Origin of the sequence: Corallococcus terminator (assembly GCF_049194865.1) — a bacterium.
GTDB classification, from domain to species: domain Bacteria; phylum Myxococcota; class Myxococcia; order Myxococcales; family Myxococcaceae; genus Myxococcus; species Myxococcus terminator_A.
Map to the genome: position 1 here is coordinate 1 of NZ_JBLZWL010000044.1, position 56,240 is coordinate 56,240.

Below are 56,240 nucleotides of genomic sequence, written 5' to 3' on the forward strand. Positions count from 1 at the left end.
GCACCACCTCAAAGCCATTCGCGTGCCAACTCCACCCCGAGACTCAATGGCCCGGAGTGACGATGGGGGGCGTCACGGAAGCCTCGGCCACTGTGCGCTTGTGGGACGGCCGCGTTCGGAGGTGGCACGGCCGCCTCCCGGGAAAACGGCCTAGACGCGCAGGGGCGGCTCGATGAGCGCGGGCGGCGTGGCCTTCGCGTCGTCCGGCTCGTACGCGGGCGCGAGGGGGCCGGCGTGGACCTGCTTCCACTTGCGAGGCACCCGCTCGATTCCCACCGGGTACACCGTGAGGTGCCCCTCCTCGTTGATGTGCAGGCGCAGGAAGTTCTTCCAGTCCGGCAGCGCCAGCGAGATGAACGCCTCGTTGGAGTGGGCCCCGAAGACATTCACGCTCAGCCACAGGTAGAGCCCCATGACGAACGGGCCGACGAGGAATCCTCCCAGGAACGTCAGCCCCGAGGACATCAGGAACTTGCCCGCCAGGTGTGCCCAGCCCGCCGTGCAGTTGAGCCCGTCGGGTGTCAGGTCCGGGCAGATGCCCAGCCCGCTCACCGCGACGTAGGTGCCTCCCCAGGCCACGAAGAAGGCCGCGAGGATGTGCGCGACTCCGTGCACCGTCCCCGCCAGCCACCGCCACTTGCCGAACGCCGCGTCCGCCAGGCCGATGAGCCCGCCGATGGTGCCCAGTCCCAGCACCATCGTCCACGGACGACTCACCATGCTGTTGGCCACCGCCATGACGACGTCGCCGAGCCGGGCCACGCCCAGCGAGCCCACCTCCGCGTACGCCGCCAGCGCGAGCAGCAGGTACAGCGCGCCCGTCATCAAGCCGAACAGCGGGCTGTAGCGGATGAGGAACAGGTTCTTGCGCGCGAGCTTTCTCGACGTGCGCTCGTCCGGGAAGCTCTTCTCCAGCTTGTAGCCGTCGCGCAGTACGTGGGCCTTGGGCGCGTGCGTGGGGTGCAGGAAGGCGCCGCCTCCGCCCGCCGTGATTTTCTGCCGGCCCGCCGCGTCCTCGTGGCGCCGGTAGTGGTGCAGGTCTCCCGCGAGGAAGACGCTGATGCGCCGGCCGAGCACCTTCTCCTGGAGGTACTCCAGGTTGTTCTCCAGGTAGCTGCCCTTGCGCCGCTGCGTGGCCGCGAGAATCCACGCGGGCTCCGCGTTGCAGAGGATGACCCTGTCATCCGGGCCCATGCTCTCCGCCACCTGCCGGAAGTACTCCACCTGCGGCACGTCGATGTCGCTGTTGAGCTGCACGTCCGTGCCGATGAGCCACCAGCGATGCGGCAGCTTCAGCGCGAAGTAGCTGCGGCTCTGCCGCGTGCGCCGTCCCGCTATCCACCGGTTCGCGCAGAACAGCCGCATGAAGGACGACAGGCCGTCGTACCAGTCGTGGTTGCCCGGGATGACGAACAGGTCCGGATTGGGCGCGACGGAGCGGCGCATGGCCGCCTCGTACGGCTGTATCAGCCGCTCCTCGTAGGTCTCACGGCTGGCGCCGGGGTAGACGCCGTCGCCGCCAGACACGAGCACGCGTCCACGCTTCGTGGCGTACTCACCCGCCCTGGGTTGTCCTCGCACGGGCAGCTTCAGCTCCGGCAGGGCCAGCAGTCGCGCCACCGTGTACGTGGGGTCCCAGCCGTCTCCCGTGTCCGCGACGTAGTCGAGCCAGAAGTCGCCGTCGGGCAGCGTCTCCTGCGAGTAGTCGAAATAAGGCTCCTGCGGACGCACCACCGCTTCGATGAGGCGATGGTCCGCGCGCGCGCCGAAGACGGCCGCGACGAGCGCGTCCAGACCCGTGCGCAACAGCTGGGCCGGGTGCAGCCAGCGCACCATGCCCGCGTGCTTGCGTGGCTTCGTCGCCGTGCCGCTGTCGGAGATGAGCGCTGCTTCGTTTCTGGATTCCACCAGGTGAGGACGCTCGCCCGTCGTCACCTTGTTGGTCTGCTTCGCGGGAGCTTCGCTTCCCTTGCGCGCCGCCGCCGCCCCGTCCCGCTCACTGGCCATGGGGCGTGGTCTCCCTCGGGCCTTGCGTGAAGCGCTGCTCGGGGCCGGGGCCGGCGTAGACCTGCACGGCCTTGAAGGGCGCGCCCGGCATGACGACTCGGGCCGAGTGCTTCGCTCCGGCGGGGATGTAGACCGCGTCACCCTTGCTCACGCGCAGCGTCTGCCCCGACACCGTCATGTCCGCGGCGCCTTCCTCGATGTAGAGAATCTCGACGCTCGTGTCGTGCGTATGCTCCGGCACTTCGCCCCCGGGCTGCAGCTCCAGCAGCGTCAGCGAGGCGGCGGTGGCGCCCGTGCCCTCGTTGAGGAACAGCGTCGCGCGACCCTTGCCTCCCGCGATGATGTGGCGAGGGGCCTCGGCGGCGGTGACGCGGTGGCGCACGGTCCGCGCGCCGGGTGTCGCGGCGGTGGGGCTCGACGGCTGCGCACCTTTCGTGGTGGCGGCGGTGTCTCGCGATGTGTCGACAGGCGGACGGGGCGAGCTGGTACCGGGTGCCGTCTTCGGCGCGGGCTCGCGAGCCCAGGCGGGAGGAGCGATACCGAGCCCCATGAGGGCCAGCGCGGAAAGCAGGAGTCGTGGACTCATCGTGTTACTGGATTATCACGGCCATGGCCCCTGACTGGAGAGCAGGCAGGCGGTGTTCTTCGTTCCCTCATGGCCTCGACTGGGGCACCCTGCCCGACATGGCGGACCTCACCCCCCAGGACTTCCCCGTCGCCGTCCCCTTCACCCTGCACTGGAGTGAGATGGACGCCTTCGGCCACGCCAACAACGCCAGGACCTTCACGTGGTTCGAGTCGGCTCGCATCTCCTACCTGGTGCGCATCGGCATGACGGGCCCGTCGGGCACGGGCGAGACGCGGGCCCCGGGCGGTATCGGCCCCATCCTCAAGGCCACCCAGGCCGAGTACGTGCGCCCCGTCGTCTTCCCGGCCCGGCTCATCGCCTGTGCTCGCGTCTCCCGCATCGGCACGACGTCCGTCACGCTGGAGCACGCGGTGTTCGGCGAGGAGGACGGAGCGCTGTACACGAAGGGCACCGCCGTCATCGTCACCCTCAACTACGTCTCGAATGAGACCGTGCCCGTGCCCGCGCACGTGCGCACCGCCATCGAGGCCGTGGAGGGACGGTCCTTCGGGACATGAGACGTCCGGAGCGATTCCAGGTGGGACGGGTGCTCGGGTGCCTGGCTCGACGCCCCCTCGGAGCCCGCGCGCATGAGTGACTCCGTGCTGGGGTTCCACGAAGGGCTGGCCGAGGAGTATCACCTGCTCTTCGCCAACTGGGCGCAGTCGGTGGAGCGGCAGGGCGCCGCGCTGGATGCGCTGCTGCGCCGCTGTGGCGAGCCTCCTCCCCGACGCGTGCTCGACTGCGCGTGTGGCATCGGCACCCAGGCCCTGGGGCTCGCGGGCCGAGGCTACGTCGTCCACGCCACGGACTTGAGCCCGGCCGCCGTGGCTCGCGCGGAGCGCGAAGCGCGCACCCTGGGCGTCACGTTGACCACCGGGGTCGCTGACATGCGCACGCTGGACACGCAGGTGTCAGGCACCTTCCAGCTGGTGATTGCCTTCGACAACGCCGTGCCGCACCTGCTCACCGACGAGGACCTGGATGCCGCCGCGCGCTCCATGGCCTCCAAGTTGATTCCGGGCGGCATGCTGGCGCTGGGCGTCCGCGACTACGACTTGCTGATGGCGCAGCAGCCGCGCTTCACCTCGGAGCGCGTGCTGGATGCACCCGAGGGCCGACGGATTCTCTTCCAGGTCTGGGACTGGGCCACCGACGGCCGCACGTACAAGGTCCACCAGTTCATCCTGCGTCCCGAGGGCGGAGGCTGGCAGGCGACGGAGCACACCGGCGTCTACCGCGCCCTCCAGCGCGTGGAGGTGGAGCGCGCGCTGACTCGTGCGGGGTTGATGGATACGCGGTGGTACTCGCCGGATGAGACGGGCTTCCATCAGCCCATCCTCACCGCGCGCAGGCCGTGAGGTTCAGCCTCCGCCGCGCTTCACGTCCGCCGGGGCATTGGGGTGGCGCGTGAGCAACATGCGCAGCTGCGGCTGACGTCGCACGGCCTCTTGCTTCAGGAGATGTGCGATGAGGGGCGGTGGCGCCGCGCTCCAGCGGGCGATGTTCTGGATGAGCATCGGTGAGCGGTACGTGCGCCCGCACAAGAGCGACGCTGTCTTGCCATCCACGGACATGCCGATGAGCGACGCGAGGGCTCGGCCTTCCGTGTTGAGGATGACCTCCACCTTCTCCTCGGCGGGGCCGGTGGTGAAGCGCTGACGCAGGACCTCTCGCGACGAGCGCCGCGTGGACTCCGGCACGTCGCGGTCGATGGTCACCTTGTACAGCTCCATCAGTCGTCTCGCGCTCCACAGGCGACGGAAGAGTCCCGCTGGCAGTTGCGGATTGCGCACCAACCACCGGCGTACGCCCGTGTCCGCGGTGAAGGCCGCGCGAGCACAGAGCGCCTCCAGGCCCACGGGGTTGCGGTGGTTGCGCGCGATGAGCCGCGCGTGCGCGAGCCCCACGCGCGAGTTCTCCAGCACCGCCTTGATGACGGCGGGCACCGGGTCGAAGCACAGCGCGGACAGCTCCGGGTCTTCACACCCGCGCGCCAGCGCCACGCGGTGGTCCTCCGTCTGCGGATGCAGCCGCGTCTCGAAGAGCTGGCGGAAGTTGCCCAGCGCCACCTCCGGCTCGTCGTCCACGGCGGGCTCTTCGTCGGGCGACTCGACCCTGTCGGCTCCTGACTCAGGGGAGTCGGGCTCCTCCGCCTCCTGGGGCAGCAGGTCGAGCATCGGCAGCTCCTCCTCCGGCGTCGAGTCGGTGGAGGCCGCGAGGGGCTCGTAGCCCGGGCTCACCGTGGTGGGCGAGGGCACGGAGCGGCCCGGGCCACCGACAGGCGCGGCGCTCGGAGACGCGGAGCCTGATGGGCTCGTGGCGACGGGAGTTCTCGCGGCGGCGGGGGCCGGGCCCTGGGCGGCGGCGGGGAGCAGCGCGCCTTGTGACAAGAGTCGCGTGAGGATGCCCTGGAGTCTCTCGGGAGGCAGACCGGTGAGGGCGGGGAGGTTCCTCGTGGCGGTCGCTCCGTCCAGCCGCGAGAGCACGAAGCCTTCTTCCGCGCTGAGCACCAGGGTGCGCAGGTCCACCTGGGGGTTCGGCTTGGGAATCCAATCCGTCATCGGCTCCGAGTCTCCCACGACCCGCGTACGAGGTGGAGAGGGCCCCTGTCTCGCGCTGCATGGCGAGCGGAAAACTGTGGGCCGACGGCAGGTGCTCGAGGCGCCGCGAAGCCTCGCGCGATGACGCGGGTTTTCCAGCTTTTTCGGATGAGGTCCCTGGCGCTAGAACCCAGGGTGAACCGCCCGAGCGTCCACGGCGGCATCCTCTGGTGGGCGGGGCCTCAGGAGCACGTCATGTCGAGATTCGCGGGAGCGCTGTTATTCGCCGTCGTCGCCCTCTGTCCGCCGCGGGGACAGGCGCAGCAATGTCCCGAGATGCCGGGGCCCACCATGTCCACCACGCTGACGCTCTTCAAGACGATTGAAGCGGACCGGGCGAAGCTGTGCGCCGTCGTCGGCGAGAAGCCGCTCCCGGAGCGCTTCCTCAAGGAGGCGTCGGCCTGTTTCGACAAGCACCTGATGCCGTGTGCCCAGTCGACGGCCAAGGGGTTCCTGCCGCTCCTCGACAAGTGCATCCGGGGCAAGAACCTCTTCAGCGACACGGGCATGTGCTCGCGCTGGGACGAGGCGATGACGTGCATGGACACGGAGATCCGCGACCGGAGCAGCCCCGCGACGCTCGCGCTGATGAAGCACCTGGGCCTGGTCCAGAGCAAGACCCAGAAGTTCGAGGCGTGCTTCCGCACCGCCGCGCTGAAGGTGAAGAAGTAGCCCGCGGGGGCTGGTCGTCCCCGGTGGCCGGGAGGGGCCCACCTGTCGGGAAATGCGCGCCAGGGGGTCCATGGGGACGCCTGCTCGCTCGCTGGCCATGCCCTCGGGGGCCGTGGGGGCCCTGATTTCACGCTCCGAGCTGGAGCGGGTTGACGGGATGCCCCTGCCTGGACACAACTTCACTCCATGCCCAAGCCCCTCCAGACCTATGGCGAGTTCTGGCCGTTCTACTTGCGCGAGCACTCGCTGCCAGTGACTCGACGGTTCCACTTCGTGGGCACCAGCCTGGGACTGGCCACGGGCGTGGCGGCCATCGTCACCGGACGGGGTGCCCTGGTGCCCGCCGCCCTGGTCGCCGCCTACGGCTTCGCGTGGTTCAGCCACTTCTTCATCGAGCGCAACAAGCCCGCGAGCTTCAAGTACCCGCTCTGGTCCTTCATCTCCGACTTCCGGATGGCGGGGCTGATGGCGGTGGGGCAGCTCGACGGGCACATGGAGCGCGCCTTCGCCAACGGCGAGCAGGGGACGGGGGCCAACAGCCTCACGCCCGCGCAGCAGGCGCAGTCCCAGGCCCCCGCGCAGCAGGCTCGCTGAGTCACTCGCGGGGCTTTCGGGAGGGGGTTGGCGCGGGCGTCCCACCCGAGTTGCGCTAGATTGGCCGCCCCGTTTCAACGCCCCCCCTCTTTCCAAAGAGCCGCTTCGACCCATGGGACGCATTTTCGAGACGCGCAAGGCCACGATGATGGCCCGCTGGAACAAGATGGCGAAGGTGTTCACGCGCATCAGCAAGGACATCGCCATCTCGGTGAAGTCCGGTGGGCCCAACCCGGATACGAACTCCACGCTGCGCCGGGTCCTCCAGAATGCCCGCGCGGCCAACATGCCGAAGGACAAGGTCGAGGCCGCCATCAAGCGCGCCAGCGGCCAGACGGCGACGCAGTACGAAATCGTCCTCTACGAGGGCTACGCGCCCCACGGCATCGCGCTGCTGGTGGAGACGGCCACGGACAACGTGGTGCGCACCGTGGCGAACGTGCGGATGCGGTTCAACAAGTACTCCGGGAACATGGGCAACGCGGGCAGCGTCGCGTTCATGTTCAAGCGGATGGGCGTCTTCCGCCTGCCCCCGGAGGGGCTCGACCAGGACGAGCTGGAGCTGGAGCTCATCGACCACGGCCTCCAGGAGTTGGGCGAGGGCACCGGCGAGAAGGGCGAGAAGCAGCTCATCATCCGCTGCGACTTCTCCGACTTCGGCAAGCTGCAGACGGCGATTGAGGCGAAGGGCCTGACGCCCATCTCGGCGGACTCCGAGTACATCGCGGAGAACCTCATCGAGCTGCCCGAGGACAAGGCCAACGAGGTCCTCGAGCTGGTGGACTCGCTGGAGCAGGACGACGACGTGCAGCGCGTCTTCCACAATCTGGGCTGAGTGGATTGGAGGCCCGGGACGGTGTGGGCGCTCGTTGAGAGCGTCCCCGTTGCCGGGCCTTGGCTGGGCCTCCTCCATCAATCCTGCCCAACACCTGGGATGTGTCCATGCCTGTTCCTCGGACCCCACATCGGAAGCGGGCACTCCTGCTCTTGGCCACGGTCTCGCTCATGGCTTGTGCTGGGAATGCACATCAGGCGGCGTCCAAGGAGTTGCGGTTCGATACGGAGACCGCCGCGCGCATCCGTCATGCCGCCGCGGTGGGGCGACAGGGCGCGCGCGTGCTTTCTCCCGCGGCTACGCACGCCTCATCCTCCACTCTTGCTGGGTTGGTCCCGTTCCTGGTGACGCTGCTAGGGAATGACAACGCGGTGGACGAACTCGAGGAGCAACTTGTCGAATGTGCTCATCATGCCGAGCGCCTGGTGAACCTGGAGTTCTTCGGTCATCGGGCCCCAACGAGGCAGGAGTGTGGTGAGGAAGTGGAAGTGGATGGCTGCGGCGAACGCATCACCCGGGCCATGCTCCTGGGGCAACGCAAGCATGTGCTGGCGCTTCGATGCGCGAAGCAGGTGCTGGAGCAGCGTTACCCCGCGCCATTCAGCATCGAGCAGCGATACCGTTTCTATCCCCATGCTCGGCTCCTGGAGACCATCAGCAAGGAGGAGGAGGCGCGGCTCATTTCGCAAGGGTGTACTCGCGAGCTGTGGCGCACCATCAAACCCGACCTCGTCCTGCACTCCGATTCGAACTTGCTGCGATCCGTGCTCACCCTGGACTTCAAGTTCCCTTGTCCCGACACGAACGAGGCCCGGTGGACGCGCTACGGGGAGAAGAGTGCCTATGCCGACTCGAACCAGGGTCACATCTACCGGGAAGCTCTGCAGGGAAAAGTGGCCATGATCTCTCCGCGGCGGGTCGTGTGGTGATGAGAGAATCGCTTCCGGTCATCCGAGTGACGAACAAATACGGGGACCTGGTGGTCCGCGAGGGGCTGGTCCTCTGCTTCTTCATGCGCCGCTCCCATCTGGACGTGGCTGTCGAAGTGTGGCGCGCGCTAGAGCACTATCGACGTGCGATTCCTCCCCAGGCCTTGGGTTGGTATGGCGCGGACGACGGCGACACCCTGCCGCTGGATGACGCGGGCTGGGAGCACATCCGCCATCAGATGGTCGAGCGTACCTGGGGAATCGAACGGCTCGTCGATCTGTCCGAGTTCGAGAGCGGCGCGGGGGGCTACCACTTCGAGTACAACGGTCGGAAGATCGATGATCCGCTTTTCAACCAGGATGACAGCGCCACGAGCGGCATCTGTTTCACCTTCCCCACCGAGTACCTCCTGGCACATGGACCAGGTCACTTCCGTGCCCTGGTCCTCGACATCGCGCGTGAGCTGCCATTCAGCTTTGGCTATGCCAGCCTCGCGTTCAACTCCCGCCCTGGAGCCTGGTTCTCCGTGCGACGGCAGCTCCTGGCTCCTTTGAATCGCTATCTCGGGTTGGACATCCACCACATGGGCGAGACGAGCAGGCACATTGGCACCAAGGCTCGTGGCGCCTACTGGCTGACCTTCCTGGGCGAGCCATTACTCACACAGCTTGGAGGGATTGAGGCCCTCCAGCAGCGGCTCGAAATGCCAGAACTTTCATTCGAGAGGGTGGCGCCCGAACGCGTGCTGCTGACCTTGGGCGAGTGGCCTGATGCCATCGATACGGAGACTCAGTCCGTCCCGGTCCAGTACCGGGAACTGGCGCGCGTTCTCGAGCCCTACCTCTGCGAAGAGGAATCCACCTGGCCCCCGTTCGATACGGCGATGTGGCACCGCTGGCTTCGCAGGCTGTGCCTGTGACTCCCTCATCGTCGGGCCAGTGTCTGTCCGCTCACTTCACGTCGTAGACCTTGCGCAGCGGAGCTCCGTCGCGGTGCAGGTCCACCTCCAGCCGGCGGGCGGTCTTCAGGAGCGAGTAGGTCTCCAGCGCCTTCTCCGGCGTGTCGAGCGAGATGCCATTGACGCGCTGGATGACGTCGCCGTTCTGGAAGCCCAGCTTGTCGTAGAGCGAGCCCTCCCGGATGGAGAAGAGCTTGAAGCCCTGGGACTTGCCGTCCTTGAAGGCGGGGACGATGCGCGCCTGCATCGCCACCTCCGAGTGCTTGGGCTGCAAGGCGTCGACGAGCGGCTCCTTGCTGGTGATTTCGTAGGAGTTCTCACCCACGCTGCGAATGTCGACGCTGTCGTCGGAGTCGTCGAACGGGCGCTTGGTGAAGTGATGGAACGTGAGCGCGGCGACCACCGCCCCCGCCATGACGAGCGCGCCAGCAACGAACCAGACGGTCTTCGGGAAGATGTTGTGCTTCATCGTGTCCTGCCTCCTCCCCCTCAGGGGTAAGCGGGACCAGAGCAAGCTCGATGCCAGGGGCGTTCGCGTGTCTGGCTTCACTCGGAGCCCGCGTCACGCCGGGGCGGGCCCGCGCTGCCGTGCGGGCTCGGGAAGGCCACTCCTGTCACTCGGTGCGGATTCACGGGTGACAGGGTGTCGTGACAGGTTGTCACGCGGCGCGACAGGGCCGGCGAGCGGTCAGTTCACGTACCAGAACGCGCCGTAGCCGTACACGCGGGCGGCCATTGAAACCTGCCGGTCCAGGATGGCGGTGTCACAACCCTGGGTGGGGTTGCACTGGACGATTTCCCCGAGCACCCCTGTGTACTCGACGACGTAGTGGTCGGGGTTCGTGGAGTAGCCGATGGGCGGGCAATGCTTTCCAGGAGTCTTGCAGTTGCAGCTGTTCGACTTCAGGCCCCCTGTGGTGGGGTCGACGGCGCACTGCATGTTGTTGATGCGATTGATGAAGTTGATGAGGTTCTGCCGCGTGTAGTGGAGCCGGAAGAACCGCGAGTCGGAGAACTGCGAGTTGGTCATCGTCGCGCCCGTGTAGCGCACGGTCGACACGTCCGTGGTGCAGATGCCGTTCCCGGAGAACCAGGCCCCCGCCGGATAGTCGAAGCTGACGTTGCCCCAGCCATCCGTGGGACACGTCGTCGAGCCGTTGCTCGCATACGCCCCCGCGAGCACCGCGATGGGACGCAGGTTCGGATGCGAGGTGTCCCGCAGATACGCGTACATGCTCAGCTGGGCCGCACCGGAGTTGAAGAGGTCCCCCGGGCCCGGGTTTCCAATGGCGTTCCAGGTGGCGCCGCCGTTGGACGTGTTCCAGCCCGTCACCACCGGCACGGCCATGCTGCCCTGGAGGACGAGCTCCGAGGGCCAGGTCCCTAGAACACCATTCCGCGTCGCGACGACCGAGAACGGACGAGGTCTGTTCGCGGGGCTCCAGGCATACCCATACATGTCATTGTAGCCGCCGCCCTCTACAGGCGTCTTGGGCGAGCTCCACGAGTTGAGAATCATGCCCGCGTCGTAGCAGTGGACCTGCGCCACCGCCGTTCCATAGACGCTCTCTGGCTGCTGGCCTCGCTGCCAGGTGGAGTAGGGGGCGGGAACGGTGAGCCCCGTGAAGCTCCCCGCGTTGTAGGAGACGGTGTCCGACGCGGTGATGCCCTGCCACCGCATCAACATGGACCACGCGTTCTGCCGGACGCCGTTGTTCGGGTCCAGGTACTGGCCGCCCGTGGTGAACAGCGGCGCGACGTTGGTGTGACACGTCGTCGGTGTCATGCCGTAGAAATCTCCGGCCAGCGCGCTGGTGGAGACAAGCGCCGCGAATGCCGCGCGGGCGAACCAAGGGAACCGCATGACCAGATGCTCCTGACGTGAGTCGGCGAGAGGCCAGGCGCAGCATGCTCGCCGCGCTCGACAGGCCATGACGTCCGATGGGACGCCACGGCGTTGCACCGTCAGGGATTGCGCAGGGGTGTTGTGAATGCCGGAGCCAGTGTCCGCCCCGACACTCGAAGGGAAGACGGACGGGAGGTCCCCCGCCGTCTTCCCCTCTGCCCGGTGCGGGCCGCCTACTTGGTGAAGGTGATGGGGCCGCTGGAGAGCGTGCTGTTGTTCGCTCCGTCGACCGCCCGCACCCGCCACGTGTGGCTGCCCGTCGCGAGGCCCGTCAGCGTCGTCTGCTCGGTCCCCACGCCGTACACCTCGAACTCCCACAGCGAGTACCCGTAGCCCGTGGCGCGCTGGATGCCCCTCATGCGCACGTAGCGACCCACGCCGCTCAGGCCGAGCAGGTCATCCTGCGCGCCGTTGCCGTTGGCTTCGGTGTAGAGCGTCCTCCACGTCGTGCCGTCCACGGAGGCCTCGATGGCGTACTGCTTTCCATACGCCGCCTCCCAGTACAGGTTCACCCGCTTGATGGAGTACACCCCGCCCAGGTCCACGGTGATGGACTCCGTGTCGGGAGTGGCCACGTCGTTGCGGCTGGACCAGCGCGTGGCGGTGATGTTGCCGTCCACCGCGTCGTTGGGGCTGCCGAACTCCGAGGACGTCGCGGAGACGTTCTTCCCCAGCGCCAGGTTCGTCGTCGGGCCCACGTAGGCCTTCGGAGTGATATCCGGCGCGCGGTCCGTGCCGTCCACCACGAGCACGTACCTGGACACGCCCGCGCCCACGTCCGTCGTCTGCTCCCAGATGAACGTCGTGGACGCTCCGGGCACCGCCGCGCCCGCCGCGGGCACCAGCGCCGCGAAGGCCGCCGGAGGCGCCGTGTCATTCAGCGTGAAGGTCGCCGTGGCGGACTGCGTGACGCCACCGGCCCAGTTGTAGGCCCTCACGAACCAGGTGTGCGCGCCGTTGCCCAGCGCCGCGTTGATGACGGGGGCGGAGTTCGTGCGCGTCGTGGCGACGGGGAAGGGGCTGCCATCCAGGAACACCTCGTAGCGGTGGACGCCCGTCTGAGGGTCGCTGCTCGCCGTCCACGTGAAGTTCGGCCGTGTGGTGATGGTGGAGCCCGGCGCCGGCGTCAGCAGCGTGAAGGCCGTGGGCGGCGTCGCGTCCGTCAGCCCGAAGCCCTGGATGCCCGCGCCGTACTGGAACAGCGGGTTGCCGTAGATGGGCAGGATGGGGAGCCCCTGGGCAATCCGAGACTTGATGGTCGCCCGCTCGGCGGCGGTGGCGCCCAGGTCAAACGGGATATCCCACTGCTCCAACTGGTTGTTCTCCACGTCGGTGCCGACCTGGTCCATGCCTCGCGGCAGCTGCCACGGCAGCTTGCCTCGCGGGAACACGTCGCCGAAGAGGATGTCCGCCACGGCCGGGCCTCCCGAGTCTCCAGGCCGGTACGCCACCAGCAGCGCGTTGGTCTGCGGGACGACGTTCGTCAGCACGTACGGGCGCGGCAGGATGAGCACCGTCGTCGTGGGGATGTTGCGCGCGCGGAAGCCGGTGATGAGGCCGTACTGGTTGCCCCACTTGGCATCGTGCGCCGGACCAATCGGGTCTCCGGGCAGGTAGGGCTTCTCCTTGTCCCACTCGGTGCCGTGCGTGAAGTAGCTCTCGCCCACCACGACGATGGCCGCGTTGGGCGTGACGCCCGCCGGAGCGTTGTCCTTGTAGACGGTGATGCCAGCCGCCTCGGCGCGCTGCTTGATGGCCTGGTAGATGGTCAGGTCCCCGAACTCCGTGCCGTGGAAGTCCGAGCGCCACGTCACCATGCAGGGGCCCGAATCCGCGCAAGGCCCCGCGATGACGATGCTCGAGCCCGCGCCCAGCCGCAGCGGCAGCGCGCCGTCGTTCTTCAAGAGCGTCAGCGCGTTCTGCGCCGCGCGCCGCACCAGCGCCTTGTGGTCCGCCGTGTGCCACTCGGACGTGCCCGCGAGGCCCCTGCGATACGGGTCCTCGAAGATGCCCAGGCGGAACTTCAGGTCCAGAATCCGGCGCACGGAGTCGTTGATGCGGGCGATGGGCACCGCCGTCTCGAAGTCGCCCATCTGCGCGGGATTCGCGCCGCCCATGACGTCCGAGCCCGCCGTCGCCGAGCGCGTCCACGCACCCGACGGCAGCCAGTCCGAGCAGATGACGCCCTGGTAGCCGAGATTCACGCGCAGGTAGTTGAGGATGCCCACGCTGTCACCGGCGCCGTAGCCCTCCGGGCCCAGCAGCCAGCTGCCCGCGTAGCCAGGCATGATGCCGCTGGTGCCCGCCTCCAGCGCCGCGTGCCACGGACGCATGTGGTAGTGGATGGTGGTGCCGTCGTAGGTGATGCCGGCCTCGCCGCCCGCGCCCTGACCGGGCCAGTGCTTGGTGGTGACCCAGATGGAGTGCGGGTTCACCTCGGGACCGCCCTGGAGGCCCGCGATGAGCGCGCGGGTGAGGCCCGCCGACAGGTCCGCGTCCTCGCCGTTGCCTTCCTGGATGCGCGGATAGAGGACCTTGGTGCCCACCTCCGCCAGCGGCGACAGCGTGCCGCGGCTGCCCACCGCGAGCTGCTCGCGGCGCTGCATGTCACCCAGCTCGTAGACGGTGTCCAAGTCGCGAGAGGCGGCCAGCGCCGGCTGCGTGGGCCAGCTCGTCTTGTAACCGTGGATGGAGTCACCCGCGTCGACGTTCGGGATTCCCAGCCGCGTGCCCGCGGAGGCGCGCTGGAAGCTGACGATGTCCTCCGGGCTCAGGGGGCCCATGGTGAAGCCCGCCTCGGGGAACGTCTTGGCCTCGTAGAACATCTGGAGCGCCTTCTCGCGCGTCGTCATGCGCGCCATCAAGTCATTGACGCGGGTGGCGATGGGGTTGTGCCAGTCCTCGTACGGGTCGATGACGCCGTTCTTGTTCAAGTCGCGCATGCCGTTGATGAGCGCGACGCCGTCCGCCGCCGTTTCGACGACCGGCAGGTACACGCTGAACTGGCGCAGGTCCGAGCGACTGGTGGCGCCGCTGGCCTGGGTCGCCACGACGTACCACTTGTACGTCCAGCGGTCCGGCAGGTCCTGCGCCAGGGTGAAGGACGTGCCCGTCACCGTGGTCATCAGCGTGTAGCGGTCCAGCAGGCTGCCGGCGGCCATCCAGTCGTAGTCGTTCCGGCTGATGTTCAGGTACAGCTTGTAGTTGGCCGCGCCCGCGACGGCGGCCCACTGGAACGTGGGGCGGCGCGTGTTCGTCACGATGGCGTTGTTGGCTGGAGCGACGACGGCGAACGCACCCGCGATGGCGGGAGGCGCGGGGGCCTGGTACGGGTCCGGGATGATGGTGCGGTCTCTTCCGTCCGGAGGCCCGCCCGTGGTGAAGATTTCGACCTTCCACTCCGCGCCCTGCACCGCGAGCGAGGTGACGCTCTGGCCGCGCAGCACCGTGCCGGTGGACGTCGTCACCGCCAGCCGGATGTCCGTGTTGGGCGCGGTGGGCGAGAACTGGTTCTTGGAGAGCGTAATCGTCGTGTTCGGCGCGAAGGTCAGCTCGTAGGTGAAGGGCCCCGGCGGGTTGCGCACCGACGGCGTGGTGTTGCCTTCCTCCGGCGTGGGCGTGACGCTGATGGGCGCGGGCGAGACATTGATTTTCGCGTACGCCAGCTCCGGGAACATCAGCTTGATGGTCTGGTTCGTCGTCTGCGGCGGCGGCTCCTGCGGGCCGTCACCGGGCGCGTAGACCTCGAAGTCCCAGAGGGAGATGCCGTAGCCGGTGCCTCGGGTGATGGAGCGCACGCGCACGTAGCGGGCGGAGCCGGACACGGTGACTTCGCGTCGGCCCGGCGCGCCGTCGGAGACGTTCGTCGCGAGCGGCGACCAGGTGGAGTCGTTCGTCGAGCCTTCAATCGCGTAGGTCGACGGATAGGCGCCCTCCCAGTTCAGCACCACCTTGCCGAGCGTCTTCGCCGAGCCCAGGTCCACGCGAATCCACTGGCCATCCAGCGGGTCCGAGGACCAGCGCGTCGTCGTGTTGCCGTCCACCGCGTAGCCCGGGGTGAGGTGGGCCGCGTTGCCCTCCACGGTGGAGGCCGTGGCGGGACGGTTCTTCGCCAGATCGCCCGTGGTGGCCGTGCCGCTGTAGATGGCGAACTCCCACAGCGAATAGCCGTAGTCCACCGCGCCGCGCACCGTGCCGAGGATGCGGACGTAGCGGCCCGTGCCCGACACCGTCAGGTCATCCACCCCGCCGTCACCGTCGGTGATGGTGCGGAGGTCCGTCCAGGTCGCCGCGTCCGCGGACGTCTGAACCTTGTAGCCGATGGCGTACGCCGTCTCCCACGTGAGGACCACGCGACTGATGGTGGTGCTCGCGCCCAGGTCGACGTAGATCCATTCGTTCGCGGTGAAGAGGCTGCCCCACCGCGTTCCTCCATCTCCATCCACCGCGTAGTTGCCCGTGATTCCCTCCTGCGAGGAGGACGTCACCGTCGGGCGGTTGAGCGCGAGATTCCCGGCCTGGGCGCTCGCGTCCGAGGCGAACGCCATCACACCCACTGCTACTGCCACCGCGCACGCCCGCGTCAGGAGACTCCTGACACGGTGCGTGGCCTGCACAAGAGGGGTTGGTAATCGCATGGGGACGAAAAGTGGGCCGCTGGAGAAAGTAGGGGAGGGGGTACAGCCAGCGCATACCGAGACGGTGCTGCGTCCGAGCGGTCCTTTCCTTTCAACCCATGATTCTATTTCTTCGGACGGCAAAGAAAGTCAAACCAAGGCCCGTTAACGCGGTAAGTCGCGGAAAGCGTGCGGGCGGCATGGTGGCACTCCGCGTTGAAGTTTCCTCGGGTTACGCGGGTGCCGCATTGCGTTGTCGAAACGCGGGCCTTGGGCTGGTGTTCAGCGCGTCTCGTGCTGCTTCGCCCACGCGGCGACTTCGGGCGTGCGTGACTCCACCCACGCGCGGAACTCATCGGCCTGGGAGAGGTACTGCTCGCCGCCGCCCGCGCCACCGGAGGGTGGGTGTCCGAAGAAGCGCGTGTGCACCTCGCGGGCGAGGGTGCCCACGTCGACACCGTGGGCTTTCGCGAGCCGCTCGAGGAGCTCCTGGAAGTGCTCGCCCTTTATCTTCAGGGCGTCGGCGGCCTGCACGAGGCTGTCCAGGTGGGTCGCGCTTTGTCCCAGCGACGGGTGGTCCGCGATGAGGCGCTGCACCTGCTCCGGCGACATGCCCGCGTCCTGGCACAGCCGTTGGTCGAGCAGCTCCGGCCCCAGCGTGATGAGGTTGCGCGCGAGCGTCGCGTCCATGCCGCTCGCGGTGAGCAGCTTCACCTGCTCCTCGCGGATGCGCTCCTGCTCCGGGTCCAGGTACTTGACGCCCAGGCCTCCGAGGAAGAGCGCCGCGCCGAGAATCTGGAAGCCCGGTGCCCAACTGAAGAGCGCCGCTCCCGCCATCAGCGCGCCGCCCAGGGCCTGGGCGCCGGACGCGGTGGCCTTCCAGCCGTCGCCCTCGCGCAGGTACTGGAAGCTTTGTATCGCATCACCCGCCGCGCCGAGCACCGCGCCGATGGCGGACGCCTTGCCCAGCACCGCGACGGCGGACGCCGCCTGCGCCGTCTTGCCGAGCACGCCGGTGAGGAACACCGCGCCGTCCGAGGTGAAGCTGAGCCCGTCGCCGACAATCTTGAGCTTCGCGGCGAGGTCCGCCTGGCTCCATTTGCTGGCGTCTCCGGCGAACGCCGTGCCGACGACGAGCAGGCCCAGCCCGCGCAGCGCCTGTCCCCGAGGAGAGTCCGGGTTGAGGGGCAGGCCCGTCTCTTGCGCCGTCAGGAGGGCGTTCAGCGACCGCGTCGTCTTGCGCACGTCCGCTTCGGAGGTGCCCGGTTTGATTTCCCGCAGCAGGCGGACGTAGGCCTTCATGTCGTCCGGCTTCATGCCGAACACATCCGAGCAGCGCGCGAGCCCGTCGAAGATTTTCTGGGCGGTGCCCGGGGACTTGCCGCCGGCCGCGAGCAGCGCGCCGGTGCCCGCGCTCTTCACGAGCGCGAGGGCGAGCTTCTCGTTGAAGTCCTTGCCGTCCTTCAGCTTGCCCACGACGTCGAGGAAGAGCGGCGTGTCCTCCGCCTTGGCCGCGAGCTGCTCGGCGAGGTAGCTGGCGCCGCCCGCCGTCTCCGCGAGGCGGGGGATTTCACGGGCGAGCGCGGCGATGCGCGGGTCGTCCGAGCCGGCGGGCACGCCCTCCGGCGCGGCGGTGGCGAGCAACTTGCCCAGCCGCTCGAACTCCGCGAGGTCCTTCTGGATGCCGGCCTGCCCGACATAGGCGGAGATGAAGTCTTTCTGCTGCTCGGGCGTGAGGATGGCCGCGGCGCCACCGAGCAGCGCGGTGAGCTTCTTCTGGTGCAGCTCCGCCTTTTCGGCCGCCACCGCGAAGTCGCCGCGCACTCCGTCGATGGCGCTCCACAGCGTGCGGTGAAGCGCCTCCGCGTCCTTGCCGTACGTGGGCCCGGTGTTGCCCGGCCCTACCACCTCTGTCCGGCTCAGTGAGCGCTCGAGGTCGAACGCCAGGCGCGTGCCGAGCCCGAAGTTGACGGCGGTGCGCACCGCGCTCGTCATCGACATATTCACCAGGCCCGGGGGCGCGTCGCGCGTGAAGGCCTTGCCCACCATGCCCGCGGCGGGGTCCTTCAGCAGCTCCGTGGCGCGTGTCAGGGCGTAGAACGTCTGGTGTTCGAGGCGGGTCTCCTGGTCCGCGAGCTTCTTGAGCACCGCTGGGTTGTCCAGGTCGGGCGGACGCAGCGGCGGACGGGGGTGGAGCTGGCGGTTCGTCTCCGGAGACACGCCTGCGAAGAGCTGGCCCATCTTCGCCAGGGACGGCTCGGCGGCGCGGACGAACGCCTCCTGGTAGACGGGGTCCGGGTTGCTGGCGATGAACTGCTCGAACTGGCGCGCGCCCTGCTCCAGGCTGTTCTTGAGCGTGCCCTCCAGCGCCTTCGCGTCTTGCGCCGCGCGTGTCTTCACGTCCGTGCCGGCGGCGACGCTGACGATGCCCACGCCCGGCTTCGGCGTGGTGGACTCGGGCTCGGGTGCGGGGAGACCCGAGGCGGCCTCCTCGAGTCTGCGCGCCACGGAGGCCCCGGCGCTCGTGCCCGCGTTGGCGGCAGGACTCGTGGCTCGTGAGGCGCCCTCCAGCGCGGTGAAGGAGGGTTGTCCTCCCGTGGGGGAGAAGAAGGCGCCGAGCTGCTCGCGCGTCATCGCCACGGGGCCGCCGGTGTGCAGCGGGTCCGCCACCAGGTACTTGCCGTCCGCGGTCTTGCCGAGGATGGCGTTGAGGTGGCCGATGTCTCCCGAGCCCATGCGCTCGGGGAACTGGGCGCGCCACTTCGCGTTCGTCTGGCCATTGGCGATGACGGGATTGCCCGCGGCGAGTTGCTGGTCCAGGGATTCCCAGCCCTGGCCGTAGCGCGAGCCCAGGCCCGCGCCCTTGATGCCATCTCCCACCATGGCGCCGCCCGTCAGCTCGCGGTCCCGGTCGAGCTGTGGCACGCGCGTGCCGTCGGACGCCTTCACGTAGGTGAACTCGCTCTCGCGGCGCGGGCTCATCAGCGCGCGGGCGTAGTCCACCTGCTGCTCCTTGGAGATGCCGGGCGGCATGTGCCCCGTGTACGCCAGCGACATCGCGAGGCTCGCGGGCCCGCAGTTGGTGCTGCCGCGAGGACCCGTCGGGTTGTACTCGGAGGTGAACTGGGTGATGAACGCGTCCTCGGCGGACATGGCGGGCCGGTGCGGGCCGCTGTTCGCCTGTTCGTCGGTGAGCGCCTTGGACAGTGCCTCGCGCGTAGCGGCCGCGTACTGGCCAGTGGTGGGGACCTGATGCTCGGCCTGGAAGCGCTCCAGCGCCGCTGCTGTCTGGGGACCGAACTGGCCGGGCCCGGTGGCCACCTGGGACTCGGTGAGGTAGCCCAGCGTCACCAGCGCGTCCTGAAGTTGTTTCACCTCCGGACCCGAGTCGCCGCGCTTCAGGTCCTTCAGCGGGAGCGAGACGGGGGCTTCCTCTTCCTCCTCGGGAGGTGGGGGAGGCGGAGGTGGCTGGAGTCGCTCGCGGTGCACGGCGCCGCCGTCGCCGTCCTCGAAGCTGGAGGTCGAGTCGAAGCCTTCCGTGTTGGAAGTGTCTTCCCGCTCGACGATGTGGTTGTCAGGTGATGTCTCGGTCCGGGCTGTTTCAGTCGCGCCTTCGGATGAGATGGTTTGAGTCGAACGTGATGAGCCGTCGACACGCATGTGTGTTGCTCCCCCTCTGGTATCCAACCCCCCTACGGCTCCACGACGGCTCGATTGCATGGCCGTGGGGGCGATTGCTCGGGGGTGTTCGTGGGGGTATCAACGTTCTGTCTGTCGCTCCCTATCTGGACTGCGGGGGACTGAACGGGCCCGGCGACGTGCGACGTTGTGACGGCGGCGCCCCTGCGTCATCACGGCTCGTCGGCCATGTCGTCGAGCTGTTCCTGCGCAAGCTCTCGGTAGTACGGCACCACCTCGACAGCCAGCACGTCACGCATCTCCTGGCGGGCGCTGTCGAAGTCGCCGGCCTTCTTGTTCTTGTACATGCGGTTGAGCGCTCGCATGACTCGCCAAGACCCATCATGGATGCGGTGTGAGCACTCCGTAAGCAACTTCATGGCACCGTCGGTGGTGGCGATGGCCTGCTCTGCTTCACCGGGGCTGATGGCGACCTCCCGCGCCGTGCGCAAGAGCAATTCCCGCACATCGGCGGTGAGTACGAGCGGCTCCCCGTTGCGCACAACACGTTGAGCGAGCGCGCGGATGGGGTCCCAGTCGATTGCTTCGCTCATGTCACTTCCTCTTCTTCTTACTCGGACGGCACATATCCAGCGGCCATTCCTGCTGGCCCTCACAGCGTCGCAAGCACTCGTAGCAAGGGCCACTGAACATGGCTTCCTTGCAGTCGCCATAGAATTGGATGCACTCGCGCTTCCATTCCGGCAGGTTCTCGTTGTGGGCGTCGTCCCACGCTACGGCATCGCTGTCGCTGGAAGCGGCCTCCTTCGCGCCCGCCATGAGCACGGCTGCCTCCGTGGCGGAGAAGCCGCAAGCTTCCGGGCCGAAGCGCAGGATGCAACACGTCTCGCTGTCCATACAGGTCGCTTGGGCGTAGGCGTCGCGGCGGCTGGTGGTGCCGGTGGCGCTGCTGGAGCAGCCCAGCGACACGACGGACAAGATGCATGACAGGGTAAATCCAGTGCGCAGCTTACGCATGTGAGCAGGCTAAGCACGACCCGGCTTCCTGCGTCTATCATCCGGGATGGGTCGTCGCCCGAGGCTGCACTTTCAGGGTTTACCCATGACGTACTGGCAGCGACTCTCGTTGCTGACCGCATCAGGAGAGTGAATGCGCTACTACACGTTGCGGGAGGAGTTGAGCGCGGGGTCGAGGTGGACAGGGGGCTACGACCTTGGTCGCCAGTGGCAGTTGCCCGGCGTCGAGTGCTCCACCTGCGGCGTCGCTTGGGGAGGGGGCGGGTACGACTACCCGACGGTCGACCTGTCCGGGCTCGCTGGCTCGGAGGATTTCGCTCGCCCACGGTGCGAGCCCTGGGCCGAATTCTCGGCCCTGAGGGAACGCGTGCTGCCCTTGGTGCCAACTGGCTCCTTGGTGGGCCCTGGCGCGGGATTCGGGCCGCTGACGGGACGGGCTCGTGGTCGCTTCGCGCCTGTCGTCATCCACATGCCTTGGATCCTCCTCCTCCGCCCAGAGGTGATGTCGCGGCTCGAGGGGTTCTCAGGTGCTGTCCCGGTCCCCACTCGATTCAAGGGGACTCGTGGCGCGGAGTTGGTCGAACTTGAGGTCTTGCCTGGGGGGAGAATCGCGGGCGCGGAGGCTCACGAGCCTTGCGGAACCTGTGGCCGGACGACCTTCGTGCGGCCTCCGCTCGGAAAGTTGCGCGTCGCCGATATCCCCGCGGTCGACTTTGCCCGACCCAGTGCGAGTCTCGTTGTCTGCAGCGAGCGCGTCATCGAGAGGTTGGCGCGAGAGCTGAGCGAGTCGGAGGTGGTCGCGGTGGACGTCGGCGATGGGTCTTCGGAATCACCAGGAGGCACACGAAGTGCCTCCCGGTGATTCCTGTCACGGACTTCGGCTCAGGCGCTGACGCCCACGCCGATGGGGCAGCTCACTCCAGTGCCACCCAGACCGCAGTACCCGCCGGGGTTCTTCTCCAGGTACTGCTGATGGTAGTCCTCGGCGAAGTAGTACTCGGGCGCAGGGATGATTTCGGTGGTGATGGTGTCCAGGCCCTTCGCGGTGAGCGCCTTCTGGTACGCGTCCCCGCTTGCCTCGGCGGTGCGCTTCTGGGACTCGCTCGTGGTGTAGATACCGGAGCGGTACTGCGTGCCCTCGTCGTTGCCCTGGCGCATGCCCTGCGTCGGGTTGTGGCTCTCCCAGAAGACGCGCAGCAGCTGCTCGTAGCTGAGCTTCTTCGGGTCGAACACCACGCGGACCACCTCGTTGTGGCCTGTCATCCCGCTGCACACCTCGCGGTACGTGGGGTTGGGCGTCACGCCCCCCGCATAACCCACGGACGTGCTGTAGACGCCGGGCGTCTGCCAGAACTTGCGCTCGGCGCCCCAGAAGCAGCCCAGGCCGAAGATGGCGACCTCGTGGCCCTCTGGAACGGGCCCCTTCAACGGGGTGCCCAGCACCTCGTGCTTGGGGGGAACGGACATCTCCTCCGTACGGCCCGGCAGCGCCTCGGCCGGGGACGGCATCCGCAGCTTCTTGGTGGAGTTGAAGAACATGCCCTAGGAATAGCCTCCCGCCCGTCTGGTTTCACCCCTAGAAGGAGCAGGCGGCCAAACAGGCGGTGTTGGGGCCACAGGCCCTCCGCCAGGGTAGGACCGCCTGCCCCGCTGAAATAGGGTCTCCCACCGCATGCGCCTCCCCACCGCCACGGCCTTGTTGTGTCTCGTTCCCTCCCTCGCGCTCGCTGGGGCTGACTCCCCCTGCCGCCCCAGCCGCTTCTCCGAAAAGGAGATGAAGGGCGCCTCCGCCCAGGCGCGTCATGCCGCGTATGTACAGGCATGTGCGCTCGACGAAGTGGTGGAGCTGACGAAGCAGCTGGTGCGCTTCAAGACGGTCAGCAGCGAGCTGCCACCCGCCAAGAACCCCGACATCGCCGCCATGGGCCGCTTCCTCCAGAAGTGGGCCAAGGAGCATGGCCTGGCGTACCGCTCCGTGGGCGGCAACGACGTGTTCGAGCTGTCCTGGGGCCAGGGCGCTCCGACGCTGGGCCTCGTCTTCCACGGCGACGTGGTCCCCGCCCCCGCGCACGAGTGGAAGCGCCCGCCCTTCGAGCCCTACGTCCAGGACGGCCGCCTGTTCGGCCGGGGCGTGGAGGACGACAAGGGGCCGCTCGCGTCCGCGCTGGTGGCCGTCGAATACGCGCGGCGGCTCGGGCTGAAGCCCCAGGGCAAGGTGCTCGTCATCGTCGGCAACGGCGAGGAGAGCGACTGGTCCGGCATGACGAAGTACGCGGCCACCGAGCCGAAGCCCACGCACGTCATCTCCGTGGACTCGGGCTACCCCGTCGTCGCCGCGCAGTCCGGCTTCGTCGCGTGGAACCTCGTCGCGCCCGTGGGGCCGGCGCTGAAGTCCTCCAAGGTCGCGCTGCGTCCAGTGGACGTGAAGGCCGGCGAGTTCCTCACGCAGGTGCCCGGCACGGCCACGCTGAAGCTGCTGCCTGGTGAGGAGGGCTCGCTCGTCGTCGCCCTGGAGACCGTCCGGAGCGCCGTCGCCGAGGAGCAGCGGGCGCGCACCGGGCTGAAGGCGGACGTGAAGGAGGAGGGTGGGGCGGTGGTGCTCACCATCCACGGCAAGGCGGTGCATGCCTCCATCGCCGACGAGGGAAACAACGCGCTGTGGGGCCTGTCCGGTGTCGCGGCGCGGCTGCTCATGGAGGACAACGGCATCGCCGCCATGCTGCACGTGCTGGCCAGGCGCTTCGACCTCGACCACCACGGCGAGAAGCTGGGCCTCGTGTACGCGGACGACGGGCTGATGGGGACGCTCATCGTCGCGCCCACCGTGCTGCGCGTGGCGGATGGCAAGGTGAATCTGGGCGTCAACATGCGCCGTCCCCGAGGCAAGGACGCGGCGGAGTTCAACGCCTCGCTGGACCACGCCGCGGCGCGGGTGGAGCAGGACTCCGGAGGCCGCGTGAAGGAGGCCGGAGAGCGCTACGTGGGAGACGCGCACGTGGCTGACACGTCCGGGCCGCTCGTCACCACGCTGCTGGACATCTACAAGCGCCACAAGAACGTCCCGGACGCGAAGGCGACGTCCGTGCGCGGCGGCACCTACGCGCGCCTGTTCCCCAAGGCCGTGGACTTCGGCCCCGGCTTCCCGGGCGAGGAGTACACCGGCCACGCGCCCGACGAGTCCATCTCATTGCAGAGCCTGGATCTGGGCACGCGCATGCTCGCGGAGGCCGTCCACACGCTGGCCCTCACGCCTGTCGCCACCACTCCGGGGAAGTGACGGCTACGTCCGGAGCGCGACCTTCGCGCGAGGCCAGTACACGCGGAACGTGGTGCCCTCCTCCTCCGAGGAGCGCACCTCCACGCGGCCCCCGTGCGCGCGGGCAATCTGGTGGACGATGTAGAGCCCCAGGCCCAGGCTGCGCTGCTTCTGGTACGTCGACGTGGACTCGGACATCGCCACCGGCGTCTTGAACGGGTCGAAGATGCGCGGCAGCAGCTCCGGGGGAATGGGCTCACCCCGGTTGTGCACCTCCAGCACCACGTCGTGGGCCTCTCCGCGCACGGCGGTGTACACCGGCGTGTCGCCGCCGCCGTGCTGGAGCGCGTTGGACACCAGGTTTCCCAGCACCTGCGCCACCCGGTCCGGGTCCCAGTCGCCCGACGTGTCTCCCGAGGACTCGAACAGGAGCGGACGCCCCGGGTGGCTCACCTGGAGCTCCTCCAACGTCCCCTGACACACGTCCCCCAGGTTCATCGGCTGGGGCGAGACGGGGATGCCCTCACCCAGCTTGCTGCGCGCGAAGTCGAGGATGTCCGTAATCATGCGCCCCATGCGCCCGGCGGACTTGCGGATGCGCTCCACCGCGCGGCGCTCCGGCGCCTCCAGGTCCTCCGCGCGCGCGAGCTGGAAGGCCGAGGCGCCAATGGCGTTGAGCGGGTTGCGCAGGTCATGCCCCAGCACGGCGAGGAGCTGCTCCCGGAAGTCCACCGCCCGCTGGAGCGCGGCCTCCGCCTGCTTGTGTTCGGTGATGTCCACCAAGGCGCAGCCCAGGCCCAACAACCCCGAGCCCGAGGGCTCACGCACCGGATAGAAGGTCACCTGCCAGATGTGTCTGCCTTTCTGGGGCACCAGCGCGGGCGGCGTGGCGAACTCGAAGGCCTGCAGGGGCTCACCCGTCCGCAGCACCTGCCACAGCAAGGGCTCCATCAGGTCAGCGACCTCCGTGGGCTGCATCTGCCGGAAGGTCCGGCCCAGGTGGGCCTCGGGTGGGAAGCCGTTGATGTTCGCCAGCGTCTGGTTGATGCGCAGGTAGCGCAGCTCGTGGTCCAGGTAGGCCATGCCCATGGGCGTGGCCTCCAGCAGCGCGTCCAGCAGCGCCAGCGAGCGCTGGGCCTCCACGCGCGCGTCGCGCTCCATGTCCTGGAGCCGTGCCTGGAGGATGTACGCGGCGGCGCGCTGACACATGGTGCGAAACAGCAGCAGGTCCGCGTCGGAGAAGCCGAAGGACGTGCGCGAGCCCAGGTACGCCACGCCCAACAGCCGCGTGCCTTCCACCAGAGGTACGCCGTAGGCGGCGCGCAGCCCCACCTCGCGCAGCACCGGCAACACCACGCGCGAGTCCGTGGAGGCCGAGCGCACCGCCATCGGCTCGCGCGTCACGGCGACCTCGCCCATGATGCCCTCGCCCAGGGCCACCGAGCTGCCCAGGGCCGTGTCGCCGCCCAGCCCCACCGCGGCGCGCACCACCAGGCGGGGGCCCTCCAGCATCATCACGCCCGCGGAGTCCACCGAGAGCGTCGACTCCATCACCACGTTGAGCAGGCGCGCGAGGAGCGCGTCCACCGGAGGGCTGTCCAGCGTGGCCTGCGCCATGCGGTCCAGGGCCTGGAGGCCGCGCTGACGCTCCTCCGCGAACCGCTGCACGGTGCGCACCACCGTCCTGTCCAACACGCCCTCCATGCGCTCCAGCTCTCCCGGAGCCAGGGGCCGGGACTGGGCCTCCAGCCTCCGGAGGATGCACTTGCGCAAGAGCGCGAACTCGGACACCACCTCGCCCACGTCGAAGCCCTGGTTCAGCCTCACCACCGCGTGCTCGTCCGCCAGCGCGATGTCGGGGCACTGCTCCCCCTGCTCGAGCGCGTCCGCCAGCGCCACGAGCAGTCCCGGCATGTGGTCCAGGAGCCACGAGGGCTTCTCCCCCACGCCGATGTGCAGCGCGTGCATCGCATGCTCCCACTCCGTCAGGAGCTCCTCTCGACTCGCGCGCAGGAAGTCCGACGCCTTGAGCGGTGTTTCCCGCTCGGGCTCATCGTGCCGTGATTCCGGCTCCAGCATCACCGACCTCCTGAGGCCCCGCCCGCTCGCGCCTCCGCCCCGATTCCAATCTGCGCACTCGGGCAGTTGGATGTATGTACGGGCCCCCTTTTTGGGGGGAGGCGCGGGCTCGAGGGCCGCCCCGAGCCCTCGTCGTCCGAGGGGCCCGCGCGGCGCTCGCCGGAGTCGTTCGTGGCTCCCCGTTGGACGAGGTGTGCGTCCGTCCACCGGCAATCGCTTGGCCCCGGGGGGTGATGTCAGGGGCTGGCGGAGCGCACGCGCTCGGTTAGGGTGGGCCGCAGATGCGCACCCTCTTGCTGACCCGCTCCGACGTGATTCGCAACCTCCAGGCCCTCATCCTGTTGGAGGACTTGCGGGAGGCCTTCCGCACCGATGCCCTGGCGCGCACCGTGGCGCCCCAGCGCGTGCGGGTGGCGCTGCACGCCGAGGGCACCGCGCTGGCGCTCCTCCCCGGCTGTCTGCCCGGCATCCCCGCGTACACGGTGAAGGTGCACGCGAAGTTCCCCGCGAGCACTCCGGCCATCCAGGGTGTGGTGCACCTGAACGACCTGGCCACGGGCGAGCTGATGGCGGTGATGGACTCCGGCCACCTGACGGCGGTGCGCACGGGGGTGATGGGGGCGCTGGCGGCGGACGTGCTGGCGCGGCGGGACGCGAGCCGGGTGGCCATCATCGGCGCGGGCGCGCAGGCGGTGAAGCAAATCAAGTCGCTGCGGCTGGTGCGCTCGCTGTCCCACGTGCGCGTCTACGACACGGACCCCACGCGCTCGTTCGCCTTCGCCACGCGGATGTACCAGGAGCTGAACCTGCCGGTGCGGCCCGAGGACTCCGTGGCGGACGCGGTGGCGGACGCGGACATCATCATCGCCGCGACATGGAGCCGGCAGCCCTTCCTCCATCCCGGCATGGTGAAGCCGGGCACGCACATCACCACGCTGGGCGCGGACGAGCCGGGCAAGGCGGAGGTGTCCGCGGAGCTGCTGCGGCAGGCGCGCTTCATCTGCGACCACCGGGGCCTGTCCGTCGCGAGCGGCGCGGTGGGCAACGTGGGGCTGGGCGAGGACGCCATCCACGCGGAGCTGGGTGAGGTGATTGCCGGACTGAAGCCGGGCCGGACGTCGCCCGAGGAGGTGACGGTGTTCGGCGCGGTGGGGCTGCCCTTCCAGGACCTGGCCGCCGCGTGGCACGTGTATCAAGCCGCGCAGGGTGACGACGCCATCCAGGGCATGGACTTCGGCGCATGAGGGCCTGGGACTCGCTCATGTCGCGGTTGGGACTCACGCGGCCGGAGCTGCGCGCGTGGGCGATGTACGACTGGGCGAACTCCGCCTACGTCACCACCGTCATCGCGGTGGTGTTCCCCATCTATTACGCCACCGTCGCGTCGAAGGGGCTGGAGCGCGAGGTGGCCACCAGCCGCTTCGCCGCCGTCACCGCCGTGGCGCTGGGCACGGTGGCGGTGCTGTCGCCGGTGCTGGGCGCGCTGAGCGACAGGGCGGGCCGGCTCAAGACGCTGCTGGGCGTGTTCCTCGCGCTGGGGCTCGTGTCCACGCTGGGGCTCGCCGGCGTGGGGCAGGGCGACTGGGTCTGGGCGCTGGTGTGCTTCGGCGTGGGCAACGTGGGGGTGACGGGCAGCATCGTCTTCTCCGACGCGCTGCTTCGTCACATCGCCAAGGACGAGGAGCTGGACCGGGTGTCCACCGCGGGCTACGCGCTGGGCTATCTGGGAGGCGGGCTGCTGTTGGCCGCGCAGCTCGTGTTGCTGGTGAAGCCCGGTTGGTTCGGACTGCCGAACGCGGCGGCGGCCTCGCGCGTGTCCTTCGTGACGGTGGCGCTGTGGTGGGGCGCGTTCTCGGTGCCGCTGTTCCTGCGCGTCCCCGAGCCCCGGCCTTCCAGTGGCGCGCCCCCGCCGCGAATGTCGCTCACCGGCGTCTTCTCCCAGCTCTCGGAGACGCTGCGCGCGCTGCGGAAGTATCGACAGGCCATGCTGCTGCTCGTGGCGTACCTGCTCTACAGCGACGGCATCGGCACCATCATCCGCCTGTCCACGCTGTATGGGACGGAGCTGGGAATCGGCCAGGGCGCGCTGATGGGAGCGCTCTTGCTGACGCAGGCGGTGGGAGTGCCGTGCGCGGTGCTGTTCGGCCGCGCGGCGTCGAAAGTCGGCGCGAAGCCGGCGCTGATGTTCGCGCTGGCGGTGTACGTGGTGGTGACGTTCCTGGGCTACTTCATGAGCTCGCCCGCGCACTTCTACGCGCTGGCCCTGCTGGTGGGCATGGTGCAGGGCGGGAGCCAGGCGCTGAGCCGCTCGCTGTTCGCGCAGATGATTCCCCGGCACCGCGCGGCGGAGATGTTCGGCCTGTTCAGCGTCTTCGAGAAGGTGACGGCGGTGGCGGGCCCGCTGGTGTTCGCGGCCACGGTGGAGCTGACGGGCTCCAGTCGCCTGGCGGTGTTGTCACTGCTCGCCTTCTTCGGCTCGGGCGCCGCGGTGCTGTGGCGCGTGGACGTGGAGACAGGCCGGCGCGCGGCGCGCGAGTCCGAGGCTCAAGCGGGCTGGAATGATGCCCCGCTGACGACCGCCGCACCCGGAGCCGCGCGCGCGGACTGACGCGGGCTCAGTGCTCGACGGGGGGCACCTCGCGAGGCGCGGAGAAGAGGCTGTCGCGTCCATGGCGCAGCACCACTTCTCCGTGGAGGACCTCTGTCACGTCGTCGAAGGACACCACGAAGTCGTGGCGCCGCAGCAGGCCCTTCTCCACGACGAGCTCCTTCTCCGTGATGTCGATGATGCGGCCGATGGCATGGCCATCATTGCCGCGGACCTTCATTCCCTTGTGAATCTCAGCTCGGCTGAACATGGGAACTCCCTGGGGGCGTGCGTGGGACAGGCCCCTCCACGCGAAGCTGGGGAGTGAGTTCGTTTCTGGCAGCGCCCGCACGGTGAGACGGCCCCTCGGAGACTTTGCGGGAGACGGCTGCCCCCGTGACTCGGCGCCCGGTCGTGCGGGAGGGGTCCTCACACGACGCGCTGTTTCAGAGGGAGCAGGCGACCGGCGATGTCCCGTGGGAATGCGCCCGCTCGCGAGCCGCCGGTTGCGCTCGCGCTCGCCCGTCCCCATCGGTGAAAGGGTCTTCGTTGAGACAAGCGAGTCGTCCCGGGAAGGAAGCGTGGATGCGACGCATCGCCGACTATGCCCTCCTGGGTGACTGTCATTCCGCCGCGCTGGTGGGGCGGGATGGCTCCATCGACTGGGCCTGCTTCCCTCGCTTCGATGCGCCCTCGGTCTTCTGCCGCATCCTGGACGAGCAGCGGGGCGGCAGCTTCTGCTTGTCACCGGTGGGGCACTTCACCGCCACGCGCGCCTACGTGGAGGACACCAACGTCCTGGCCACCACCTTCACCACGCCGCGCGGAGTGCTGGAGGTGGTGGACTGCATGCCCGTGTCGGCTGGCGGCGCCTCGGGTGGCACGAGTGTGAGCACGCGTCATGCGCTGCTGCGACGCGTGCGCTGTCTCGCGGGCGAGGTCCGGGTGCGTGTGGTGGTGGCCCCGCGCTTCGAATATGGCTCCTTCACCCCTCGCGTGCGGCTGACGTCCTGGCGCACCGCTGAAGTCGTGGGTGGCGCGGACGCGCTGTGGGTGTCGTCCACGCGTCCCCTCATCGCGCAAGAGTCCTCCCTGCGCGCCCGCTGGCTGCTGCGCGCCGGAGACGAGGCGTGGATTGAGGCCGCGTGGACGCCGTCCTTCGTCGAGCGGGCGCCCGAGAAGGCGCCGGACCTCCACGACTTCCATCGCCGCATGGAGGACACGCTCACCTTCTGGCGGACGTGGATTGGCCGCTGCTCGTACCAGGGCGCGCACCTGAGGGCGGTGCGACGCTCGGCGCTCACGCTGAAGGCGCTCACCTATGCGCCCACCGGGGCGCTCGTGGCCGCGCCCACCACGTCACTGCCCGAGGAACTCGGCGGCACGCGCAACTGGGACTATCGCTTCACCTGGTTGCGGGACGCGTCGCTGACGCTCATCTCGCTCCTGGTGCTGGGCTACCGCGAAGAGGCGGATGCCTTCCGACACTGGCTGCGGCGCACCAGCGCGGGGCGCGCGGAGGACGTACAAATCATGTACGGCATCCAGGGCCACCGCCTGCTGCCCGAGGTGGAGCTGAGTCACCTGGCCGGACACGCGGGCTCGCGGCCGGTGCGCATCGGCAATGGCGCGGCGAAGCAACTCCAGCTCGACGTGTCAGGCGAGCTGCTGGAGGCGAGCTGGCTGTACGCGCGCGCGGGCGGGCTGGTGACGTCCACCAACTGGGCCTTCCTCTCCGGGCTGGTGGAGGAGGTGTGTCGGCGCTGGCGACAGCCGGACCAGGGACTGTGGGAGATGCGGGACGAGCCCCGGCACTTCATCCACTCGAAGCTCCTGTGCTGGGTGGCGTTGGACAGGGGACTGCGACTGGCGCAGGAGCGAGGCTTCCCCGTGCCCCTGGTGCGCTGGGCCCGGGAGCGCGCGGAGCTGCGGCGCTACCTCATGGAGTGCGCGGTGGACGGGTGGTTTCCCCAGGCGCGGGGCTCGAGCGCGGCGGATGCGTCCACCTTGCTGGTGCCCGCCCTGGGCTTCCTTCCCCTGGCGCATCCGCTGGTGCGCGGCACGGTCCAGAAGGTGCGTGAGCGGCTGGAGTCGGGCGGGCTCCTGTATCGCTACCTCGCGCCGGATGGCCTGTCGGGCGGAGAGGGCGCCTTCCTGCTGTGCTCCTTCTGGCTGGTGGACGTGCTGGCCCATGAGGGGAAATGGGAGGAGGCGGAGGCGCTGCTGTCGCGGCTCCTGGGCCTGGCCAACGACGTGGGGCTGTACGCGGAGGAGGCTGTCCCCGTCACCGGTGAGGCGCTGGGCAACTTCCCCCAGGCCTTCACCCACATGGCGCTGGTGTCTTCGTGCGCGCAGCTCTCCGCGGTCCGCGCGCTGGAGCAGCGGCGTCCACCCGAGCAGGCTCGCGACTTCGCGGCGGTCGCCCTGGAGTCCCTCTTGAAGTCGCGACGACGGGGCGACGAAGCGCGTGGGTCTGCCCAGGTCTCGTCTCCAGCCGTCGAGTCGGAGGCCCCGGCGCTCCACTGAGAGGGCGCCTGCCTGGGTGCTCGCCCGGTATCCGAACGGAGGAGCCGGGCCCGTGGTCGCTCGCCGGAGCGTGTCCATCTTCGCCCTGGGGAGGTGCGCATGGTCGTCGGCTTCATGGCATCGCGAACGGGACGTTGGCTGCGTATCGTGACGGGTTCCTGCCTGGTGCTGGGCGGGCTGCGGGCCGGGACAGCCCGGGGCGCCGCGGTGGCCCTGTTGGGACTGGGGCCCCTGGTCGCCGCGTCACTGGACCTGGTGTTGCTGGGGCCGCTCTTCGGCCTCCCCATGCGCGGCTCGGAGCTCCGCCGCGAGCTGGGCGTCGCGGAGGATGCCTCGCTGCTCAATGGCCACCGGCGCCCGTCCTCGCGCACCAACCCGATGCTGCTCCACTGACGAGCGGCCCGCGCCGTGTCACGAGGCGCGGGCGCTCAGCTCTTCCCGACCTGGAAGGGGATGTCGAGCGTCCCCAGTGACTCGCCGCTGTTCGCGTCCACGGGGCGCGCCTGGAGCACGACGCCGTTCTCCCGGCCGGTGACGACCTGGAAGTAGATGAAGCCCTGCACGGTGCCGCCGTTGGCGAGCGTGCCTTCGGGCAGCGCCTTCTGGAGCATGTCCCGCGTGGGCAGGGGCTCCTCGCATTGGTAGGTCGTGTAGGGGCCCGGGTAGTACGGGCCGTAGCCGCCGTAGCCCGGGTAGAAGGGATTGCCCCAGGCGCCGCGTGGCCCGTAGCCGTAGCCGGAGCGCCAGCCAGGTCCCGCGCCGATGTACACGGAGCCTCCTCCCGAGCCACCCGTGCCCTCCAGCCTCCCCTGCGTCGAGGAGGACGACACCGCCGACTGTCGCAGGGTGAAGGGCGGCAGCGCGGAGTAGCTGAAGCGCGACTCGGTGCCGACGAGCGTGAAGTCCTCGTAGCGGATGCGCAGCGTCTTGCCGCTCTGGTTCTCCAGGCGGACATAGACGGGCGTGAGGGTGCGCTCCAGGTTGGAGGGGCTGCCCTTCCACGCGGAGCCGTCCGCTACCAGCGTCACCCCCGAGGCTTTCGCGACGGCGGTGTCCTTGTCTCCCTGGAGGACCTGAGCCTCCATCGAGGGTTTGAGATTCGATTCGGTGACACAGCCTGCCGCCAGCAACAGCGTGGCGACGGGCACGAGCGCGCGCATGAGAGGCCTCCTTCTGTTCGAAGGTAGGCAGCGGCAAGAGATGGGGTGCGCGCGGAAGCGGCGCCACCCTGGAACGTCACCAGGGGGCGCGGGGCCTCACTGTCCGGCAGGCGGGGTGGGCTCGGCGGCCGCGTGCGGCCAGGCGGGCGAGGTGAGCGCGCTCCAGTCCTGTTTGCGCGCCCAGTCCTCGAACGTGTGCCAGTGCAGGTCCGGATAGCTGTGGCGCAGCGTGAGGATGTCCGCGTGGTAGCCCACCCTGTCCAGCCACTCGTACATGGCCGCGAGGTCCTCGCTGCGCTCGCGGATGAAGTCGAGTGGGAGCTGCTCGAAGTGGATGCGATGGCCGCTCACCATCGACAGGAGGCCCGCCGCCTGCTGGCCCGTCACCTCGTCCGAGGCCACGTCGATGCGCTGGTCCGCGTGGCGCTCGGCGTCCTCCAGCACCCGGACCGCGAAGGCGGCCAGGTCGTTCGTCGACACCAGCTGGAGCCCTCGCGAGGGAGGCAATCCGAAGGCGAGCACACCCGCTCGCAGGCCCTCCTGGAACATGGGGCTGGTGAGGTTCTCCATGAAGAACGTGGGCCCGAGGATGGTGAAGGGCAGGCCACTGCGGCGCACGTGCAGCTCCACCCGGTGCTTGCTGTCGAAGTGGGGGATGCCCGTCAGCCGGTCCGCGCCCGCCACCGAGGTGTAGACGAAGTGTTTCACCTCGGCGAGCCGCGCGGCGTCCACCTGGTTCATGCCGTGGCGTATCTCCGACTCCACGCCCGCCTCGAAGGGGGTGGCCATGGCGTAGAACGCGTCCACGCTCTCCGCGGCCCGGGTGAGGGCGGCCACGTCGTCGAAGTCACCCACGGCCAGCTCGACGCCCAGCGACTCCAGCGAGCGCGCGGCGGGTGACTGGGGTTGGCGGACATAGGCGACGACGCGGTGTCCGCGGTGGAGGAGGTGGCGAGCCACGGCGCCGCCCTGGTTACCGGTGGCGCCTGTGACGAGCACGGAGAGGGAGTGAGCCCTGGGCATGTGTGAACCTCGCGACAGACAGGTCTGCTGGATGTCGGGAAGTTGGGGACGATGGGGGGCGCTGGCGAGCGTGGGACAGAGGCCGCCCGTGCCCCTGGTCGGGCCCGCCGGGCTGGAGGGCAGGCGTGCGTTGGAGGTGTCGTCAGCCCCCCGCGCATGCCATGTTCCCGCCCGCCCATGAGCAAGCGAGACAAACCGCAGGACTCCGCGCTGGTCGAGGCCGCCCGCTTCCTTGACGAGGGACTGGAGCGCTTCGAGGCCCTGGCGCAACAACTCCAGGACGCTCCGCTCCAGGCGGAGAAGCACCTGGAGCGCGCCTCCTCCACCCTGAAGGCCCTGGCCGACATGGACGAGGAGCTCCGCGCCCGTGTCTCCTCGCTGGTGGGGGCCATCTCCCAGGTGCGGGACAGGCAGCAGGCCCAGGCCGAGGCCGTGAGCGCGCGCGCGCAGGAGCTCCAGGCGCGCACCGAGATTTTCAAGGACCTGCTCGTGCGCTACGGCGCGCTGGGGCAGAGCGCCGGTGAGCTGAACGTGCGGATGCAGGAGTTCGCCGCCCAGCGCCAGAGCGCGAAGTCCCCGGAGGAGCAGGCCGCGCTGGGCGTGACGTTCCAGTCGCTCCAGGACCGCATGTCGGAGGTGGCCGAGGAGGCGCACTCGCTGAGCCAGGCGGCCGAGCAGAGCGAGTTCAACGACATCGCCCGGCAGGCGGACTCGCTGCGCCAGCAGTTGTTGTCCGCGCGCAACAAGATGACGCTGCTCCAGAAGAGCTTCACCGGCGGCTGATGCGCGCGCGGTGGGTCAGCTGAGGTAGGTGGGGGCGAACTCTTCCGGACTGTCGATGGGACGTCGCCCCGAGAAGCCGTCGTACATCCCGTGCCAGTGCGAGACGGCGGCCTCGCCGATGCGCCAGCACAGATAGACGGGCTCGTCCCCGCGGTGGGCTCGGAAGTCGACGAGCCCCAGCGCGCCTTTGATTTCCAGGCCCATCTCGTGGAAGTGGTGCAGCTCCCCGCGGACCTTCTCGAGCAGGGCGTCGCGCTCCTCGCGCAGCGACTCCTGGTTCGACAGGGCCTTGCCCTCGGGGGTGCCCAGGGTCTCCACGAGCTGTTGCACGCGCTCCACCCAGGGGCGGATGTTCTCGAAGGTGCGGCTGAGCAGCGGCACCAGTCGGTTGGCTTCGTCCACGCTGAAGTAACGCATGGACGGGGAGCATGCAGTGGTCCGCCGCGTCGCCGCCATCGCTGGTTTTCAGGAGCGGGGACAACCGCACGGAGCGGGCTCGCGTGTGGAGACGGGACGACGCTCAGCCGCGCAGCAGGGAGGTGTGGTTGTCCTGCAGCCAGCGTTGGGCGGTGTCTCGTAGCGGGAAGGTGTCTTCGCGCTGAAGGAACGCGGGCGAGTGGCCCGGAGCGCAGCGTCCCTCGGCGTCGAGGCTGGAGCCGCCCTCTTCGTGGAGGTCGGCGTGCAGCATTGAATGGAAGACGAGGTAGTCCACGACGAAGGCGGGGACAGTCGGGCGGTCCAGCGCGGGGTGGATGCGAATCTCCCGCAGGCGCGCGTCGTAGCCGCCCAGGTGGATGGTGCGCCGACGTCCCTTGGTGGGGCGCCGCGCCCAGCCGATGTCCACGCGCACGCGGCCGTCGAACCAGTCCGCGTTGAGGCGTGACTGCACGGCGCGCAGGTCGAAGCAGCGGCCCCGGGTGCGCAGGGCCTTGCCGGGCCGGCGCTCGCGGCGCACGAGGCCCTGGCGCTCGTGGGCGTAGGCTTCGAGCAGGGCACCGGCGCTCGCGTCGGACCGGACGGCATAGCGGGCGATGGCGCGCACGATGTCGTCGGGGGCTTCGAGGAAGAGGTGGTGCACGCGCAGCCGCAAGCCCTGGGCGACGCGGCGGAAGCTGACCAGCGTGGCGCGGTTGTCCGTGAGTCGCAGGTGGACGGGGGCGCCCAGCTCCACGGCCAATCGGCGGGCGAGGCTCGCGGCCTGGAGCAGGGCTTCTTCCCGCTCGGGCAGGCGGCGGGCGAGGCTCGCGGCCTGGAGCAGCGCTTCCTCACGCTCGGTGGCGGGCTCGTCGTGCTCGGAGAGGGGTGACTCGGTGGTCGTCGCGTCATCCTCGGCGAAGTGGGGCGAGGACAATGGCTCCTCGTGCTCGGCGAAGCGGGGCGAGGAGAATGGCTCGTCGTGCTCGGCGAAGCGGGGCTCGGTAGCCGCCCCGTCATCCTCGGAGAAGCGCGGCTTGGGCGCGGGCGCCCGTGCGAGGCTGGGCTGGGACGTCGACGCGGGTCGTTCGGTCCGCACCGTGTCGAACAGGCCGAGCTGTGAGGGGGGGACTCCCATCGCGCCCCGAAGGTATGCCTCCGGAGGGGGCGGTTGCCAGGGGAACGCTCACCTGCCCGGTCACCATTCGACACGCGGGCTTCCGTCGCTAGCCGCGTCGGGTGCGGAAAGGGCCCTTCACTTCGTACGTGACGCCGCGCCTGTCCGAGCCTCGCTGTGAGCTGAAGTAGAGCCGCTTGCCATCCGGGCTGAACGCCGCGCCCGCCAGCTCCGAGCCCTCGTGCCCCACCACCTGCAGGAACGGCGTCACCTTCCGGTCCGGCGTCAGCAGGCACATCTGCAGGTCATCCCCGTCCTCGCAGATGAACAGCTCACGCGCCTGCGACACGGTGACGTTGTCCACGCCGCGCAGGGGCGCGTTCGGATAGGTGGCCTCGTCGTAGAGCACCTCCAGCCGGCTCGTCAGCGGCGTGAAGGCCCACACGCGGTTGTCGTGCTTCGTGGTGAAGTACACCACGCCACCGTCGTACCAGCAGCCTTCACCCCCGGGGAACGCGGTGGTCTCCCGCGCCGCCGCCTGCATCGCGGCCGGAGTCTGGGGCGACACGGGCACCCACTGCACCGTTGCTCCCGTGCGCAGGTCCCCCGACACGCGAGCCGCCTCCAGCGTGCCCTCCTCGAGCGAGGGCCACTTCGCCGAAGTGAAGCGGTACAGGCGACCGGTGGGCGTGTCCTCCGTGAGGTAGAGCCTCCGGCCCAGCGGGTCCACGGCCACCGCCTCGTGCGTGAACGCCCCCAGCGCGGGCCGCGCGACTCCCTGCCCCGGGCGCGACGGCTCACACTCCCAGACGAGCCCCTGTCGATGCTCCTCGCAGGACAACCAGGTCCCCCACGGCGTGGGGCCTCCCGCGCAGTTGACGTGCGTGCCGGAGAGGATGCGCCACGCGCCGGTGATGTCGCCCTTCGCGTCGAAGCGCACCGAAGACACTCCGCCATCCGGTGACGTCTCGCTGTTGCACGCGTAGATCCAGCCACCGTCCGGCTGCGCGAAGCAGGCGCCACCATCCGGCGCCATGTGCCACGCATAATCCGTCCCAGGCACCAGGTCTCCACTGCGAGCGATGACGCGGGACGTGAAGCCCCGAGGCAGTCGGAGTCCCTGGGCATCCGGGCTGTCCGCCAGCGGCCCGTAGGGGCTCTCGCCCGTGCTCGGCGTGGCTGGCGCGGCGTACACGTTGCGCCAGAAGCCGAGGCTCCCCAGGGCCAGCGTGCTGCCCCCCAGGGCGGAGAATCGCAGGAAGTGACGGCGGTGCATGACCCGCGTTGTCTCGCAGGTCCCGCTCCAGGGGAAGCGCTTCGGAGTCACGAGCCGCCCCGGCCTCCCTCCACCCCAAGCAACCGGGCTCAGCGGCCCGATTGCAGGTAGCTCACGCGGAAGGACTCCTCCACGGTGCTCTCGGTGACATGGGCCTCCACCAGCTCGTAGCCCATCAGCGCGAAGATGCGCTCCCGATAGAAGATGGGACGCGCGTTGCCGTACCAGTCCGTGCACGACTTCACGCACGCGTCATCACCCGTCTCCACCGAAGCGCCCAGCGAGCCCAGCGTCGTCAGCTCCAGCTCCGGGTCCACCCGCACGAAGGACACCTCCGCGGAGCCGTAGCGCAGCTGGCTCCACGTCCCTCCCTCGTACCGCAGCGGGAGCCCCATCACCCCGCCCCCCGTGCCGTCCGGCTTGAAGAAGAACCCATGGCTGCGCGACTCGCCCTGCGTCGCTCCGGCGCGCAGCAGCGTGCTCCGTAACTCAGGGCCTCCTTCTCCGAGCTTCACCGAGGTGAGCCGCAGGCCCGACCTGTTCTCGCCCACCACCAGCGCGCCGCCCGTGCCCAGCGGCTCCAGGCGCGTCACCGTGTGGCCCAGCGACAGCCGGTGCAAGTCCCTGGGAGCGCGCACGTCCGTCACCCACACGGCGCGCTCGCCCGGCGTGGAGTCGTCGTCGAACGCCGCGCCCGAGCCCCACAGCACATGGTTCCCCACGAAGCGATTCTGGAGCGTGCCCTCGATGGGGCCGGGAAGCGTGGTGAAGTCCCCGGCGCGAAGGCCGGTCAGCTCCGAAGAGAACGCATCCAGCGGCGCGCGCAGCAGCGCGAAGCGACCGTCGCCCCGGGCGAACTCGGGGCCCCACATCGAGTCGCCCTGGCCCGCCGCCACAAGCATCACATCCAGGTGTCCATCCTCGTTCTGCCGGAAGGAGAACTGGTCCACCGGGCCGCCGCGCGCGAGGAGGGCTCCGGGCTCGCCGCCGTCCAACGGCAGCCGGTACACCACGGAGTCGCGCGGCGTCTTCGAGTCGTACTTTTCACCCTCCACCGTCCACGACTCGTAGCTCGGACTGACCCAGAGGTACACCGCGTCGCGCGACATGTAGAAGCTCCGTGCGCGGGGCGCCATCAGCGCGGTCGCGGTGCAGGTGAGCTCCGGTGAGTTCAAGTCACAGCGCACCACCGTGTGCAGCATGGGCCACAGCGTCGTCTGCACGGGCTTGAAGACATCGCCGCGCGAGAGGATGGGGCGCGGGGGCAGCCGCTCGTCGGTGCGAAACCATCGCTCCGTCGACGGCATCCGCAGCGGCTCCTTGTAGGGATTCGGCGACGATGGGTAGTACGGCAGATAGAAGAAGAGGGTGCCGTCCACCAGCCGGCTCGCGTAGTTGCGGCCGGAGTAATAGTCGCCGGAGTCCAAGAACTGCGTGCCCTCATGGGTGAGCCCCCCCGCGTCATCCATGCGGAACACGCCAAGCTCCGTGGCGCGCATGGTGTAGCTGTAGCCCATGACGACGATGCGACGGCCCGACACGAGCATCTCGTCGTACCAGGTGCCCAGCGTGAGTCCCGGCGCGTAGGCGTCCACCTGTCCCACCGGCTCCAGGGCGCCCTCCGTCTGTCTCACGGTGAAGAGCCGGCCCCGGCGCAGCACCACGAACCAGTCCCCCACGGCCTTGACGATGTCGCCCTCGTCGACGCCCGCCTCCTGGTTGTTGGTGATGGAGGGCTCCTCCGCCCCAGGCGCCGGCGCGGGGGAGTCGTCGCCGCTGGCACCACCACAGCCGACGACGGGGCCACCGCCCGAGAACAGGGCAGTTCGAATATCCTGGACCAGCCTCGCGTGGGCATCGAACGCCTGCTCCGACCCGAAGCGCTCCAGCCGCGTGAAGGTGATGGCGGCGACCTCCGCGCGAGTCATCGGTCGGTCCTTCGAGGGACAGGCCGAGACGACGAGGACGAGCAGCAGACCTGTGAGGAGGTGACGCGGCCGGAGGCGGGGTGGGCGCATGGGGTGCACCCCTGAGCAAGGCCCATACCAGGGGTGTCTGCCCTGTCTTCCGAGGGAAGGAAGCCCGCACCGGAGCCGGGACACCCGCGCGGACACGACGCGCGTGTCAGGGATACGGGGGGCTCACGACTCGCGGCACAGCCGGTCCACGCGGCCCAGCAGGGTGGGCAGGCGGGAGGGGCCGTGCATGCGCTGGACGTGCTCGGCGGCGGTGGCGGAGCCGAGGCCCACGGCGGTGACGAAGAGGGGGCGCTGGCTCTGGCCGCGCAGCACGGGCAGGGCCACGTCGCTGGAGTGGAAGGACGTCTTGGCCACGCCGATGACGGGCACCGCGCGCCCGAGCGCCTCGTACAGGTGCGCGCCCAGGCCGGGCTTGTCCTCGCCGAGCCACACGTAGCCGTCGACGACGATGGCCTCCAGCGGCTCCGGCACCAGGGCGAGCACGCGCAAGAGGTGTGGCAGCTCACGGCGGTAGAACTGGCCGGGCTCATAGGCCGCCGCGGGAGGGCCCCGGTCCACGTGGTGCGTGGTCTCCGAGGCATCGGCCCAATCGCGAAACAGGACGCACGCGGCCACGGTGACGTCATCGCGGTAGTCCACGTCCACGCAGGCGAGCATCGTCATCTCCTCGGGAGAACGGCCCCCGGCTGACGCGGAGGCGTCTGGTCGGCTGACGTCGCGGGCAGGCCTCAGTCGGCGTCGTACGTCGCCAGGTCCACCTGCGCGGCGCGCAGCTGCTCCAGCACCGCGTCCGAGGGCCAACCCGTGGTGCGGTAGCGCGGCGGCCACAGCTCCGGCATCGGCGCGAGGTACGCGGAGGCCAGCCGCTTCACGTCGGGGAAGGTCACCATGAAGAAGTCCTCCCCGCCCGCCTGGATGGCCACGACCTCCGTCTCCGGCAGCATCGTGTCCACGTCCTTGCTCCAGCTGGACCAGCTGATGGGCCGGCCGTCCTTCTCGCGGGACAGGGCGCCGAAGCTGGCGACGAATACGTCCACGTCCTCCGCTTCGTGCTGGGCCTCCAGCACCTGCTTCTGGGTGGCGTACTCGCCCATGGCGAAGCGCAGGTGGCCCCGGCGCACCAGCTGCGCGAGCTCGTCGTCCCCGGCGCGGCGGTACGGCACCACGCGCCCGGCGTCGTCCACGGTGTAGAGCGCGGGAGAGATGCCGCGCGTGCTGGCGTCGTGCTCGCGCTCGGCGAGCGTGCACATCCGCTTGAGCATGTCCGGGTCCCCGTCACCGGCGATGACGAGCGTGGAGCGCGTGGGGATGACGGCGATGGGGCGGCCCTTCACGCGGTCGGCGAAGGACGCGAGGAAGCCCGGGTGCAGCAGGCGCGACGCCTCATAGGTGTCATTGGAGTCCACGGACCAGAGCGGACTTGGCTGCTCCTCTTGAAGCTCCACGCCGGACTCGTGGATGAGGTCCAGGTTGGAGAAGGCCGACTCGAAGGCCTCCTCCGCTGAGACGCCCCACTCCTTCAGGTGGTCCTGCTGCAGGTACATGGTGGCGTCGGGCAGGTCCAACACCAGCAGCTCGCGCAGGAAGGGCATGGTGCGCCGCTCCACCATGGGGCGCGGGCGAATCTCTCCCGGTGGCGCCATCAGGCCGAACGTCGCCGAGCGCACCACGGGCAGGAGCTTCTCCTGCGCCTCCTCCCACGAGAGCTTGCCCCTGCTCTCCCCGGCGAAGGCCGCCAGGAAGCGACGGATTTGCTGGGCGCGCTCGTCGGGAGACACCTCGCGCGTCTCCGCGAAGAGGTTGTCCAGGTACATCTGGACGACCTCCCCGCTCTTCAAGAACCGCAGGCCGTAGTCATCCGGCAACCGGGTGACTTCAGTCACCGTGGGGACGGTCTTCAGCACCGCCTCCACCTCGCGCTGCAGGTACTCGCGAGGGCTGACCGACTCAGGCGGGCTCGCCGATGACTCCGAGCCCGCCTTCTCCAGACCGAAAAGCTTCTTCCAGAAACCCATGCGGGCTTCCTTACTACAGCCCCAGGTACTTGAGCAGCGCTCCCATGTCCGCGTCTGAGAGGGATTCCAGGCTGTACGCGGGCATGTTGCCGCCAATGTGGAAGAACTGGCCGTGTCTCACTTTCTCGATGACGACGAGTGAGTGGGGAATCCCAGGGAACAGCTCATCGTAGTCGTGAGTCACTTCCGGGAGGATGGAGGCCATCTCGGTCAGCCGTCCGTCTCCGGTGTGAATCGCGCCGTGACACTCCTGGCAGGCGGCTTGATACACGACCTGTCCCCGCTCCGTGCTTCCGCGAGGGACCTCCTGGATGTCCTTCACCACCGTGTACGGCAGCGCGGGGGCCGTGGCGTCCGGACTGATGCTCACCAGGTACTCATACAGCGCGCGACTCTGGGGCGAGTCTTCCGGCAGCTTCTGCACGCCGCGCATGAAGTTGACGTAGCAGAAGTTCACCGCGTCCAGCAGGTTCGTCTCGTAGCCGCCCCACCAGTTGGGACGCGAGGCCACGTTGTGGAGCGTGTAGCCGGAGTCCATCCGCCCGTTGAGCGCCGAGGGCGTCGTCGCGTGGCACGTCGCGCAGGAGAAGTCGTTGAACTGGCTCTCCGAGAAGCGTGCGTCGCGGAACAGCAGCTCACCGTACTCCGCCGCGCTCACCGGCTCCGTGTCACCGCAGGCGGACGCGAGGGTGACGAGCGCCACGAAGGGCAGCACCTTCCAGACCGCGTGGCTCATGGCTGCCCCCGGAGGATGCTCACCGAGTCGGGGAAGATGCCGACCTTCACCGTGTTCACCACCGTGCCCTGTGACACGTTCACCGAGTGCAGCGTGCCGGGGCGCACGCGGTCTCCCTCGCAGACCACGAGCACGTGGCTCTCGTCCGGGGTCAGCTTGGCCTGGTGCGCGTTGAGGCAGCCCGAGGGCGCAAGGTCTACCTCGCGCCGGATGAAGCCCGTGGCCGCGTCGATGATGGCCAGCGCCTCCACGCCTTGATACGGCATGTACAACGTCACCCCGTCCGCGCTGACGTCACCGAACATCGGCGAGCCCGCGAGGCGAATCTTCCGGGTCTCCTTCATGGTGTGCGTGCTCGCCTCGAGCACCTGCACCTCGCGGCTCGCCAGCGAGCTGACGAAGATATCTCCCGTGGTGGGCGACATCGTCAGCGCGTAGGGCTGGTGTCGGGGCGCCGTGGCGGTGCCCGGGTTGCTGGCCACCTTCACCAGATTGGGCTCCGAGCCTGGCGAGGTGAGGTCGACGATGGCCACCTCGTCGGACCAGCAGGCGATGTAGGCCGTGCGCTCGTCCGGAGACAGCCGGATGGCGTGCGGCGCGGGGCACACGGTCACCATGGCTTTGCGAGTCATCGTCTTCGCGTCGATGATGGCCAGCCGCGCGCGCATCTCCTGTTCGGTGCCTCCGCGACGCGCCACCTCCGCGATTTTCAGCGTGTCGAAGTGCGTCTGGTACAGCGTGTTCCCGTCCTTGCTGACGATGACGTCACCGGGGTTCGGGTCCACGCGCACCGAGCCCACCAGCCGGTTGTCGCGGGCATCCAGCTTCAAGCAGTAGCCATCATCGGCGCCGCTGCCGTGAGCGCCGTGAGGACCGGAGCCGCCGCCCGGCACGTAGTTGGAGATGCCGACGTAGTAGTGGCTCCCGTCCGGCGACACGGCGGTGTGGTGCGGCCCCTCCAGCTCCACCGGGTTGAGTCCCACCGGTACGCGCGCCAGCTCACGCCAGCCTGGGGACGTGGCGCCCTCCAGCTCCAGCAGGCTCAGCGTGTCGTCCAGGCTGTTGGTGATGAGCACGCGTCCACCGGGGCCCGGAGGCGGCACGCTCGAGCCCGACCCCCACGGCTCAGGGTGCGCGTACACCAGGTCTTCTGGCGGCTTCACGCCATCGAAGGGGCTCGAGTCCTCGCTGCAGGCCGCGAAGACGAGCCCCAGCGCACAGACCCACGCATGCCTCATGGCGCCTCCTGGATGCGGATGGTGACGGGCTGGGCCAGGGTGTAGGGGCCCTCGGTGATGCGGTTCTGGAGCAGGTACGCGCTCACCACCTGGACGGAGAGGTCCTGGCCGGCGCTCGCCTTGAGGGTGTCCCACGTCGCGACGTCGAGCTGCCACTCCAGATTGGACGTGAGCATCTCCACCGGGCACTCGCGGCCGGGCACCGTCACCTGCACCCAGTAGATGTCGCCGGTGAAGGGCGGCAGGTGCGCATGGGCGGTGGGCAGCACCCACTCACCCACGCGCGCGAGCATGGAGCGGGCCGTGTCGAAGGGACTCACCGGCACGGGGCGCGGCTGCGCGCTGGCCAGGGACGACGTCCAGGTCCACTTCGGCGGCGCGTCGCTGACGGAGTACCGGGTGCCCGGGGTGGGCAGCGCCAGCTGCGCGGCCTCCGTGCTGTCCGCGGGCTTGCCCTTCGCGTCGACGAGCGCGCGCCAGGCCTCGTCGGTGGCGTCACCGCCGTAGAGGGGCTCGCCGCACTTCGACTCCGGCTCCTTGTCGTCGTCGCCACAGGCCGTGGTCGTCAGGGAGAGCAGGGCGACCAGGGAGGAGGTCCAGAGCGTCTTTCGCGAAAGGGGCTTCATGGGGGACCTGTTCAGTTCTGGCGCCGCCGACCACGGCGCAGCAGGGTGAGGGTGGAGAGCAACAGCAGGACGGGCACCATGTTCCCACCCATGGCCCCGCATCCGCCCGAGCCCTTGGGGGTAGGCAAGGGTTGAGGAGTGGTGCCTGCGTCCTCGGGAGTGGTGCCCGCGTCCACGGGAGTGCCCGCGTCCTCGGAGGTCCCCGCGTCCTCGGGCGGCTCCTCGGGGGGACCGTCCGGGTAGAGCGGCGCGCCGAGCTGCTCCGCGAGCTGCGGCCACTGGCCGGGGCAGAGGTCTCGCACGGGCGTGCCCTTGGGGCAGTGGTGCGTGCCCTGGATTTCGTAGAGGCCGAAGAGCGCTTGCCAGGTGCTGCCCTCGTCGGTGCTGCGCGCGAAGGCCCAGTCATGCAGCCAGGTGGAGCCGCAGCCGTAGAGCGTCTGTCCGTCGCGCAGCACGCACGCGTTGCCCGTGGGCAGCGACAGCATCTGCAGCGGGCCGGTGGAGGGGCCCCGGAAGAAGTGGTTGAGCGTCCCCACCCACGCCGTCTTCCCGTCGGCGGACAGCTCCATGTTGATGAAGACGTCGTTGATGGTGGAGATGACCTTCAGCGTCTGGCCCGCGTCGTCGCTGCGCAGCAGGTACGTGGCGCCCTGGGAGGACACGCGCGCCCACAGCACGTCCGGCGATATCGGGTCCGCGGTCTCCACGAGCAGGTCGTACGGCAGCATCAGCTCCGACAACGGGTGGGCCACCTCGGTCCATGTCTCGCCCGCGTCGTCGCTGCGCAGGAGCAGCATCCGGCTCTCCTCCTTGCCGCTCACGTAGAGGCGCTGGGGGTTGGCCGGGGACACGCGCACCGCGTTGAGCACCAGCCCCTGGCGCAGGAGCGGCGAGGGCGCCCACGTCTCGCCGCCGTCCAGGGAGCGGTAGACGCCGTTGGGTTTGCCGTGCCGGGAGGTGACGACGTAGAGGATGCGGTCGTCGGTGGGATGCGCGGCCAGGCCCGCCACCCAGGTGTCCTTGAAGTAGGGGTGGGTGTTCCAGGAGCAGCCGCCGTCGGGTGAGCGCAGGAGCGCGCTGCCGGTGGCCGCCATGAGGTCGCCCGCCTCACGCCACAGGTAGGCGTTGGGGCTCCAGCCGCCGTAGTTCATGGCCGTCGGGCATATCCACCGGAACGTCTTCCCGCTGTCGCGCGAAATCACCGCGCCGAAGGTCGCGCCCAGGAAGAAATCCTCTGGGTGACCTCGGCGCAGGGTGACGTTGGAGGTCTCTGGCAGACCCGCGTGCGCTCGCGCCGTCCCTCCGACACCCAGGGCCAGCAGGGTGGCGACCAGGCTCCAGCGGCGCATGTGGCGAGGCGTCATGATTCGGGCTCCAGGGGGCATGGGACCGGCCCATTCCGAACGATAACGCCTGGAGCGCCGACATATAGCGGCGGGCCTCGGAAGGACGGGTGCGGCGCTTCGCCACATGCCTCGCCAGGTGGCTTCGGTCCGGAGTGGAAGGTCATGCATCCACCACTTCCCTGTCGCCCGGGAGCGTCGCGTGCGGGGGGCTCGCCTCCTGGCGGCCGGTCTGCTACGGACGTGGGAGACATTGCCGCAGGGGGGAGCACGACATGGCGGGGGCCGCGAAGGTGTCCGACCTCAATCTGGATGAGGGCGCCAAGGGTTGGGGTGCGCCCGTGGGAGCCCCCGGCCGTGCGGTGTGGGAGGCACTGATGCAGGGTGCGGTGGACGTGGCGGTGCGGTCCTACGAGGACCTGTCGCCGGTGCAACGCGAGCGGGTGCTGGAAGAGTCCGTCAATGTGCCCGCGCAGGCGCGCTCGGCGCTGGTGGACGTGCTGCGGCGCGCGCGGGACTTCGCGGGCGCGGCCCGGCTCCTGGAAGCACAGGGCGCGGACTCCGAAGCCGCGGCGCTGCATGAGCAGGCGGGCGCGCCGCTGCTGGCGGCCGAGGCGTGGCTGCGCGCCGGAGAGCGGGCACGCGCCGCGGCGGCCTTCGAGAGCGCGGGCGCGCTGGAGCGGGCCCTGGAGCTGTACCGCGCGCTCGACACGCGCGAGTCCATGGCCCAGTGCCTCACGCGACTGCAGCGTCCGCTGGAGGCCGCGGAGCTGTACCACGCGCTGGGCTACGCACACGCGGAGCTGGAGGCGCTGCGCGGCGTGCCGCCCGAGCATCCCCGGCGGCGCGAGGCGGTGCTGCGCATGTGCGCGCTGCTCGACGAGCAGGGAGAGTCGTGGCGCGCGCTGGTGCTGTTGGCGGATGCGCGGCAGGAGTCGGCGGCGGCGCGCGAGGACGAGGTGCTCCAAGCCGAGCACCTGCGCCTGTTGCGTCACCTGGGATTGGGGGACGGAGTGTCCGCGCCCCAGGAGCCGGCGCCGGTGGCGGAGCGGGTGAGCGCCGTGCCGGACGGGTACGAGTACCTCAAGGCCATCCCCATCTTCGGAGAGCTGGCGCTGGAGGACTTGAAGGACTTGTTCCGCATGGCGCAGCAGGTGGCCATCCCCGAGGACACCACGGTGCTGGAGAAGGGCGCGCGGGGCACGGGCCTCCTGGTGCTGCTGGAGGGCACGGTGGACGTGTCCACGGGCCCCGGGATGGACGCGCGCCGGCTCAACACGCTGGGGCCCGGCGCCTGGCTGGGTGAAATCTCCCTCATCCTGGATGGGCCCACGTCCGCGCACGTGCGCTCACGCTCGGCCGTCCGCGCGCTGAGGGTGACGCGGGTGGATTTCCAGCACTACCTGGCCACGCACGAGGCCGCCGCCCTGCGCATCTACCGGCTGTTCACCCACAACCTCGCGGAGCGGGTGCGCGTGCTGAGCGCCTAGGACCCGGTGTGGCGGTAGGATGGCGCCATGGCGGACATGGATGTCGAGGGGAAGGCGCGGGCAGTTGAGCTCGCGAGCCAGGGGAAGCTGGAGGCGGCGCTGGCCGAGTACCAGGGCCTCTTGAAGTCCTCCCCCGACGACGCGGACGTGCGCCAGCGGGTGGCGGAGCTGCTGGAGTGGCTGGGCAGGACGGCCGACGCCGCGGCGGCCCACGAGACGGCGGCGCTGGCGTGGGCGAAGGCGAATGAGCCCCTGCGCGCGGTGGCCGCGTGTGTCGCCTTGACGCGGCTGGGCGCCACCGACGCCGCCAGCTCGCGTTGCGCGCGGGCGCTGGCCGAGCGCTTCGCCCTGTGTCCTGGCGCGGTCGCGGAGCGCGCCGCGCCGCTGTTCTCCCGACTGAGCCGCGAGGACTTCGTGGCGCTGGTGGGCGCGCTGGAGGCGCGGGCCTTCTTCCCGGGACAGGCGGTGGTGGAGGAGGGCGCGCCGGGCGCGTCCATGTTCGCGCTGGTGGAGGGCCGCGCGGAGGTGACGCGCGCGCTGGAGGACGGCGAGCGCGGCGTGGTGGGCACGGTGGTGCCCGGGGACTTCTTCGGAGAGCTGGCGCTGGTGTCGGAAGGCCCACGTCTGGCCAGCGTGGTGGTCACCGAGCGCAGCATGTTGCTGGAGCTGACGCGCCCGCGCCTCACGGCGGTGGCGGCGCGACACCCCGGGGTGGGCGAGGTGCTGGAGGACTTCTACCGGCGGCGGCTGGTGGACAACCTCCTGCGCAGCAACCCGCTGCTCAGTCGCCTCACGGCGGAGCAGAAGGCGGCGCTCTCCCTCGACTTCCGGCTGCGCGCCGTCGCCTCCGACGAGGTGCTGCTGGCGCAGGGCCAGCCGGGGGATGCCTTCTACGTGCTCTTGCGTGGCAAGTGCACGCCGTGGCTGGAGCATCCGGATGGCAGACGCATGCCGCTGGCGGAGCTGCGCGAGGGCGACGTCTTCGGCGAAATCTCCCTGCTCCTGGACAAGCCGGTGTCCGCCACGGTGCGCGCCGACGTGAAGGGCGTGGTGCTGCGGCTGCCGCGCGCCGCCTTCGAGAAGCACCTGCTCAGTCAGCCCGGCATGAAGGGCCTGCTGATGCGCATGGGCACCGAGCGGCTGCAGAACTCCGCGCGCGTGCTGGCCTCCGGCCGCGTGCTGCATGACGGAGACTTGCGCGTCTGAGCCGGGCCCCTGAAACGACGACGCCCGGGCCCCCATGAGGGAGACCCGGGCGAAGAGGACGTCCGACCCGCATGAAGGCGGGCCGGACGGTTCAGCGGATTACATCGAGTAGCCGAGCGTCAGGCCGAACACGTGCGCGGAGCCGTTGTACGTGCCGGCGATGCCCGGCGCGGAGCTCTCGTTGTCGGCCAGGCTGACGAACTGGTAGCCGAAGTCAGCGCGCACCGAGCTCCAGCGGTAGCCCGCGCCCACGGAGACGCCGAAGCGGTCCGCGTCCGGGAGGTCCGGGGTCAACGTGCCGCCAGGACCCGGAGCCGGGTCCAGGATGAGGCCCGCGCGAACCTGGAGAGCCGGCGTCACGCCGTACTCGGCACCCAGGTGGTAGTTCCACTTCGCGCGCCAGCGCTTGGGCAGCGGGTTGTTGATGGCCGGGTTCTCCGGGAACTCGATGGCGAGCTCCTGGAACGAGGACCAGTCCACCCAGTTGGCGTCGAACGCGATTCTCAGGTTGTCCAACGGCGTGACGGCGATACCCCACGCCACCGTCGCGGGCAGCGTGACGTCACCTTCCACCGGACCGTCCGGCAGACGCGTCTGGAACTCCACGGGCACGTTCTGGAAGTCCGCGTTGCCCTTGAAGGTCAGGTCCGCGGAGCTGCGGTAGTGCAGGCCCATGGTGACGTACTTGGGCAGCAGCACCGCCTGCACGCCCAGGTTGTAGCCCAGGCCCCACGACGCGCCGCCCAGGTGCACCTGGCCTTCGCTTTCGACGAAGCCCAGCGCGCGCTTGAGTTCCAGCGTGCCGCGGTAGATGTCCAGACCCGCGCCGACGCGGAACCGCTCGTGGAGCTGGTACGCCGCGGTGGGGTTGATGTTGTAGACGGCCATGGCCGACTCCTGGGCCTTGAAGCGGCCCACGAAGTCATCCACCCAGCGGCTGTTCGCGCCGAACGGCGTGTACACGCCCACGCCCACCGCGAAGCGGTCGAAGGGCTTGTACACGGCGAACAGGTGCGGAGGCGGCGACAGCGTCGTCTTCTGACCCTGCTCGGCGCCGTTCACCGGAGTGAACTTGATGCCGGGGAGGATGCCGGTGTCGCCAATCTGCACGTCCAGCTTGTTCACACCCAGGATGTTCGCGGCGTTCGAGTAGATGGCGGACGAGTCGTCCAGCCACGCGGCCGCCGCGTTGCCCATGCCCGTGGAGCGGGCGCTCTGGGTGTTGATTTGGAAGCCGGCGGCCTGGGAGGAGCCCGCGGCCAGCAGCGCTACGAGGGACAGTGTCTTCTTCATGTGAGTCATTCCCCTGTGTCCTGTCCGGTTACGGAGTGGCCGCGTCGCCCGTGTTGAAGAAGTTGACGACCTGGGCCTGGGCCGTGTCGCGCACGGACTTCAGGAACGGGTTGCCCGGGTCCGACGGGTCGGCGATGAGCAGGAACACGTGCCGCGTCGACGTGGGCAGCAGGTCGACCTCGGCCATGAAGTGCTGCACCGTGCGGGTGCTGTCGCGGTTGGCCGCGGAGATGAGCCCCTGCGTCACGGGGTTCGGAATCACCTCGTCACCCTTGATGTACTGGATGAACGCCTCGCGCTCGGCGTGAGCACCCTCGAGGTTCTCCAGCTTCCAGGCGTAGTTGCGAGGAGCGGCCGGGTCCAGGATGGTGCGAGCCAGGACGAGGAACTCGTCGAAGGCCGGGGTGCCGGGGATGCGGCCCACGGAGCCCAGGAAGTTCAGGAAGCCCTCGCGGCGGGCGATGAACGTGGGATTGGCGGACGTCAGGAGGACGTCGACCAGGTCTCCACCCGGGACGTTGAGGACGGTGCGGCGCACGCGCGTGTTGACGGACGCGGACAGGGCGCCCTGGAAGCCGCCCAGGCTCTGGCCCACGTAGTCCACGGTGGCCGCGTTGAGGGTGGCGCCCGGGACGACGGTGCCCAGCTGCGTGCGCAGGCCGTCGCTGGCCAGCACGCGGGTGAACTGCGAGAAGTCCACCACGTGGTGGCGGAAGTTGTCGCGCGTGGCGAACAGGTTGGTGAGGTTGAGGAAGTTCCAGCTGGAGACGGCCGGCGGGGAGTTCGCGGAGGCGCGCAGGAAGTCGCCGCCCTCGCACTTGGCCGTCGTCACGCTGCACACGCCCTGGCCGGCCTGCTGGCACGCCAGGTCGCCACCCGCCGTGGGATTGCAGGCATTGGGCGACGCGGAGATGCAGCGGCCGTAGGTCGGGCTGTTGGCCGTCACGTCACAGGTGGAGCCGGTGGCGCACGCCTGGTCCGGGGTGGTGATGCCGGGCAGGCCCGACGCGGCGGTGATGCCCGCGCAGCTGGTGCGCTCGCCGTGGAGCACGGTGTCCATGGCGGCCACCGCGTAGCCGGCCTCGTTGAGCTTGTTGACGATGGGGAGCACGGTGGTGCGGTTGCTGCCCAGGCCGTGACCGAAGACGACGACCTTGTAGCCGCCGGCCGGGGGCGCGGAGGCGGGCAGGAACAGCCAGAACGGGACGTGGTCCAGACGCGTGGGACGCGCGGGGTTGAGCGCGGCGGTGACGTCATCCAGGAGCAGGGGCGACAGGAACGCGCCGACGAGGGCCTTGCCCACGTGCGTGTTCTCCAGGCCGCTGGCCGTCATGGCGCCGGTGAGCTGGGCCGTCTGGTCCACCAGGTACAGCGGCGTGGTGGGCACCGGCGTGGGCGCCTGGTTGAGCTGGGCCAGCACGGTGTGGGTGCTCTGGGTGGTGAACACCCACGCGAGCAGCACGTCCTTGCGAGCAATCTCCCGGCTCGCGAGCAGGTCGAACAGGGGCTTCATGCCCGCGCGGATGGGCTCGAGCTGGGCGGCGTTGCCGTCCGGCACGGCGGCGACCTGGCTCTTGCCGTCGATGGCCAGCGGCGCGGACAGACGCAGCAGGGCCTGGGGACCGGTGGGGGCGACGAAGTTGCCCTTCTCGTCCTTGGCGCCGCGCAGCAGCACCACCGCGTACTGGCTGGCGGGGTCGAGCGGAACCTCGGGGATGATCTGCAGCTGCTGGGGCGCGGGGTCCGCCGGGGTGCCGTCGCGCTTGGTGCTGGAGGCGCAGTTGAGGCACACCTTGACCTTGGGCGTGGTGCCGCCCGGGGTCAGCTTGACGAACAGCAGCTCCTTGCCCAGCCGGACGGTGTTCATGTCCAGCTTCGCGTCATTGTCGATGACGCCGCGGGTGGCGCTGTTCTCGGAGATGATGGGCGCCGTCGTGGACCAGCCATCCAGGGTGTTCAGGCCCTTGATGAGGTCCGTCACCGTGCCGGCGGTGGGGGGCACGGGGATGGCCAGGTGCGCGGGCGCCGTGGCCGTCGCGGGCGCGCGCAGGATGTCATTGGGGAAGGGGATGGTCAGGGTGCCCGGGTCGAACGTCGCCTCCGGCTGGCTCATGATGGTGAAGGTCCACGCCAGGACGATATCGTCCCGGTTGATGGAGAACTTCGCCGACGCCAGGTCGAGGACGCCCTTGTAGCCCAGGCGCAGCTGCTCCAGGCGCTTGGCGCTGTTGAGCTGGTCCGCCAGGCGCTCGGCCGGGTCCTTCTTGGCGGAAGGCAGCAGCTCCGTGTTGAGGCGGCAGTCAGGCGACGCCAGGTTCTGGTCGGGACAGGTGACGAGCGGCTCGCGCGAGCTGGCGAAGGACCACGTGGCCGAGCCGATGACGGGCTTGCTGCCCTTGTCTACCGTCGTCTTCACGCCGTTGGCGCCACCGACGATGACCACCGCGTAGCGGCCGCCCTTGGGCCAGCCCTGCGGCTGCGGCGGGATGACGGTGATTTGATTGGTGCCCTCGCGGTAGCCGATGGTCGGCGTCACGGGCTTCGCCAGCGGGGTGCCTTCGTACAGGTCGATGAACTTGACCGTGTCCGCGTTGACGGTCGCCGCGTCCAGGCCCTTCACCAGCGTCGTCGCGATGGCGGACGTCGGGAAGCCGTTGAGCGTATTGAGATAGTCCCGAGTGAACTCCTGCTCGGCGGCAGGCGTATTCGGATTGATGGGCGCCGCGACGATGTTCGAGCCATCCGGCAACCTGGCGATGGCCAAGTCATTCGGAGACGGCACGACAGCCGGAGACGCCGAGGGGTCGAACTCAGCCACGACGACGTCCGAAGCATTCGGCGGGTCGTCCTGCGCGATGTCTGGATCACACGCTACCGTGCCCAGGGCCAGAGCCCCGAGGAACAACGCCTTTTTCATGGGTACAACCCCCTCCGAGTCCAAGTTTGGACTTCAGGACTAGGTGACAGCCGCGTGGCGTACCACGTCCGTGGGTTGGCCGGAAGCGACGGGACTTGACGCGTTGTGTCAGTCATGCTTCGCCGTATGCGGGAGTGGCACCGACTGTCTTTGACACACTGCGCTGGAGTCAATCACCGGTACGCTGAGCGGATGAACCGACTGCTGGGTGTGCTGGTGATGTGCATGGCGATGGCGGCGTCCGCGGAGGAGGCCGGAGGGCTGGCGTGGACGGCGCCCGCGGAGTGGGCGGCGCAGGGCGAGCGGCCGATGCGCGCGGCGACGTACAAGCTGCCGGCGGCGAAGGGGGACACGGAGGGCGGGGAGCTGGCGGTCTTCTACTTCGGGAAGGGGCAGGGCGGCGCGGTGGACGACAACGTGAAGCGGTGGCTGGGCCAGTTCCAGACGGCGGACGGCAAGCCGGTGGACAAGGTCGCGAAGACGAAGACGGAGAAGCTCAGCGGGATGCCGGTGACGACGGTGGACGTGAAGGGCACGTACATGGGCGGCGGGCCGATGATGGGCCCCTCCACGCCGAAGCCCGGCTTCCGCCTGCTGGGCGCGATTGTCGAAGGCCCCGAGGGCGCCCTCTTCTTCAAGCTGACGGGCCCGGAGAAGACGGTGGCGGCCTCGGAGAAGTCCTTCCGCAAGCTGCTGGAGTCGGTGAAGAAGAAGTAGCTAGCGCGTGTCGCGGGCCGTCTTGAGGGCGGCCTTCTTCGCGGGCAGCTCCGGAATCAGCAGCACCTCGATTCGCCGGTTGCGCGCGCGGCCCTGGGGGGTGGCGTTGGCCGACACCGGCCGCGTCTCCCCGTAGCCGGCGGCGATCATCCTGCGAGAGCGCACGCCGCCGTGTTCCTCCAGGAAGCGGACGACGTTGACGGCGCGCGCCACGGACAGCTCCCAGTTGGTGGGGAAGGTGGCCTGCAGCTTCTGCGACGGCGGCGAGTCATCCGTGTGGCCCGACACCTGGATGGCCTTGTCATCGACCTTCGCGAGCACTCCGCCCAGCCGCTTGAGGACCTCCTGGCCGCGCTTGCTGATGCTCGCGTCGCCGGAGTCGAAGAGGACCTTGTCCACCAGGTCCACCTGGATGCGGCCCTTGGCCTGGGACAGCTTGATGGCGCCCTCGGCGATTTCCGCCTTCATCTTGTCCTGCAGGTCGTCGTAGGTGTCCTTGAGCTTGGCCAGCTCCGCCTCCTGCTCCTGCACCGTCTGGGAGAGCTGCTCCTTCTCCGTGCTGAGCTGCTCCTTCTCCGAGGACAGCTTCGCGTGCTCCGTCTCCAGCGCGGTGAACTTCTCCTCCCACTGCTTGCGCGCCGCCTCCGCGTCACGTGTGCGCGCAGTGGCCTCGTCCGCCGCCTTGCGCGCTTCCTCCGCCTGCGCCTGCGCCTGCGCCGAGCCCCGGTGCGACAGGTAGAGCACTCCGCCCGCGAGCAGCACCACCAGCACCGTCACCAGCCAGGGCACCCAGGCCCGCCCTCGCTCCGCTTGCATCAAGACCTCCCAGGGGGATGTATGCGAGACACCGTAACGACGGCACCCGGGTGCGCCTCAAGGCGTCCCGGGTGCGTGAAGGTGTCTGGAGGTTCAAGGTTGCAGCAGGGGCGCAAGCCCCACACCGTGTGTCAGAAAGGGAACCAGGAAGGACGCACGCTGCGCACGTCGCTCAGCGTGTGAGACAGCTGCGCGCCGAAGTCGTTGAACGCCTGGCCATCCAGCCAGATGGACTCAATCTGTTTCTGGCCGAGCTTCACTTCGTGACGTTTGCCATTGGCGGCGGTGGCGATGACGGTGTCTCCGCCGTTGTACGTCACCTGGAACTTCTCGCCCCAGATTTGAACGGGCTCGCTGAACTTCAAATCCTTGGGGACCTGCGTCACCATGTTGGTGCCGCGCGAGCCGGGGACCTTCATGTCGTCCATGAACTCGCGCAGGAAGTCGCGCGTCACTTCGCGCGTCTGCCCGTCCAGGATGGGGTCGACCTTGTTGTCGTAGCCGAAGCCCAGCACGCTGTTGCCCTGCTTGGGATTGTCCAGGTTCCACGTGGGGACGCTGAGCATGAACTGGTTGGCGCCCGGCTTCGCCTTGTCGCGCCAGTCCTGGGCCTCGGTGGCGTTGTCCTTGAGCAGGGCCAGGCCGTTGAAGCCGTTCCACACCACGTCGTCCGTGTCGAGCTGGCCGGTGGGCAGCGGCTTGGGCTGGGCGGTGCCGTTGGACGGGTGCGTGCCGCCGCGCGGCTGGAGCGACGCGCCAATCTGCGGCAGGTCGTTCTTGTTGTAGCCCATGGGCAGGTTGTCCAGCGTGCCGCCGTCCACCAGGTGCATCTGCCGGCCGGTGACGGGGTCCACCACCTGCACCGGCTCGAAGACGCCGGGGATGGCCATGGAGGCGCGCATGGCGAGCGCCACCGGCGTGTCAGGCGTCGTCTCCTGGCTGAAGACGAAGATGCGGTCCTGGGCGCTCTTGAAGCCGCCGTCGGGCACCGCGCTGTCGTAGGCCTTGGCGGCGACCAGCTGGAGGGGAATCTTGAGGTCCGCGAACGTCACGGGCCGGTCGGTGATTCCGGTCAGCTCGCGCAGCTTCTGGTCGAAGAGGTCATACGCGGCCTGGCCATCCAGCAGGCCACCGTCGTTCATGTCCAGGTCGATGTCATACAGCTTGCCCAGGCGCGGGTCCTTGGCGACGTCCTCCACCTGCTTCGGCGTGGCGCCCGTGGCGGCGAAGGCGGCGGCGATGGAGCCCGCGGACGTGCCCGTGAGGCTCACCGGCACCACGCCCATCTCGCGCATCTCCGTCAGCATCGCCGCGTAGCGCTTGCCCTTGCCGCCACCGCCCTCCAGGCTCAGGTGCACGCCCATGGGCTCGCCGCCCTGCACCGGCATGCCCGCCTCGGCGCGGTTCTGGGCGACGGAGGCCGTGTACTCGGCGGCCTTCTTCGCGTCGCCCCCGGCGACGATATCCAGCGCCGCGGGCGGCTTCGTCACCGGCGTGCCCGTGGGGAAGCGGCTGGCGTGGACCTGGCCGTTGGGCAGCTCCTTCGCCAGGAACTGCGGATCCAACCAGAGCGAGCCCGGGCGCGGCGCGGTGGCCCGCGTGTAGCCCGTCTGCTGCGTCAGCGCCCCTTCCGCCTTCTCCAGCGCCGCCTTCACCTGCGCGTAGCGCGGATGCGTGGAGGGAATCATGTCCAGCTGCGCCGACAGTGAGCGCACTTGACCCAGCGCGTCACGGAACTCCTGGGTCTGCTCGACGAGCTGCTTGCCCTGCTTGTCGTCGATTTTGGGGGGCAGGACGCGCTCGAGGACCTTGCGGAGGTCGCCCAGGTCCACGTCCAGCAGCTTGTTGAGGGGAATCTGGAGCGGCTTGCCGGTGAGGGTGATGCCCTCCCAGGGCTTGCCGCCGGTGCCGGCGAGCTGGGGCAGGCCCAGCTTGGACAGGTCCGGCAGCTTCGCCTCGAAGCGGTCCACGACCTGGTTGGCGGCGCGGGCGACGTTCTGCAGGCCCTGGCCCATCCGCTCGAGCAGGTTGGGCTTGGGGGCCTCCGCCTTCTGCGGCTGCACGGGCTCAGGGGCTCGACGCGGTGCGGCGGACGGCGTGGAGGAAGGCAGGGACTTGATGCTCATCGCGGAGGCTCCACTAAGGGCGCGTCGAGGGGGCAGCGGTCTGCCTGGGGATTATCGCCGACGAGGCGTCCCAGGTTGTGTGTCGCCTTTCGGAAGTCTCATCGGCCCGGCAAGGCCCTTGCTTAGGGATGGATCAGAGGCGCCTGACGCCTGCTTTTCTGGAGGCCTTCCGTGACGATGTGCCGCAGCCCTGAGTTCGAGATGCTCGTTGCCCATGCCGTGACGCTCTTCCCCGAGGACACCGTCCTCTCGGCGCTTCAGGTGATGCACCGTCACGGGGTGCACGCGCTCCCCGTGGTGGATGGCCAGAACGGAGCGTGGTTGGGCGAGGTGTCCCAGCACGAGCTGCAGCGCCTGTCCGCCTTCGCACCGCTGGCGCGGCTGGCTGAAATTCTGACCGCCAGGTCGCTGGCGAGCACGGAAGAAAAGACCGCCGCGTTGGTGCCGGCCTCGGCGCTGCTGCTGCACGCGCCGCCGCCTCGGTGGCTGCATTGAGTCGCGCGCGGGCAGGTGGCCGGACGGCAGGGGAGGCAAGCCTCCGGGGTGGTACGAACGAGCAGGCGGGCCGCGCTCCCGTCGGCGCCGCTCGCGCGTCCTCTGGCTCCTCCCGCTCCTCTCAGGCGGCTCGCGAAGTGACGGAGGACCGGCTGACGGCTAGCACCGGGGGGTGGGCTCAAAAACCACCGAGGAAGCCACAGCCTGTTCCCGGTGGCCCCGGGCCAGTTGGCACTCGATTCCCCGGGGGACGGAGGAGGCTTGGTATGAAGGCAGTGGCGATCATCCTCGCAGCGGGCGAGGCCCGGCGGATTGCCCACCCCAAGGCGCTCATCCTGCACGAAGGCGACAAGAGCTTTCTTCAGTCGCTGGCGTCGACCTTTGGCAAGGCGAGCTGTCAGGTGCTGGGTGTGGTGGGGAAGGATGCTGAGGCCGTGCGCGAGCAGCATCCGGGTCTGGACCTGGTGGAGTCCGAGCAGTGGAAGGACAGCCAGATGGTCTCGGTGAAGGTGGGGTTGGACGCGGCGATGGAGGCCGGAGCGGACGTCGTGCTCCTGCAGCCAGTGGACATGCCAGCGCTCCGAGCCACCACGGTGAAGTCGTTGCTCAAGTTGATG

47 protein-coding genes (1 of these 47 running past the window's edge) are annotated in these 56,240 nt (G+C 69.4%); 19 read left to right on the forward strand and 28 right to left on the reverse strand.

All coding sequences use genetic code 11. The annotated features are described in order from the left end of the window. Positions 1–150: 150 nt before the first annotated feature. Positions 151–2,007, reverse strand: coding sequence for a metallophosphoesterase (locus ACN469_RS15380; protein ID WP_498768556.1), 1,857 nt, complete (start codon positions 2,005–2,007; stop codon positions 151–153). Further along, on the reverse strand, positions 1,997–2,593 hold the full coding sequence (locus ACN469_RS15385; protein ID WP_498768558.1) for a cupin domain-containing protein: 597 nt from the start codon (positions 2,591–2,593) through the stop codon (positions 1,997–1,999). The genes ACN469_RS15380 and ACN469_RS15385 overlap by 11 nt, the downstream gene beginning before the upstream one ends. A 98-nt stretch (positions 2,594–2,691) precedes the next feature. On the opposite strand from ACN469_RS15385, the gene ACN469_RS15390 reads away from it, so the two are divergent. Both ACN469_RS15390 and ACN469_RS15395 read left to right on the forward strand, forming a co-directional pair. Further along, positions 2,692–3,153, forward strand: coding sequence for an acyl-CoA thioesterase (locus ACN469_RS15390; protein WP_498768560.1), 462 nt, complete (start codon positions 2,692–2,694; stop codon positions 3,151–3,153). A 72-nt stretch (positions 3,154–3,225) separates the two neighbouring features. After that, positions 3,226–3,996: a class I SAM-dependent methyltransferase gene (locus tag ACN469_RS15395; protein WP_498768562.1), complete on the forward strand. Its 771-nt coding sequence runs from the start codon at positions 3,226–3,228 to the stop codon at positions 3,994–3,996. Between the two features lie 3 nt (positions 3,997–3,999). Here the strand turns inward: ACN469_RS15395 and ACN469_RS15400 are convergent, their stop codons facing one another. Next, positions 4,000–5,199 (reverse strand): hypothetical protein, encoded by a 1,200-nt coding sequence (locus tag ACN469_RS15400; RefSeq protein ID WP_498768564.1) that lies wholly within the window; start codon positions 5,197–5,199, stop codon positions 4,000–4,002. 234 nt (positions 5,200–5,433) lie between these two features. Here ACN469_RS15400 and ACN469_RS15405 point away from each other — a divergent pair, with 234 nt between their 5' ends. The 5 genes from ACN469_RS15405 to ACN469_RS15425 all read left to right on the forward strand — a co-directional run bounded on the left by ACN469_RS15405 (position 5,434) and on the right by ACN469_RS15425 (position 9,188). Beyond that, a complete protein-coding gene (locus tag ACN469_RS15405) occupies positions 5,434–5,910 on the forward strand; it encodes a hypothetical protein (RefSeq protein ID WP_498768566.1) in 477 nt (158 codons plus the stop codon). 186 nt (positions 5,911–6,096) lie between these two features. After that, a complete protein-coding gene (locus tag ACN469_RS15410; RefSeq protein WP_498768568.1) occupies positions 6,097–6,504 on the forward strand; it encodes an Mpo1-like protein in 408 nt (135 codons plus the stop codon). 112 nt (positions 6,505–6,616) lie between these two features. Beyond that, on the forward strand, positions 6,617–7,339 hold the full coding sequence (locus ACN469_RS15415; RefSeq protein WP_498768570.1) for a YebC/PmpR family DNA-binding transcriptional regulator: 723 nt from the start codon (positions 6,617–6,619) through the stop codon (positions 7,337–7,339). Positions 7,340–7,491: 152 nt separating this feature from the next. Next, positions 7,492–8,268, forward strand: a complete 777-nt coding sequence (locus tag ACN469_RS15420; protein ID WP_498768572.1) for a hypothetical protein — start codon at positions 7,492–7,494, stop codon at positions 8,266–8,268. Between the two features lie 26 nt (positions 8,269–8,294). After that, complete coding sequence (locus ACN469_RS15425; protein WP_498768574.1) at positions 8,295–9,188, forward strand: type VI immunity family protein; 894 nt, start codon at positions 8,295–8,297, stop codon at positions 9,186–9,188. 31 nt (positions 9,189–9,219) lie between these two features. Here ACN469_RS15425 and ACN469_RS15430 read toward each other — a convergent pair whose 3' ends face one another. The 6 genes from ACN469_RS15430 to ACN469_RS15455 form a co-directional block, all read right to left on the reverse strand. Then, positions 9,220–9,696: a hypothetical protein gene (locus tag ACN469_RS15430; protein WP_498768576.1), complete on the reverse strand. Its 477-nt coding sequence runs from the start codon at positions 9,694–9,696 to the stop codon at positions 9,220–9,222. Positions 9,697–9,915: 219 nt separating this feature from the next. Further along, positions 9,916–11,091, reverse strand: a complete 1,176-nt coding sequence (locus tag ACN469_RS15435; RefSeq protein ID WP_498768578.1) for a hypothetical protein — start codon at positions 11,089–11,091, stop codon at positions 9,916–9,918. 215 nt (positions 11,092–11,306) lie between these two features. Beyond that, the gene (locus ACN469_RS15440; RefSeq protein WP_498768580.1) at positions 11,307–15,680 is read right to left on the reverse strand and encodes a galactose-binding domain-containing protein; all 4,374 of its coding nucleotides are present in this window, start codon (positions 15,678–15,680) and stop codon (positions 11,307–11,309) included. A 351-nt stretch (positions 15,681–16,031) separates the two neighbouring features. Further along, entirely contained in the window at positions 16,032–19,409 is a 3,378-nt protein-coding gene (locus ACN469_RS15445) for a peptidoglycan-binding protein (RefSeq protein WP_498768582.1), read from the reverse strand. 191 nt (positions 19,410–19,600) lie between these two features. Further along, complete coding sequence (locus ACN469_RS15450) at positions 19,601–19,981, reverse strand: DUSAM domain-containing protein (RefSeq protein WP_498768584.1); 381 nt, start codon at positions 19,979–19,981, stop codon at positions 19,601–19,603. Between the two features lies 1 nt (position 19,982). Next, positions 19,983–20,405, reverse strand: coding sequence for a hypothetical protein (locus ACN469_RS15455; RefSeq protein ID WP_498768586.1), 423 nt, complete (start codon positions 20,403–20,405; stop codon positions 19,983–19,985). A gap of 133 nt (positions 20,406–20,538) precedes the next feature. Here ACN469_RS15455 and sitI6 point away from each other — a divergent pair, with 133 nt between their 5' ends. Further along, complete coding sequence (gene sitI6, locus ACN469_RS15460) at positions 20,539–21,267, forward strand: SitI6 family double-CXXCG motif immunity protein (RefSeq protein WP_498768588.1); 729 nt, start codon at positions 20,539–20,541, stop codon at positions 21,265–21,267. Positions 21,268–21,287: 20 nt separating this feature from the next. Here the strand turns inward: sitI6 and msrA are convergent, their stop codons facing one another. Next, positions 21,288–21,944, reverse strand: a complete 657-nt coding sequence (gene msrA / locus ACN469_RS15465) for a peptide-methionine (S)-S-oxide reductase MsrA (protein WP_498768590.1) — start codon at positions 21,942–21,944, stop codon at positions 21,288–21,290. A 235-nt stretch (positions 21,945–22,179) separates the two neighbouring features. Between msrA and ACN469_RS15470 the strand changes: the two genes are divergently transcribed. Continuing rightward, a complete protein-coding gene (locus tag ACN469_RS15470; RefSeq protein WP_498768592.1) occupies positions 22,180–23,682 on the forward strand; it encodes a Sapep family Mn(2+)-dependent dipeptidase in 1,503 nt (500 codons plus the stop codon). A gap of 3 nt (positions 23,683–23,685) precedes the next feature. Here the strand turns inward: ACN469_RS15470 and ACN469_RS15475 are convergent, their stop codons facing one another. Continuing rightward, positions 23,686–25,740 carry an ATP-binding protein gene (locus ACN469_RS15475; RefSeq protein WP_498768594.1) on the reverse strand — a complete coding sequence of 685 codons (2,055 nt, stop codon included), beginning with the start codon at positions 25,738–25,740 and terminating at the stop codon, positions 23,686–23,688. 281 nt (positions 25,741–26,021) lie between these two features. Here ACN469_RS15475 and ACN469_RS15480 point away from each other — a divergent pair, with 281 nt between their 5' ends. Continuing rightward, positions 26,022–26,984: an ornithine cyclodeaminase family protein gene (locus ACN469_RS15480; protein WP_498768596.1), complete on the forward strand. Its 963-nt coding sequence runs from the start codon at positions 26,022–26,024 to the stop codon at positions 26,982–26,984. Further along, entirely contained in the window at positions 26,981–28,348 is a 1,368-nt protein-coding gene (locus ACN469_RS15485; RefSeq protein WP_498768598.1) for an MFS transporter, read from the forward strand. Before ACN469_RS15480 ends, ACN469_RS15485 begins: the two co-directional genes overlap by 4 nt. Before the next feature lie 7 nt (positions 28,349–28,355). On the opposite strand, the gene ACN469_RS15490 is transcribed toward ACN469_RS15485, so the two are convergent. Continuing rightward, the gene (locus tag ACN469_RS15490) at positions 28,356–28,598 is read right to left on the reverse strand and encodes a hypothetical protein (protein WP_498768600.1); all 243 of its coding nucleotides are present in this window, start codon (positions 28,596–28,598) and stop codon (positions 28,356–28,358) included. Positions 28,599–28,912: 314 nt separating this feature from the next. Between ACN469_RS15490 and ACN469_RS15495 the strand changes: the two genes are divergently transcribed. Further along, positions 28,913–30,853 (forward strand): glycoside hydrolase family 15 protein, encoded by a 1,941-nt coding sequence (locus ACN469_RS15495; protein ID WP_498768601.1) that lies wholly within the window; start codon positions 28,913–28,915, stop codon positions 30,851–30,853. Positions 30,854–31,000: 147 nt separating this feature from the next. Next, the gene (locus tag ACN469_RS15500; protein WP_498768602.1) at positions 31,001–31,246 is read left to right on the forward strand and encodes a hypothetical protein; all 246 of its coding nucleotides are present in this window, start codon (positions 31,001–31,003) and stop codon (positions 31,244–31,246) included. Positions 31,247–31,281: 35 nt separating this feature from the next. Here the strand turns inward: ACN469_RS15500 and ACN469_RS15505 are convergent, their stop codons facing one another. Both ACN469_RS15505 and ACN469_RS15510 read right to left on the reverse strand, forming a co-directional pair. Beyond that, the gene (locus tag ACN469_RS15505; RefSeq protein WP_498768603.1) at positions 31,282–32,013 is read right to left on the reverse strand and encodes a hypothetical protein; all 732 of its coding nucleotides are present in this window, start codon (positions 32,011–32,013) and stop codon (positions 31,282–31,284) included. Between the two features lie 96 nt (positions 32,014–32,109). Continuing rightward, entirely contained in the window at positions 32,110–33,036 is a 927-nt protein-coding gene (locus tag ACN469_RS15510; protein WP_498768604.1) for an NmrA/HSCARG family protein, read from the reverse strand. 177 nt (positions 33,037–33,213) lie between these two features. Here ACN469_RS15510 and ACN469_RS15515 point away from each other — a divergent pair, with 177 nt between their 5' ends. After that, positions 33,214–33,819: a hypothetical protein gene (locus ACN469_RS15515; RefSeq protein ID WP_498768606.1), complete on the forward strand. Its 606-nt coding sequence runs from the start codon at positions 33,214–33,216 to the stop codon at positions 33,817–33,819. A 15-nt stretch (positions 33,820–33,834) separates the two neighbouring features. Here the strand turns inward: ACN469_RS15515 and ACN469_RS15520 are convergent, their stop codons facing one another. From ACN469_RS15520 to ACN469_RS15565, 10 genes are all read right to left on the reverse strand, one after another. Beyond that, positions 33,835–34,236, reverse strand: a complete 402-nt coding sequence (locus ACN469_RS15520) for a DUF2203 domain-containing protein (protein WP_498768608.1) — start codon at positions 34,234–34,236, stop codon at positions 33,835–33,837. Positions 34,237–34,339: 103 nt separating this feature from the next. Further along, positions 34,340–35,371 carry a hypothetical protein gene (locus ACN469_RS15525; RefSeq protein ID WP_498768610.1) on the reverse strand — a complete coding sequence of 344 codons (1,032 nt, stop codon included), beginning with the start codon at positions 35,369–35,371 and terminating at the stop codon, positions 34,340–34,342. Between the two features lie 88 nt (positions 35,372–35,459). Next, entirely contained in the window at positions 35,460–36,626 is a 1,167-nt protein-coding gene (locus ACN469_RS15530) for an alkaline phosphatase PhoX (RefSeq protein WP_498768612.1), read from the reverse strand. An 89-nt stretch (positions 36,627–36,715) separates the two neighbouring features. Beyond that, entirely contained in the window at positions 36,716–38,644 is a 1,929-nt protein-coding gene (locus ACN469_RS15535) for a beta-propeller domain-containing protein (RefSeq protein ID WP_498768614.1), read from the reverse strand. Between the two features lie 123 nt (positions 38,645–38,767). Next, complete coding sequence (locus ACN469_RS15540) at positions 38,768–39,268, reverse strand: endonuclease V (RefSeq protein ID WP_498768616.1); 501 nt, start codon at positions 39,266–39,268, stop codon at positions 38,768–38,770. 65 nt (positions 39,269–39,333) lie between these two features. After that, positions 39,334–40,620: a DUF1444 family protein gene (locus ACN469_RS15545; protein ID WP_498768618.1), complete on the reverse strand. Its 1,287-nt coding sequence runs from the start codon at positions 40,618–40,620 to the stop codon at positions 39,334–39,336. A gap of 13 nt (positions 40,621–40,633) precedes the next feature. Further along, entirely contained in the window at positions 40,634–41,356 is a 723-nt protein-coding gene (locus ACN469_RS15550) for a c-type cytochrome (protein WP_498768620.1), read from the reverse strand. Next, a complete protein-coding gene (locus ACN469_RS15555; protein WP_498768622.1) occupies positions 41,353–42,594 on the reverse strand; it encodes a YncE family protein in 1,242 nt (413 codons plus the stop codon). Before ACN469_RS15555 ends, ACN469_RS15550 begins: the two co-directional genes overlap by 4 nt. Further along, positions 42,591–43,220, reverse strand: coding sequence for a hypothetical protein (locus ACN469_RS15560; RefSeq protein ID WP_498768624.1), 630 nt, complete (start codon positions 43,218–43,220; stop codon positions 42,591–42,593). Before ACN469_RS15560 ends, ACN469_RS15555 begins: the two co-directional genes overlap by 4 nt. An 11-nt stretch (positions 43,221–43,231) precedes the next feature. Further along, positions 43,232–44,584 (reverse strand): WD40/YVTN/BNR-like repeat-containing protein, encoded by a 1,353-nt coding sequence (locus tag ACN469_RS15565; protein ID WP_498768626.1) that lies wholly within the window; start codon positions 44,582–44,584, stop codon positions 43,232–43,234. Between the two features lie 254 nt (positions 44,585–44,838). Here ACN469_RS15565 and ACN469_RS15570 point away from each other — a divergent pair, with 254 nt between their 5' ends. Continuing rightward, a complete protein-coding gene (locus ACN469_RS15570) occupies positions 44,839–46,053 on the forward strand; it encodes a cyclic nucleotide-binding domain-containing protein (protein ID WP_498768628.1) in 1,215 nt (404 codons plus the stop codon). A 27-nt stretch (positions 46,054–46,080) separates the two neighbouring features. Continuing rightward, on the forward strand, positions 46,081–47,259 hold the full coding sequence (locus ACN469_RS15575; protein WP_498768630.1) for a cyclic nucleotide-binding domain-containing protein: 1,179 nt from the start codon (positions 46,081–46,083) through the stop codon (positions 47,257–47,259). A 99-nt stretch (positions 47,260–47,358) separates the two neighbouring features. Here ACN469_RS15575 and ACN469_RS15580 read toward each other — a convergent pair whose 3' ends face one another. Further along, entirely contained in the window at positions 47,359–48,552 is a 1,194-nt protein-coding gene (locus ACN469_RS15580) for an OmpP1/FadL family transporter (RefSeq protein ID WP_498768632.1), read from the reverse strand. Between the two features lie 28 nt (positions 48,553–48,580). Beyond that, positions 48,581–51,469, reverse strand: a complete 2,889-nt coding sequence (locus tag ACN469_RS15585) for a hypothetical protein (RefSeq protein WP_498768634.1) — start codon at positions 51,467–51,469, stop codon at positions 48,581–48,583. Between the two features lie 192 nt (positions 51,470–51,661). On the opposite strand from ACN469_RS15585, the gene ACN469_RS15590 reads away from it, so the two are divergent. Further along, on the forward strand, positions 51,662–52,186 hold the full coding sequence (locus tag ACN469_RS15590; RefSeq protein WP_498768636.1) for a hypothetical protein: 525 nt from the start codon (positions 51,662–51,664) through the stop codon (positions 52,184–52,186). Here ACN469_RS15590 and ACN469_RS15595 read toward each other — a convergent pair whose 3' ends face one another. Both ACN469_RS15595 and ACN469_RS15600 read right to left on the reverse strand, forming a co-directional pair. Further along, positions 52,187–53,002 carry an OmpA family protein gene (locus ACN469_RS15595; protein WP_498768638.1) on the reverse strand — a complete coding sequence of 272 codons (816 nt, stop codon included), beginning with the start codon at positions 53,000–53,002 and terminating at the stop codon, positions 52,187–52,189. Between the two features lie 131 nt (positions 53,003–53,133). Then, entirely contained in the window at positions 53,134–55,128 is a 1,995-nt protein-coding gene (locus ACN469_RS15600) for a patatin-like phospholipase family protein (RefSeq protein WP_498768640.1), read from the reverse strand. Positions 55,129–55,305: 177 nt separating this feature from the next. On the opposite strand from ACN469_RS15600, the gene ACN469_RS15605 reads away from it, so the two are divergent. Further along, positions 55,306–55,623 (forward strand): CBS domain-containing protein, encoded by a 318-nt coding sequence (locus ACN469_RS15605; RefSeq protein ID WP_498768706.1) that lies wholly within the window; start codon positions 55,306–55,308, stop codon positions 55,621–55,623. A 266-nt stretch (positions 55,624–55,889) separates the two neighbouring features. Next, positions 55,890–56,240, forward strand: the 5' portion of a protein-coding gene (locus ACN469_RS15610) for a nucleotidyltransferase family protein (protein ID WP_498768642.1). It continues 345 nt past the right edge of the window; the window shows 351 of its 696 coding nt (coding positions 1–351); it begins with the start codon at positions 55,890–55,892; the stop codon falls past the right edge of the window.

Bases quoted from the DNA above. Each gene is read 5' to 3' on its own strand.
- ACN469_RS15435 (WP_498768578.1), bottom strand. From the start codon at position 11,091: ATGCGGTTCCCTTGGTTCGCCCGCGCGGCATTCGCGGCGCTTGTCTCC.
- ACN469_RS15400 (WP_498768564.1), bottom strand. From the start codon at position 5,199: ATGACGGATTGGATTCCCAAGCCGAACCCCCAGGTGGACCTGCGCACC.
- ACN469_RS15380 (WP_498768556.1), bottom strand. From the start codon at position 2,007: ATGGCCAGTGAGCGGGACGGGGCGGCGGCGGCGCGCAAGGGAAGCGAA.
- ACN469_RS15390 (WP_498768560.1), top strand. From the start codon at position 2,692: ATGGCGGACCTCACCCCCCAGGACTTCCCCGTCGCCGTCCCCTTCACC.
- ACN469_RS15455 (WP_498768586.1), bottom strand. From the start codon at position 20,405: ATGCGTAAGCTGCGCACTGGATTTACCCTGTCATGCATCTTGTCCGTC.
- ACN469_RS15410 (WP_498768568.1), top strand. From the start codon at position 6,097: ATGCCCAAGCCCCTCCAGACCTATGGCGAGTTCTGGCCGTTCTACTTG.
- msrA (WP_498768590.1), bottom strand. From the start codon at position 21,944: ATGTTCTTCAACTCCACCAAGAAGCTGCGGATGCCGTCCCCGGCCGAG.
- ACN469_RS15445 (WP_498768582.1), bottom strand. From the start codon at position 19,409: ATGCGTGTCGACGGCTCATCACGTTCGACTCAAACCATCTCATCCGAA.
- ACN469_RS15515 (WP_498768606.1), top strand. From the start codon at position 33,214: ATGAGCAAGCGAGACAAACCGCAGGACTCCGCGCTGGTCGAGGCCGCC.
- ACN469_RS15520 (WP_498768608.1), bottom strand. From the start codon at position 34,236: ATGCGTTACTTCAGCGTGGACGAAGCCAACCGACTGGTGCCGCTGCTC.
- ACN469_RS15470 (WP_498768592.1), top strand. From the start codon at position 22,180: ATGAAGGGCGCCTCCGCCCAGGCGCGTCATGCCGCGTATGTACAGGCA.
- ACN469_RS15560 (WP_498768624.1), bottom strand. From the start codon at position 43,220: ATGAAGCCCCTTTCGCGAAAGACGCTCTGGACCTCCTCCCTGGTCGCC.
- ACN469_RS15600 (WP_498768640.1), bottom strand. From the start codon at position 55,128: ATGAGCATCAAGTCCCTGCCTTCCTCCACGCCGTCCGCCGCACCGCGT.
- ACN469_RS15540 (WP_498768616.1), bottom strand. From the start codon at position 39,268: ATGACGATGCTCGCCTGCGTGGACGTGGACTACCGCGATGACGTCACC.
- ACN469_RS15450 (WP_498768584.1), bottom strand. From the start codon at position 19,981: ATGAGCGAAGCAATCGACTGGGACCCCATCCGCGCGCTCGCTCAACGT.
- ACN469_RS15565 (WP_498768626.1), bottom strand. From the start codon at position 44,584: ATGACGCCTCGCCACATGCGCCGCTGGAGCCTGGTCGCCACCCTGCTG.
- ACN469_RS15480 (WP_498768596.1), top strand. From the start codon at position 26,022: ATGCGCACCCTCTTGCTGACCCGCTCCGACGTGATTCGCAACCTCCAG.
- ACN469_RS15595 (WP_498768638.1), bottom strand. From the start codon at position 53,002: ATGCAAGCGGAGCGAGGGCGGGCCTGGGTGCCCTGGCTGGTGACGGTG.
- ACN469_RS15570 (WP_498768628.1), top strand. From the start codon at position 44,839: ATGGCGGGGGCCGCGAAGGTGTCCGACCTCAATCTGGATGAGGGCGCC.
- sitI6 (WP_498768588.1), top strand. From the start codon at position 20,539: ATGCGCTACTACACGTTGCGGGAGGAGTTGAGCGCGGGGTCGAGGTGG.
- ACN469_RS15535 (WP_498768614.1), bottom strand. From the start codon at position 38,644: ATGCGCCCACCCCGCCTCCGGCCGCGTCACCTCCTCACAGGTCTGCTG.
- ACN469_RS15490 (WP_498768600.1), bottom strand. From the start codon at position 28,598: ATGTTCAGCCGAGCTGAGATTCACAAGGGAATGAAGGTCCGCGGCAAT.
- ACN469_RS15580 (WP_498768632.1), bottom strand. From the start codon at position 48,552: ATGAAGAAGACACTGTCCCTCGTAGCGCTGCTGGCCGCGGGCTCCTCC.
- ACN469_RS15415 (WP_498768570.1), top strand. From the start codon at position 6,617: ATGGGACGCATTTTCGAGACGCGCAAGGCCACGATGATGGCCCGCTGG.
- ACN469_RS15590 (WP_498768636.1), top strand. From the start codon at position 51,662: ATGAACCGACTGCTGGGTGTGCTGGTGATGTGCATGGCGATGGCGGCG.
- ACN469_RS15485 (WP_498768598.1), top strand. From the start codon at position 26,981: ATGAGGGCCTGGGACTCGCTCATGTCGCGGTTGGGACTCACGCGGCCG.
- ACN469_RS15585 (WP_498768634.1), bottom strand. From the start codon at position 51,469: ATGAAAAAGGCGTTGTTCCTCGGGGCTCTGGCCCTGGGCACGGTAGCG.
- ACN469_RS15525 (WP_498768610.1), bottom strand. From the start codon at position 35,371: ATGGGAGTCCCCCCCTCACAGCTCGGCCTGTTCGACACGGTGCGGACC.
- ACN469_RS15495 (WP_498768601.1), top strand. From the start codon at position 28,913: ATGCGACGCATCGCCGACTATGCCCTCCTGGGTGACTGTCATTCCGCC.
- ACN469_RS15395 (WP_498768562.1), top strand. From the start codon at position 3,226: ATGAGTGACTCCGTGCTGGGGTTCCACGAAGGGCTGGCCGAGGAGTAT.
- ACN469_RS15405 (WP_498768566.1), top strand. From the start codon at position 5,434: ATGTCGAGATTCGCGGGAGCGCTGTTATTCGCCGTCGTCGCCCTCTGT.
- ACN469_RS15575 (WP_498768630.1), top strand. From the start codon at position 46,081: ATGGCGGACATGGATGTCGAGGGGAAGGCGCGGGCAGTTGAGCTCGCG.
- ACN469_RS15605 (WP_498768706.1), top strand. From the start codon at position 55,306: ATGTGCCGCAGCCCTGAGTTCGAGATGCTCGTTGCCCATGCCGTGACG.
- ACN469_RS15440 (WP_498768580.1), bottom strand. From the start codon at position 15,680: ATGGCGTTCGCCTCGGACGCGAGCGCCCAGGCCGGGAATCTCGCGCTC.
- ACN469_RS15510 (WP_498768604.1), bottom strand. From the start codon at position 33,036: ATGCCCAGGGCTCACTCCCTCTCCGTGCTCGTCACAGGCGCCACCGGT.
- ACN469_RS15505 (WP_498768603.1), bottom strand. From the start codon at position 32,013: ATGCGCGCGCTCGTGCCCGTCGCCACGCTGTTGCTGGCGGCAGGCTGT.
- ACN469_RS15530 (WP_498768612.1), bottom strand. From the start codon at position 36,626: ATGCACCGCCGTCACTTCCTGCGATTCTCCGCCCTGGGGGGCAGCACG.
- ACN469_RS15550 (WP_498768620.1), bottom strand. From the start codon at position 41,356: ATGAGCCACGCGGTCTGGAAGGTGCTGCCCTTCGTGGCGCTCGTCACC.
- ACN469_RS15430 (WP_498768576.1), bottom strand. From the start codon at position 9,696: ATGAAGCACAACATCTTCCCGAAGACCGTCTGGTTCGTTGCTGGCGCG.
- ACN469_RS15545 (WP_498768618.1), bottom strand. From the start codon at position 40,620: ATGGGTTTCTGGAAGAAGCTTTTCGGTCTGGAGAAGGCGGGCTCGGAG.
- ACN469_RS15475 (WP_498768594.1), bottom strand. From the start codon at position 25,740: ATGCTGGAGCCGGAATCACGGCACGATGAGCCCGAGCGGGAAACACCG.
- ACN469_RS15385 (WP_498768558.1), bottom strand. From the start codon at position 2,593: ATGAGTCCACGACTCCTGCTTTCCGCGCTGGCCCTCATGGGGCTCGGT.
- ACN469_RS15555 (WP_498768622.1), bottom strand. From the start codon at position 42,594: ATGAGGCATGCGTGGGTCTGTGCGCTGGGGCTCGTCTTCGCGGCCTGC.